Annotated in this window: 42 protein-coding genes, 2 tRNA genes and 1 pseudogene; 30 read left to right on the top strand and 15 right to left on the bottom strand. The window is 61.1% G+C overall.

Going from position 1 to position 48,485, the window contains the following annotated elements; genetic code table 11:
* The 16 genes from ACFIQF_RS23545 to ACFIQF_RS23470 all read left to right on the top strand — a co-directional run.
* On the top strand, positions 1–108 hold a 108-nt coding region (locus ACFIQF_RS23545; RefSeq protein ID WP_489672292.1), incomplete at its 5' end, for an EF-Tu C-terminal domain-related protein.
* An 8-nt stretch (positions 109–116) separates the two neighbouring features.
* Positions 117–192 (top strand) — tRNA-Trp (locus tag ACFIQF_RS23540).
* An 82-nt stretch (positions 193–274) separates the two neighbouring features.
* Complete coding sequence (gene secE, locus ACFIQF_RS23535; protein WP_393946097.1) at positions 275–658, top strand: preprotein translocase subunit SecE; 384 nt, start codon at positions 275–277, stop codon at positions 656–658.
* Positions 658–1,251 (top strand): transcription termination/antitermination protein NusG, encoded by a 594-nt coding sequence (gene nusG, locus ACFIQF_RS23530; RefSeq protein ID WP_393946095.1) that lies wholly within the window; start codon positions 658–660, stop codon positions 1,249–1,251. Before secE ends, nusG begins: the two co-directional genes overlap by 1 nt.
* A 149-nt stretch (positions 1,252–1,400) precedes the next feature.
* On the top strand, positions 1,401–1,832 hold the full coding sequence (gene rplK / locus ACFIQF_RS23525) for a 50S ribosomal protein L11 (RefSeq protein ID WP_393946094.1): 432 nt from the start codon (positions 1,401–1,403) through the stop codon (positions 1,830–1,832).
* A gap of 1 nt (position 1,833) precedes the next feature.
* On the top strand, positions 1,834–2,529 hold the full coding sequence (gene rplA, locus ACFIQF_RS23520) for a 50S ribosomal protein L1 (protein ID WP_393946093.1): 696 nt from the start codon (positions 1,834–1,836) through the stop codon (positions 2,527–2,529).
* 238 nt (positions 2,530–2,767) lie between these two features.
* Positions 2,768–3,277 carry a 50S ribosomal protein L10 gene (rplJ, locus tag ACFIQF_RS23515; protein ID WP_393946092.1) on the top strand — a complete coding sequence of 170 codons (510 nt, stop codon included), beginning with the start codon at positions 2,768–2,770 and terminating at the stop codon, positions 3,275–3,277.
* A gap of 42 nt (positions 3,278–3,319) precedes the next feature.
* Positions 3,320–3,697, top strand: a complete 378-nt coding sequence (gene rplL, locus ACFIQF_RS23510; protein ID WP_393946091.1) for a 50S ribosomal protein L7/L12 — start codon at positions 3,320–3,322, stop codon at positions 3,695–3,697.
* A 271-nt stretch (positions 3,698–3,968) separates the two neighbouring features.
* Complete coding sequence (gene rpoB / locus ACFIQF_RS23505) at positions 3,969–8,081, top strand: DNA-directed RNA polymerase subunit beta (RefSeq protein WP_393946090.1); 4,113 nt, start codon at positions 3,969–3,971, stop codon at positions 8,079–8,081.
* Between the two features lie 20 nt (positions 8,082–8,101).
* On the top strand, positions 8,102–12,334 hold the full coding sequence (gene rpoC, locus ACFIQF_RS23500) for a DNA-directed RNA polymerase subunit beta' (RefSeq protein WP_393946089.1): 4,233 nt from the start codon (positions 8,102–8,104) through the stop codon (positions 12,332–12,334).
* A 163-nt stretch (positions 12,335–12,497) separates the two neighbouring features.
* Positions 12,498–13,916, top strand: a complete 1,419-nt coding sequence (rsmB, locus tag ACFIQF_RS23495) for a 16S rRNA (cytosine(967)-C(5))-methyltransferase RsmB (protein WP_393946088.1) — start codon at positions 12,498–12,500, stop codon at positions 13,914–13,916.
* Between the two features lie 10 nt (positions 13,917–13,926).
* A complete protein-coding gene (locus ACFIQF_RS23490; RefSeq protein ID WP_393946087.1) occupies positions 13,927–14,523 on the top strand; it encodes a DUF4390 domain-containing protein in 597 nt (198 codons plus the stop codon).
* Positions 14,520–16,811: a sensor histidine kinase gene (locus tag ACFIQF_RS23485; protein ID WP_393946086.1), complete on the top strand. Its 2,292-nt coding sequence runs from the start codon at positions 14,520–14,522 to the stop codon at positions 16,809–16,811. Before ACFIQF_RS23490 ends, ACFIQF_RS23485 begins: the two co-directional genes overlap by 4 nt.
* 39 nt (positions 16,812–16,850) lie before the next feature.
* Entirely contained in the window at positions 16,851–17,543 is a 693-nt protein-coding gene (locus ACFIQF_RS23480) for a response regulator (RefSeq protein ID WP_393946085.1), read from the top strand.
* A 52-nt stretch (positions 17,544–17,595) separates the two neighbouring features.
* Positions 17,596–17,671, top strand: a tRNA-Phe gene (locus tag ACFIQF_RS23475).
* Positions 17,672–17,807: 136 nt separating this feature from the next.
* On the top strand, positions 17,808–19,079 hold the full coding sequence (locus ACFIQF_RS23470; protein ID WP_393946084.1) for an Hsp70 family protein: 1,272 nt from the start codon (positions 17,808–17,810) through the stop codon (positions 19,077–19,079).
* A gap of 52 nt (positions 19,080–19,131) precedes the next feature.
* Here ACFIQF_RS23470 and rsmI read toward each other — a convergent pair whose 3' ends face one another.
* The gene (rsmI, locus tag ACFIQF_RS23465) at positions 19,132–20,067 is read right to left on the bottom strand and encodes a 16S rRNA (cytidine(1402)-2'-O)-methyltransferase (RefSeq protein ID WP_393946083.1); all 936 of its coding nucleotides are present in this window, start codon (positions 20,065–20,067) and stop codon (positions 19,132–19,134) included.
* Between rsmI and ACFIQF_RS23460 the strand changes: the two genes are divergently transcribed.
* From ACFIQF_RS23460 to ACFIQF_RS23450, 3 genes are all read left to right on the top strand, one after another.
* Entirely contained in the window at positions 20,058–20,507 is a 450-nt protein-coding gene (locus tag ACFIQF_RS23460) for a YraN family protein (RefSeq protein WP_393946099.1), read from the top strand. The genes rsmI and ACFIQF_RS23460 overlap by 10 nt on opposite strands.
* A 139-nt stretch (positions 20,508–20,646) precedes the next feature.
* Positions 20,647–21,246 (top strand): SIS domain-containing protein, encoded by a 600-nt coding sequence (locus ACFIQF_RS23455; RefSeq protein WP_393946082.1) that lies wholly within the window; start codon positions 20,647–20,649, stop codon positions 21,244–21,246.
* Complete coding sequence (locus ACFIQF_RS23450) at positions 21,246–22,067, top strand: BON domain-containing protein (RefSeq protein ID WP_393946098.1); 822 nt, start codon at positions 21,246–21,248, stop codon at positions 22,065–22,067. Before ACFIQF_RS23455 ends, ACFIQF_RS23450 begins: the two co-directional genes overlap by 1 nt.
* Positions 22,068–22,155: 88 nt before the next feature.
* On the opposite strand, the gene ACFIQF_RS23445 is transcribed toward ACFIQF_RS23450, so the two are convergent.
* From ACFIQF_RS23445 to ACFIQF_RS23430, 4 genes are all read right to left on the bottom strand, one after another.
* A complete protein-coding gene (locus tag ACFIQF_RS23445; RefSeq protein WP_393946081.1) occupies positions 22,156–23,079 on the bottom strand; it encodes an NAD(P)-dependent oxidoreductase in 924 nt (307 codons plus the stop codon).
* Positions 23,080–23,167: 88 nt separating this feature from the next.
* On the bottom strand, positions 23,168–24,304 hold the full coding sequence (locus ACFIQF_RS23440) for a PilT/PilU family type 4a pilus ATPase (RefSeq protein ID WP_393946080.1): 1,137 nt from the start codon (positions 24,302–24,304) through the stop codon (positions 23,168–23,170).
* Between the two features lie 74 nt (positions 24,305–24,378).
* Complete coding sequence (locus ACFIQF_RS23435) at positions 24,379–24,987, bottom strand: cyclic nucleotide-binding domain-containing protein (protein WP_393946079.1); 609 nt, start codon at positions 24,985–24,987, stop codon at positions 24,379–24,381.
* Positions 24,988–25,129: 142 nt separating this feature from the next.
* Complete coding sequence (locus ACFIQF_RS23430) at positions 25,130–26,173, bottom strand: type IV pilus twitching motility protein PilT (RefSeq protein WP_393946078.1); 1,044 nt, start codon at positions 26,171–26,173, stop codon at positions 25,130–25,132.
* A gap of 38 nt (positions 26,174–26,211) precedes the next feature.
* Here ACFIQF_RS23430 and ACFIQF_RS23425 point away from each other — a divergent pair, with 38 nt between their 5' ends.
* From ACFIQF_RS23425 to ACFIQF_RS23415, 3 genes are all read left to right on the top strand, one after another.
* Positions 26,212–26,940 (top strand): YggS family pyridoxal phosphate-dependent enzyme, encoded by a 729-nt coding sequence (locus ACFIQF_RS23425; protein ID WP_393946077.1) that lies wholly within the window; start codon positions 26,212–26,214, stop codon positions 26,938–26,940.
* 139 nt (positions 26,941–27,079) lie between these two features.
* Entirely contained in the window at positions 27,080–28,216 is a 1,137-nt protein-coding gene (locus ACFIQF_RS23420; protein ID WP_393946076.1) for an aminotransferase class V-fold PLP-dependent enzyme, read from the top strand.
* 77 nt (positions 28,217–28,293) lie between these two features.
* A complete protein-coding gene (locus ACFIQF_RS23415; protein WP_393946075.1) occupies positions 28,294–28,710 on the top strand; it encodes an FKBP-type peptidyl-prolyl cis-trans isomerase in 417 nt (138 codons plus the stop codon).
* A 93-nt stretch (positions 28,711–28,803) separates the two neighbouring features.
* Here ACFIQF_RS23415 and norR read toward each other — a convergent pair whose 3' ends face one another.
* On the bottom strand, positions 28,804–30,414 hold the full coding sequence (gene norR, locus ACFIQF_RS23410; RefSeq protein ID WP_393946073.1) for a nitric oxide reductase transcriptional regulator NorR: 1,611 nt from the start codon (positions 30,412–30,414) through the stop codon (positions 28,804–28,806).
* Positions 30,415–30,556: 142 nt separating this feature from the next.
* On the opposite strand from norR, the gene hmpA reads away from it, so the two are divergent.
* Positions 30,557–31,735, top strand: a complete 1,179-nt coding sequence (gene hmpA, locus ACFIQF_RS23405) for an NO-inducible flavohemoprotein (protein ID WP_393946072.1) — start codon at positions 30,557–30,559, stop codon at positions 31,733–31,735.
* A gap of 119 nt (positions 31,736–31,854) precedes the next feature.
* Here hmpA and ACFIQF_RS23400 read toward each other — a convergent pair whose 3' ends face one another.
* Positions 31,855–32,112, bottom strand: coding sequence for a DUF3297 family protein (locus tag ACFIQF_RS23400; RefSeq protein ID WP_393946071.1), 258 nt, complete (start codon positions 32,110–32,112; stop codon positions 31,855–31,857).
* 121 nt (positions 32,113–32,233) lie between these two features.
* On the opposite strand from ACFIQF_RS23400, the gene ACFIQF_RS23395 reads away from it, so the two are divergent.
* From ACFIQF_RS23395 to ACFIQF_RS23385, 3 genes are all read left to right on the top strand, one after another.
* Complete coding sequence (locus tag ACFIQF_RS23395) at positions 32,234–33,553, top strand: DUF445 domain-containing protein (protein WP_393946070.1); 1,320 nt, start codon at positions 32,234–32,236, stop codon at positions 33,551–33,553.
* A 383-nt stretch (positions 33,554–33,936) separates the two neighbouring features.
* Positions 33,937–35,961, top strand: a complete 2,025-nt coding sequence (locus tag ACFIQF_RS23390) for a ligand-gated channel protein (protein WP_393946069.1) — start codon at positions 33,937–33,939, stop codon at positions 35,959–35,961.
* A 111-nt stretch (positions 35,962–36,072) separates the two neighbouring features.
* Positions 36,073–37,077: a siderophore ABC transporter substrate-binding protein gene (locus tag ACFIQF_RS23385; protein WP_393946068.1), complete on the top strand. Its 1,005-nt coding sequence runs from the start codon at positions 36,073–36,075 to the stop codon at positions 37,075–37,077.
* Between the two features lie 73 nt (positions 37,078–37,150).
* Here the strand turns inward: ACFIQF_RS23385 and ACFIQF_RS23380 are convergent, their stop codons facing one another.
* Both ACFIQF_RS23380 and ACFIQF_RS23375 read right to left on the bottom strand, forming a co-directional pair.
* Complete coding sequence (locus ACFIQF_RS23380; RefSeq protein WP_393946067.1) at positions 37,151–38,473, bottom strand: hypothetical protein; 1,323 nt, start codon at positions 38,471–38,473, stop codon at positions 37,151–37,153.
* 275 nt (positions 38,474–38,748) lie between these two features.
* Positions 38,749–39,147: a rhodanese-like domain-containing protein gene (locus ACFIQF_RS23375; RefSeq protein ID WP_393946066.1), complete on the bottom strand. Its 399-nt coding sequence runs from the start codon at positions 39,145–39,147 to the stop codon at positions 38,749–38,751.
* A 94-nt stretch (positions 39,148–39,241) separates the two neighbouring features.
* Between ACFIQF_RS23375 and ftrA the strand changes: the two genes are divergently transcribed.
* A complete protein-coding gene (gene ftrA, locus ACFIQF_RS23370) occupies positions 39,242–40,237 on the top strand; it encodes a transcriptional regulator FtrA (RefSeq protein ID WP_393946065.1) in 996 nt (331 codons plus the stop codon).
* A 37-nt stretch (positions 40,238–40,274) separates the two neighbouring features.
* Here the strand turns inward: ftrA and ACFIQF_RS23365 are convergent, their stop codons facing one another.
* The 5 genes from ACFIQF_RS23365 to ACFIQF_RS23345 form a co-directional block, all read right to left on the bottom strand.
* The gene (locus tag ACFIQF_RS23365; RefSeq protein ID WP_393946064.1) at positions 40,275–40,691 is read right to left on the bottom strand and encodes a hypothetical protein; all 417 of its coding nucleotides are present in this window, start codon (positions 40,689–40,691) and stop codon (positions 40,275–40,277) included.
* A gap of 93 nt (positions 40,692–40,784) precedes the next feature.
* Entirely contained in the window at positions 40,785–42,116 is a 1,332-nt protein-coding gene (locus ACFIQF_RS23360) for a sensor domain-containing diguanylate cyclase (RefSeq protein ID WP_393946063.1), read from the bottom strand.
* A 117-nt stretch (positions 42,117–42,233) separates the two neighbouring features.
* Entirely contained in the window at positions 42,234–42,815 is a 582-nt protein-coding gene (locus tag ACFIQF_RS23355) for a DJ-1/PfpI family protein (RefSeq protein WP_393946062.1), read from the bottom strand.
* A gap of 190 nt (positions 42,816–43,005) precedes the next feature.
* Positions 43,006–43,731 carry an OmpW/AlkL family protein gene (locus ACFIQF_RS23350; protein ID WP_393946061.1) on the bottom strand — a complete coding sequence of 242 codons (726 nt, stop codon included), beginning with the start codon at positions 43,729–43,731 and terminating at the stop codon, positions 43,006–43,008.
* Between the two features lie 238 nt (positions 43,732–43,969).
* Positions 43,970–44,890: a phosphoribosylaminoimidazolesuccinocarboxamide synthase gene (locus ACFIQF_RS23345; RefSeq protein ID WP_393946060.1), complete on the bottom strand. Its 921-nt coding sequence runs from the start codon at positions 44,888–44,890 to the stop codon at positions 43,970–43,972.
* Positions 44,891–45,374: 484 nt separating this feature from the next.
* Here ACFIQF_RS23345 and hpf point away from each other — a divergent pair, with 484 nt between their 5' ends.
* From hpf to hprK, 3 genes are all read left to right on the top strand, one after another.
* Entirely contained in the window at positions 45,375–45,707 is a 333-nt protein-coding gene (gene hpf, locus ACFIQF_RS23340; protein ID WP_393946059.1) for a ribosome hibernation-promoting factor, HPF/YfiA family, read from the top strand.
* Positions 45,708–45,844: 137 nt separating this feature from the next.
* Positions 45,845–46,330 carry a PTS sugar transporter subunit IIA gene (locus tag ACFIQF_RS23335; RefSeq protein ID WP_393946058.1) on the top strand — a complete coding sequence of 162 codons (486 nt, stop codon included), beginning with the start codon at positions 45,845–45,847 and terminating at the stop codon, positions 46,328–46,330.
* A gap of 127 nt (positions 46,331–46,457) precedes the next feature.
* The gene (gene hprK / locus ACFIQF_RS23330; RefSeq protein ID WP_393946057.1) at positions 46,458–47,414 is read left to right on the top strand and encodes an HPr(Ser) kinase/phosphatase; all 957 of its coding nucleotides are present in this window, start codon (positions 46,458–46,460) and stop codon (positions 47,412–47,414) included.
* A gap of 13 nt (positions 47,415–47,427) precedes the next feature.
* Here hprK and ACFIQF_RS23325 read toward each other — a convergent pair.
* A pseudogene (locus ACFIQF_RS23325) lies at positions 47,428–48,420 on the bottom strand (DUF1501 domain-containing protein); the annotation flags it as partial.
* Positions 48,421–48,485: the final 65 nt, after the last annotated feature.

Below are 48,485 nucleotides of genomic sequence, written 5' to 3'. Positions count from 1 at the left end.
ACCGTCAAGCTGATCGCTCCTATCGCTATGGAAGAAGGTCTGCGCTTCGCTATCCGCGAAGGTGGTCGTACCGTCGGTGCTGGCGTGGTTGCCAAGATCCTGGCGTAAATTTTCGTAGGGGTATAGCTCAATTGGCAGAGCGTCGGTCTCCAAAACCGAAGGTTGTAGGTTCGATTCCTACTGCCCCTGCCACTGAATAAGTGGTCAACCAAGCCCGCCTAATATTGGCGGGCTTCGGCGTCTTGAGCGACGCTGTTTTAATCTGATTGTCGACATGGCTGCTACACAAGTTGAAACGGTTAGTTCTGGTGCGGACAAGCTCAAGCTGGTCGGCGTCGCAGTGCTGGTAATCGCTGGGATTGCCGGCTTTTACCTGTTGTCCAAGCAGGGCGCGGTAGTGCAGTGGGCTGTGCTGCTGGTGGGCCTGGTGGCGGCTGCAGCAGTGTTTCTGGTGTCGGAGCCAGGCAAGCAGTTCGTGGGCTTTGCCAAGGATTCTTGGCGCGAAGTCAAAAAAGTGGTGTGGCCTTCGCGCAAGGAAACGCTGCAGATGACGGCCTATGTTTTTGCCTTTGTCGTTGTCATGTCGCTGTTCTTGTGGCTGACCGATAAAACGCTGGAATGGGTGCTGTACGACCTGATTCTGGGCTGGAGGAAGTAATGTCGAACACAGACGTAACAACAAACACGGGCGCTGAGGCGCCTATTAGTCCTGCCAATCCGGATCTGCGCTGGTACATTGTTCACGCCTATTCGGGCATGGAAAAGGCAGTCGAGCGCAATATCCAGGAGCGTATCAACCGCTCCGAGATGCAAAACAAGTTTGGTCGCATTCTGGTGCCGACCGAAGAAGTGGTGGAAGTGCGCAATGGTCAGAAGAAGACCACTGAGCGCCGTCTGTTCCCGGGTTATGTCTTCGTCGAAATGGTGATGGATGACGATACCTGGCACTTGGTCAAGCACACCAGCAAGGTGACGGGTTTTGTCGGCGGTGCCAAGAACCGTCCCGCTCCCATCTCGGAAGCGGAAGTGCAAAAGATTGTCAGCCAGATGGAAGAGGGCTCGGACAAGCCGCGCCACAAGATCGAATTCCTGGTGGGCGAGTTGGTGCGTGTCAAGGAAGGCCCGTTCACCGATTTCAACGGAACCGTCGAAGAAGTAAACTACGAAAAGAGTCGACTTCGCGTTTCTGTTATGATCTTTGGCCGCTCGACTCCTGTTGAGCTCGAATTCGGCCAGGTCGAGAAAACCTGATTCGTCTTCACTGACAAATACCAAAGCTTCGCTCGCCGAAGCTTTGCATGTTTTTCAAGCACCTACGGACTCGGTGCCTAAACAGAGTCTTAACCCCGGGGAGCCAGCACGAATGTCGTGTTGGCGTTTGTACCCGCAAGGAGCTAAAAATGGCAAAGAAGATTGTCGGCTTCATCAAGCTGCAAGTGCCAGCTGGTAAGGCCAACCCATCGCCACCTATCGGTCCCGCACTGGGCCAACGTGGTTTGAACATCATGGAATTCTGCAAGGCGTTCAACGCCCAGACCCAAGGTGTTGAACCTGGTCTGCCACTGCCTGTGGTGATCACCGCTTTCGCGGACAAGAGCTTCACCTTCGTGATCAAGACCCCACCCGCAACGGTGCTGATCAAGAAGGCTATCAAGCTCGACAAGGGCTCCTCCAATCCTCTGGCCAACAAGGTCGGCAAGATCACCCGCGCTCAGCTGGAAGAAATCGCCAAGACCAAGTTGAAGGACATGAACGCTGCTGACGTGAACGCCGCTGTGCGTACGCTGGCTGGTTCTGCCCGTTCCATGGGCGTTACGGTGGAGGGCCTCTGAGATGGCAAAGTTGACCAAGAAGCAAAAAGCCCTGCAAGGCAAGGTGGACACCACCAAGCTGTACGCATTCGCTGATGCAGTAGCTCTCGTCAAGGAAGCTGCTACGGCCAAGTTTGATGAATCCATCGACGTGGCTATCCAGCTGGGCGTGGATGCCAAGAAGTCGGACCAAGTGGTGCGTGGCGCCGTGGTTCTGCCTAATGGCACTGGCAAGACCACCCGCGTGGCCGTGTTCGCACAAGGCGCCAAGGCTGACGAAGCCAAGGCCGCTGGTGCTGACGTGGTGGGTATGGACGACCTGGCCGCCATGGTCAAGGCCGGTGACATGCCTTTCGACGTGGTGATCGCTGCCCCTGACGCGATGCGCGTTGTGGGTACCCTGGGTCAGATCCTGGGCCCCCGTGGTCTGATGCCTAACCCCAAGGTTGGCACCGTGACCCCTGACGTTGCTACGGCTGTGAAGAACGCCAAGGCAGGTCAAGTGCAGTTCCGCGTTGACAAGGCTGGTATCGTTCACTCGACCATCGGTCGTCGCTCGTTCGACAACGACAAGCTGCAAGGCAACCTGGCAGCTCTGGTGGAAGCCCTGAACAAGGCCAAGCCTGCAACCAGCAAGGGTGTGTACCTGCGCAAGGTGGCAGTGTCGTCCACGATGGGTGTCGGCGTTCGCGTCGATGCACAAACCATCGCAGCGTAATTGCTAAAAAAATCGTCAGGCGGGCACGCAAGTGCCAGCCTGGTGTGGTGGGCTGTTACCAACTTCGTGTCGGTAGCAGGCCATCCAAGACCGTTGGCGTGATGCAAGATCACTTAAATCTTTGGCCAACGCAGATGGCGATCCCGCTGCAGATGGATGTATTTCCAAAACAGTTGGTCGCTGCAACAAGAGCGCGCATGGGTGGTTCGCCGCTTATGCGCATTTGAAGGAGTAGACCTTGAGTCTGAATCGCAGTGAGAAAGAAGCGGTCATCAATGAAGTGACCAGCCTCGCCGCTAAAGCTCAAACGCTTGTGTTCGCGGAATACCGCGGCATCACGGTCGCTGACATGACGAAGCTGCGTGTGGAAGCACGCAAGCAAGGCGTGAGCCTGAGTGTTCTGAAGAACACCCTGGCTCGTCGCGCTGTTGCTGGTAGCAGCTTCGAAGTGGTGGCTGACCAGATGACCGGCCCGCTGATCTACGGTTTCTCTGAAGATGCAATCGCCGCCGCCAAGGTGGTGGCCGATTTCGCGAAGACCAACGACAAGTTGGTGATTCGCGGTGGTGCATACGAAGGAAAGGCGTTGGACGTTAATGGCGTGAAGCAACTGGCAAGCGTGCCTTCCAAGGAAGTGCTGCTGGCCCAATTGTGTGGCCTGCTCATGTCGCCTATGTCGCGTACCGCCGTTGTGCTGGGCGCGCTGGCGGCCAAAAAGGGCGAAGGCGCCGAAGTTGCTGCAGCTTAATTGACGCGCGGCATAACCAACCGAAATTTTTAGGAAATCAAAATGGCATTCGATAAAGACGCATTCTTGACCGCCCTGGACAGCATGACTGTTCTGGAACTGAACGACCTGGTCAAGGCAATTGAAGAGAAGTTTGGCGTGAGCGCTGCTGCTATGGCCGCTCCCGCTGCTGGTGGCGCTGCTGCTGGCGGTGCTGCTGCTGAAGAAAAGACCGATTTCAACCTGGTGCTGGTGGAAGCCGGCGCTAACAAGGTTGGCGTGATTAAGGCTGTGCGCGAAATCACCGGTCTGGGCCTGAAGGAAGCCAAGGACATGGTCGACGGCGCTCCTAAGACCCTGAAGGAAGCTATGCCTAAGGCTGACGCTGAAGCTGCTGCCAAGAAGCTGACCGAAGCTGGTGCTAAGGCTGAACTGAAGTAATTCTTTCAGTTTTGAGGGCTGGAAGTTCCGTTTGGGGCTTCCAGCCTTTGGCGCTTCTGGAAAGCGCTGGCCCCAGAGGCCACCACAAAGCAGCCAGCGCTGGCTGTTTTGTAGTGTTTTCTAACATCCGACACTAGAAAACCCCTTGGTTCGGGTGGTGTGCAATGCACCACCGTCTGCCATGGTTGGTAGTGGCCAACCCACCAAGCTGCAAACCCCGTTGAGGGGCGTCGTCGAAGACCCAGGACTCATGTCTTTGCCCGGAGATCTCATGGCCTATTCTTACACCGAACGCAAGCGAATCCGCAAAAGTTTCGGCAGCCGCGATAGCGTGCTCGAAGTGCCTTACCTGCTGCAAATGCAAAAAGATGCGTACACCGCATTCTTGCAAGCAGACTCGGCCCCTAAAAAACGTACTGATGAAGGCTTGCAAGCCGCCTTCAACTCTGCTTTCCCGATCGTCTCGCACAATGGTTTTGTCGAGATGAAGTTTGTCGAGTACAACCTCGCCAAGCCGGCTTTCGACGTGCGCGAGTGCCAGACCCGTGGTCTGACCTTCTCGTCCGCCGTGCGTGCCAAGGTGCAGCTGATCATCTATGACCGCGAGTCGTCGACGCCGCAGTCCAAGGTGGTCAAGGAGGTGAAGGAGCAGGAAGTCTACATGGGCGAAGTGCCCCTGATGACCGACAAGGGCTCGTTCATCGTCAACGGTACCGAGCGCGTGATCGTGTCTCAGCTGCACCGCTCGCCTGGCGTGTTCTTCGAGCACGACAAGGGCAAGACCCATAGCTCGGGCAAGCTGCTGTTCTCGGCCCGCATCATCCCTTACCGTGGTTCGTGGCTCGACTTTGAATTCGACCCCAAGGACCTGCTGTACTTCCGCGTGGACCGTCGCCGCAAGATGCCGGTGTCGATTCTGCTGAAGGCCATCGGCATGACGCCAGAGTCGATCCTGGCGACCTTCTACGAAAACGACAACTTCCGCCTGATGGACAGCGGCGCACAAATGGAATTTGTGGCCGACCGTCTGAAAGGTGAAATTGCCCGCTTCGACATCACCGACAAGTCGGGCAAGGTCGTCGTCGCCAAGGACAAGCGCATCACCGCACGCCACACCCGCGAGCTCGAGCAATCGGGCACCAAGTTCGTCAGCGTGCCGGAAGATTTCTTGCTCGGCCGCGTGGTCGCCAAGAACATCGTTGACCCTGACACCGGCGAAATCATCGCCAAGGCCAACGAAGAGCTGACCGAAGCGCTGCTGAAAAAGCTGCGCAGCGCCGGCATTCAAGAGCTGCCTTGCATCTACACCAACGAACTGAGCCACGGCGCCTACATTTCGCAGACCCTGCGCACCGATGAAACCGCCGACGAATTCGCTGCCCGCGTGGCCATCTACCGCATGATGCGCCCTGGTGAGCCGCCTACGGAAGACGCCGTGCAAGCGCTGTTCCAGCGTCTGTTCTACAACGAAGACACCTACGATCTGTCGCGCGTCGGCCGCATGAAGTTCAACGCCAAGATCGGCCGCGACACGCCTACCGGCCCGATGGTGCTGTCCAACGAAGACATCCTGGAAGTGGTGAAGATCCTGGTGGATCTGCGCAACGGTAAGGGCGAAGTCGACGACATCGACCACCTGGGTAACCGCCGCGTGCGTTGCGTGGGCGAGCTGGCCGAAAACCAGTTCCGCACCGGTCTGGCACGTATCGAAAAGGCTGTGAAGGAGCGTCTGGGCCAAGCGGAACAAGAGCCGCTGATGCCTCACGACCTGATCAACAGCAAGCCGATCTCGGCAGCGCTGAAGGAATTCTTCGGTGCCTCGCAGTTGTCGCAGTTCATGGACCAGACCAACCCGCTGGCTGAAATCACGCACAAGCGTCGTGTTTCCGCTCTGGGCCCAGGCGGTCTGACCCGCGAGCGCGCCGGCTTCGAAGTGCGTGACGTGCACGTGACCCACTACGGCCGCGTCTGCCCTATCGAAACGCCTGAAGGTCCTAACATTGGTCTGATCAACTCGCTGGCTCTGTACGCCCGCCTGAACGAATACGGCTTTATCGAAACGCCGTATCGCCGCGTGGTGGATGGCAAGGTGACCGACCAGATCGATTACCTGTCGGCGATCGAAGAAGGCAAGTACGTTATCGCTCAGGCCAACGCCGAGCTGGACGCCGAAGGCCGTCTGACGGGCGACCTGGTGTCGGCCCGTGAAAACGGTGAATCGACGCTGCTGTCCGCCGAGCGCGTGCAGTACATGGACGTGTCGCCTGCACAGATCGTGTCGGTGGCTGCTTCGCTGATTCCGTTCCTGGAACACGACGACGCGAACCGCGCTTTGATGGGTGCCAACATGTCGCGCCAGGCCGTGCCTGTGCTGCGTCCTGAAAAGCCCATGGTCGGTACCGGTATCGAGCGCGTGGCCGCTGTGGACTCGGGCACCGTGGTGACCGCAACCCGTGGCGGTATCGTCGATTATGTGGACGCGACCCGTATCGTGATCCGCGTGAACGACGAAGAAGCCGTGGCCGGTGAAGTCGGTGTGGACATCTACAACCTGATCAAGTACCAGCGTTCCAACCAGAACACCAACATCCACCAGCGTCCTGTGGTTCGCCGCGGCGACAAGCTGGCCAAGGGTGACGTGATCGCCGACGGCGCATCGACCGACCTGGGCGAAATCGCCATTGGTCAGAACATGCTGATCGCGTTCATGACCTGGAACGGCTACAACTTCGAAGACTCGATCTTGATCTCTGAGCGCGTGGTGGCCGAAGACCGCTACACCTCGATCCACATCGAAGAACTCGTGGTGATGGCCCGCGACACCAAGCTGGGTGCCGAAGAAATCACGCGCGATATTCCGAACCTGTCGGAGCAACAACTCAACCGTCTGGACGAATCCGGCATCATCTACGTGGGTGCCGAAGTGCAGCCCGGCGACGTGCTGGTGGGCAAGGTCACGCCTAAGGGCGAAACCACGCTGACGCCAGAAGAGAAGCTGTTGCGCGCCATCTTCGGCGAGAAGGCTTCGGACGTGAAGGACACCTCGCTGCGTGTGGACCAGGGCTCGCAAGGTACCGTGATCGACGTGCAAGTGTTCACGCGTGAAGGCATCACCCGCGACAAGCGCGCCCAGCAGATCATTGACGACGAGCTCAAGCGCTTCCGTCTGGATCTGAACGACCAGCTGCGTATCGTGGAAGCCGACGCTTTCGACCGTATCGCCAAGCTGCTCAACGGCCGCGTGGCCAATGGCGGCCCGCAAAAGCTGGCCAAGGGCACCAAGATCGACAAGGCTTATCTGGACGGCGTGGAGAAGTTCCACTGGTTCGATATTCGCCCTGCCGAAGACGATGTGGCCGCACAGCTGGAGTCCATCAAGAACTCGATCGAGCAGCAGCGCCACAACTTCGACCTGGCTTTCGAAGAAAAGCGCAAGAAGCTCACCCAAGGCGACGAGCTGCCCGCCGGCGTGCTGAAGATGGTCAAGGTGTACCTGGCCGTCAAGCGCCGTCTGCAGCCTGGTGACAAGATGGCCGGCCGCCACGGTAACAAGGGTGTGGTCTCCAAGATCGTGCCGGTGGAAGACATGCCTTTCATGGCTGACGGCACCACCGCCGACATCGTGCTGAACCCGCTGGGCGTGCCTTCGCGTATGAACATCGGTCAGGTGCTGGAAGTGCACTTGGGCTGGGCCGGCAAGGGCCTGGGCCAGCGCATTGGCAACATGCTGCAGGAAGAAGCCCGCGCTGCGGAAGTGCGCTCCTTCCTGGAAGAGGTCTACAACAGCCGCGGCCGCAAGGAAGACCTGGCCGAGCTGTCCGATGACCAGATCATGTTCATGGCCGAAAACCTGAAGAACGGCGTGCCTTTCGCAACGCCGGTGTTCGACGGTGCGTCCGAGCAGGAAATCAAGGACATGCTCAAGCTGGCATACCCTGATGACATCAAGGAACGCAAGGGCCTGACCGAGCCACGCACGCAGGCTTACCTGTATGACGGCCGCACTGGCGAGCGCTTCGAGCGCCCGACCACCATCGGCTACATGCACTACCTGAAGCTGCACCACTTGGTCGACGACAAGATGCACGCTCGCTCCACTGGCCCGTACTCGCTGGTGACGCAACAACCTCTGGGCGGTAAGGCCCAGTTCGGTGGTCAGCGTTTCGGTGAAATGGAAGTGTGGGCGCTGGAAGCTTACGGCGCCGCCTATGTGCTGCAGGAAATGCTGACCGTCAAGTCCGACGACGTGCAAGGCCGTACCAAGGTGTACGAGTCCATCGTCAAGGGCGAACACGCTATCGAAGCCGGCATGCCGGAATCGTTCAATGTGCTGGTCAAGGAAATCCGTTCCTTGGGCCTGGACATCGAACTGGAACGTTCTTAATTTGAAGGGGGAAAGAGTCTATGAAATCGCTACTCGACCTGTTCAAGCAATTCACGCCTGATGAGCATTTCGATGCCATCAAGATTGGCCTGGCATCGCCCGAAAAGATCCGTTCGTGGTCTTTCGGCGAAGTCAAGAAGCCTGAAACCATCAACTACCGTACCTTCAAGCCCGAGCGCGACGGTCTGTTCTGCGCCAAGATCTTTGGCCCGATCAAGGACTACGAATGCCTGTGCGGCAAGTACAAGCGCTTGAAGCACCGCGGTGTGATCTGCGAGAAGTGCGGCGTTGAAGTCACGCAGACCAAGGTGCGCCGCGAGCGCATGGGTCACATCGACCTGGCCGCGCCTTGCGCCCACATCTGGTTTCTGAAGTCGCTGCCTTCGCGTTTGGGCCTGGTGCTCGACATGACGCTGCGCGACATCGAACGCGTGCTGTACTTCGAAGCCTATGTGGTGACCGACCCTGGCATGACCCCGCTGAAGAAGTTCAGCATCATGTCGGAAGACGAGTACGACAAGAACGTCGAAGAGTACGGTGACGAGTTCGTTGCCAAGATGGGCGCCGAAGGTATCAAGGACCTGCTGGAATCCATCGAGATCGACTCCGAGATCGAGCGTCTGCGCAACGACTTGACCGGCTCCGAAGTCAAGGTCAAGAAGAACGCCAAGCGCCTCAAGCTGCTCGAAGCGTTCAAGAAGTCGGGTATCAAGCCCGAGTGGATGGTGCTGCAAGTGCTGCCCGTGCTGCCTCCGGACCTGCGTCCGCTGGTGCCACTGGACGGCGGCCGCTTTGCTACGTCCGACCTGAACGACCTGTACCGCCGCGTCATCAACCGCAACTCGCGTCTGCGCCGCCTGCTGGAGCTCAAGGCTCCTGAAATCATTGCTCGCAATGAGAAGCGCATGCTGCAAGAAGCCGTGGACAGCTTGCTGGACAACGGCCGCCGCGGCAAGGCCATGACGGGCGCCAACAAGCGTGCTCTGAAGTCGCTGGCCGACATGATCAAGGGCAAGGGCGGTCGTTTCCGTCAGAACTTGCTGGGTAAGCGCGTCGACTACTCGGGTCGTTCCGTGATTACCGTGGGCCCAACGCTCAAGCTGCACCAGTGCGGTCTGCCCAAGCTGATGGCGTTGGAGCTGTTCAAGCCTTTCATCTTCGCCCAGTTGGAGCAACGCGGCATTGCCACGACCATCAAGGCTGCGAAGAAGGAAGTGGAAACCGGTACGCCCGTGGTGTGGGACATCTTGGAAGAGGTGATCCGCGAGCATCCGATCATGCTCAACCGTGCGCCTACGCTGCACCGTCTGGGTATCCAGGCGTTCGAGCCTATCTTGATTGAAGGCAAGGCCCTGCAACTGCACCCACTCGTTTGCGCGGCATTCAACGCCGACTTCGACGGTGACCAGATGGCTGTGCACGTGCCGCTGTCGGTGGAGGCACAGATGGAAGCCCGCACGCTGATGCTGGCTTCGAACAACGTGCTGTTCCCCGCATCGGGCGAACCTTCGATCGTGCCTTCGCAAGACGTGGTGCTGGGTCTGTACCAAGCCACCCGTGAGCGTATCAACGGCAAGGGCGAAGGCATGGTGTTCTCCGACATCGGCGAAGTGCAACGCGCACTGGACGCTGGTGAGGTGGAGCGCCCCGCCAAGATCAGCGTGCGTCTGACCGAGTGGGCCAAGAACAAAGCCACGGGCGAGTTCGAGCCTTCGACCAAGCTGGTCGAAACCACCGTGGGCCGCGCCCTGCTGTCGGAGATTCTGCCCAAGGGCATGCCTTTCTCGACGATCAACAAGACGTTGAAGAAGAAGGAAATCTCCAAGCTCATCAACATCTCGTTCCGCAAGTGCGGTCTGAAAGAGACCGTGGTGTTTGCCGACAAGCTGCTGCAAAACGGCTTCCGTCTGGCTACGCGCTCGGGTATCTCGATCGCTATCGGCGACATGCTGGTGCCACCGCAAAAGGCCGAGATCATCGCCCGCTCCGAAGCGGAAGTGAAGGAGATCGAGCAGCAGTACGTCTCCGGTCTGGTGACCGCTGGCGAGCGCTACAACAAGGTGGTGGACATCTGGGGCAAGGCCGGTGACGAAGTCTCCAAGGTCATGATGCAACAGCTGGCCAAGGAAAAGGTCATCGACCGCCATGGCAAGGAAGTCGACCAGGAATCGTTCAACGCGATTTACATGATGGCCGACTCCGGTGCCCGTGGCTCGGCCGCCCAGATCCGCCAGCTGGCCGGTATGCGTGGCCTGATGGCCAAGCCTGACGGCTCGATCATTGAGACGCCTATTACCGCGAACTTCCGCGAAGGCCTCAACGTGTTGCAGTACTTCATCTCGACCCACGGTGCTCGTAAGGGTCTGGCCGACACGGCTTTGAAGACGGCTAACTCCGGTTACCTGACGCGTCGTCTGGTCGACGTGACCCAGGATCTGGTGATTACCGAGCAAGACTGCGGCACCCACAACGGCACGCTGATGCGCGCTGTGGTGGAAGGCGGTGAAGTGATCGAATCGCTGCGCGACCGTATCCTCGGCCGTACCGCTGCCGACGAAGTGCTGCACCCCGAAACCCGTGCTGTGCTGGCCAAGCCAGGCGATCTGTTCGACGAAGACCTGATCGAAGATCTGGAAGCCGCTGGCGTGGACGAAGTGAAGGTGCGCACTGCACTGACCTGCGAAACCCGCTACGGTCTGTGCGCCACCTGCTACGGCCGCGACTTGGGCCGCGGCGGCCTGATCAACCTCGGCGAAGCCGTGGGTGTGATCGCTGCCCAGTCCATCGGTGAGCCTGGCACGCAGCTGACCATGCGTACCTTCCACATTGGTGGTGCCGCATCGCGTGCTGCTGTCGCTTCGAGCGTGGAAGCCAAGTCCAACGGTATCGTGGGCTTCAACCCGCAGATGCGCTATGTGACCAACAACAAGGGCGAGCTGGTGGTGATTTCGCGTTCCGGCGAAATCGTCATCCAGGACGAATACGGCCGCGAGCGCGAGCGTCACAAAATGCCTTACGGCGCGACGCTGTCGATCAAGCCTGATCAGCAGATCAAGGCCGGTACCGTGCTGGCGCACTGGGATCCGCTGACCCGACCCATCATTACCGAATACGCCGGTCAGGTGAAGTTCGAGAACGTGGAAGAAGGTCTGACGGTGGCCAAGCAGGTCGACGAAGTGACCGGTCTGTCCACACTGGTGGTGATCGATCCGAAGCACCGCGGCTCGGCCAAGGTGGTGCGTCCACAGGTCAAGCTGACCGATGCCCAAGGCCACGAAGTCAAGATCCCTGGCACCGACCACGCGGTGACGATCGGCTTCCAGGTCGGCGCTCTGCTGCAAGTGCGCGACGGTCAGGAAGTGGGCCCCGGCGAAGTGCTGGCCCGTATCCCGATGGAAGGCCAGAAGACCCGCGACATTACCGGTGGTCTGCCCCGTGTGGCCGAACTGTTCGAAGCCCGTACGCCCAAGGACAAGGGCACGCTGGCCGAGATGACCGGTACCGTGTCTTACGGTAAAGAAACCAAGGGCAAGGTGCGCCTGCAGATCACCGATCTGGAAGGCAAGGTCTGGGAAGAGCTGGTTCCGAAGGAACGCAACATCCTGGTGCACGAAGGCCAGGTGGTGAACAAGGGCGAACTGATCGTCGACGGCCCCGCCGATCCGCAGGACATCCTGCGTCTGCTGGGTATCGAAGAGCTGTCGCGCTACATCGTGGACGAAGTCCAGGACGTGTACCGCCTGCAAGGTGTGAAGATCAACGACAAGCACATCGAGGTGATCGTTCGCCAGATGCTGCGCCGCGTGATTATCGAGAACCCCGGCGATACCAGCTACATCCAGGCCGAGCAGGTCGAGCGCTCCGAAGTGCTCAACACCAACGAAGCCGCAGTGCGCGACGGCAAGCTGCCTGCCACGTACTCCAACGTGCTGCTGGGTATTACCAAGGCATCGCTGTCGACCGACTCCTTCATCTCGGCCGCTTCCTTCCAGGAAACGACCCGCGTGCTCACCGAAGCTGCCATCATGGGCAAGCGCGACGAGCTGCGTGGCCTGAAGGAAAACGTCATCGTCGGTCGCCTGATCCCTGCCGGTACCGGTTTGGCTTACCACCAGGCACGCAAGGCCAAGGACGAGATGGACGAGGCCGAGCGCCGCGCCATCGCCGATGCAGAAGCCGCTGAGCTGGCTGCTGCGTCGGAAGCAGTCGAGGCTTCTGCCGACGGCGCTGCTGCAGACCCTGCAGCGGACTAAGCCGCCCCCAGCCTGACAGCCCGTAAGGCTGTCAGGCCAGATGTCAGAAGACCCGTAATTTCGCGCAGCGGACTTACGGGTTTTTTATGTTCTGCAGCAACGCAGAACCCGCTATTGAACGAATGGAACGAGCCGCAGCCCCGTGCCCGCGTGCTCCAGTGGCATGAACCAAGCACCCCGCAAACGACAACCCCACCGCAGCGCAGCACCCGCAGCTTCCGCGCACAACGCTGGCAATGGCCCCAGCTTGTCCGAGCAACTGGTGGCAGTCGCTCGCGCCCTGCAGGAAGTGCGGCAAGGCCAATCCGCCCGTGCTGTGTTGGGTGGTGTCGATGCCTCGCTGCGCGCCGGTGTGCAGGCTTTGCTGATGGATGTGTTGCGTGTACTTGGCACGGCCGAAGCGGCGCGTGCCCAACTGGCACCGCGCAAGCCGGCTGGCGCGGTAGATGCGCTGTTGTGCACTGCGCTGGCCTTGCTGTTGCCGGCCACGCCGCGCTATGACGCCTTCACCTTGGTGAACCAGGCGGTAGATGCCGCCAAAAAACGCTCGGCCACCAAATCGCAATCGGCCTTCATCAATGGCTGCCTGCGCTCTTTTCTGCGCGAGAAAGAAGAGATTTTGCGCACCCTGGCCGGCGATCCGGTGGCGCAGTACAACCATCCGCAATGGTGGCTGGAGCGGCTGAGAAAAGACTATCCGCAAGACTGGCAAGCCATCATCGCCGCCAACAATGCGCAGGCGCCGATGGCCTTGCGCGTGAACCTGCAGCGTTGCACTCGTGCTGACTATCTGGCGCTGTTGGAGCAAGCGGGGATTGATGCGGTAGCGGGCATTGGCACAGCGGGTATTGTGCTGGTCAAGGCGGTGCCGGTAGAGCAGCTGCCGCACTTTGCAGACGGCTGGGTATCGGTGCAGGACAGTGCTGCACAAGCCGCTGCGCCGCTGCTGCTTGATGGTTTGCAGCCCCGTGATGGCAAGACCCTGCATGTGCTGGATGCTTGCGCAGCGCCAGGAGGCAAAACTGCCCATGTGCTGGAAAGCGCGGCCCAGCCAGGCGCTATCGACATGGTGGCGTTGGAGATTGATGCCAAGCGTGCCGAGCGCATTGGCGGCACCTTGCAACGCTTGGGCTTGGCTGCCGATGTGGTGGTGGCCAGTGCCAGCGAAGTAACCAGCTGGCTGCCCGCTGTGCAGGCGCGCCATGGCGTGCAGCAGTTCGATGCCATCTTGCTGGACGCGCCTTGCTCGGCATCAGGCATCGTGCGCCGCCAGCCCGATGTGCGCTGGCTGCGCCGCAGCAGCGATATTGCGCAGCTGGCCGAGATTCAGCGCCAGTTGCTGCAGGCCTTGTGGCCTTTGGTGGCGCCGGGCGGGCGCCTGCTGTACTGCACCTGCTCGGTTTTCCGGGAAGAGGGCGAGGCGCAGATTCTGCAGTTTTTACACCACCATCCAGAGGCCCAACGCTTGCCTGCGCCGGGGCATTGGTTGCCACAGTTGCAGCAGGCGGGTGACAATAGCCTGAGCCAACTGGCGCAAGACCACGACGGTTTTTACTACGCGCTGCTGCACAAACCGCTTTGATAGCCTCGCCATGCGATTCATCCACAAGCTCTGTCTGCTGCTGATGCTGTGCTTTGCCACAGCGGCGCCAGCGATGGCGGCTGACAACGAGAAAAAAGTCGAGCTGCAACTGGTGCGCAACAGCGAAGGCAGCTTTGCCTCGGTGGCCTTGCAGTTTGTGCTGCCCGAGCAGATCGAAGATGCGCTCTACAAAGGCGTGGCGCTGTACTTTGTGCAAGAGGCCGAGATCATCTCCGAGCGCTGGTACTGGCGCGACAAATCGGTGCACAAGGCGGCGCGCTATCTGCGCCTGAGCTACCAGCCGCTCACGCGGCGCTGGCGCCTGCATGTCTCCTCCAATCCGCTCAACGAAGCGGGCATGGCCGCATCGCTGGGCCAGAGTTTTGACAATTTGGAAGAGGCGCTGGCCGTGATCAAACGCGTGCGCAACTGGAAGATTGCCGGCGCCGATGACCTCTCCGACAGCGGCGACTACCTGGTCAAGTTCAGCTTCCGGCTCGACAGCAGCCTGCTGCCGCGCATTTTCCAGTTCACGCCCTTTGGCAACAGCGGGCTCAACCTGCAGCTCAAAAGCCAGCTGCCGCTGCCCGAGGCCAGCACGCCATGAAGCCCGAGAAAAGCTCGTCGCTGCGTGTGGCCCACACGCCGAGCCGGGCACGCTTGCCAGTCATGGTCGGCCTGATGGCCATGATCGGCATTGCACTGGTGCTGCTGTTCTTGCTGTCGCTGGCCACCAATAACCGCGTGCTCTACGAGCGCTATTACGGCATGCTGCTGGGCATCAATATTGGCGTGGCCTGTGTGCTGGCGCTGGTGGTGCTGTGGGGCGTGGTCAATCTGGTGCGGCGCCTGCGTGCTCGGCGCTTTGGCAGCAAGCTCTTGCTCAAGCTGGCGGCCACCTTCGCGCTGGTAGGGGTGCTGCCCGGTGTGGTGATTTATTTTGTGTCGTACCAGTTCGTCTCGCGCTCGATCGAGAGCTGGTTCGACGTCAAGGTCGAAGGCGCGCTGGATGCGGGCGTGAACCTGGCGCGCATCACGCTCGACACCACCGCCAACGCCATGGCGGACAGAACCCGCACTGCCAGTGCACAGCTCTCGCAGGTGTCTGATACGGCTTCCGGCCTGGTGCTGGAGCGCATCAAAGACCAGCTCGGCGCAGACGATGTGGTGCTGTGGTCGGCCAGCGGCCAGGCCGTGGCCAGCACCGGGCAATCGCGCTTCTTGCTGAACCCGGAAAAGCCCTCTGCCGCCTTGCTGCGCACCGCTGGCCAGCAGCAGCGGGCTTTCCAGATCGATGGTCTGGACGAGATCGCCGACATCAACGGCGTGATCAAGGGCGACACCTCGCAAGTACGCGTCAAAACCCTGGTGCAGGTCGCCAATGGCGAAGTGGGCGTGATTCCTGATGGCCGCTTTTTGCAAGCCACGATTGCGCTGCCGCAGGCCTTGGTCATCAACGCGCTCAAGGTGCAAGAGGCCAACCGCGAATACCAGGAGCGTGCGCTGGCGCGTGGCAGCCTGCGCAGCATGTACATCGGCACCTTGACCCTGAGCCTTTTCCTGGCCGTGTTTGGCGCGGTGGTGCTGGCTGCCTTGCTGGGCAACCAGCTGGTGCGGCCGCTGCTGGTGCTGGCCGAAGGGGTGCGCGAAGTGGCCTCGGGCAATCTGCGCCCCAAGCCCGTGCTGCCCAGCAAAGACGAGCTCAGCGGCCTGACGCGCTCGTTTGCCGAGATGACGCAGCAACTGCTGGACGCACGCCGTGCCGTGGAGCGCAGCATGCGCCAGACCGATGCGGCACGCCAAAGCCTGCAGACCATTTTGGACAACCTGACCGCTGGCGTCATCGTGCTCGACAAGCAAGGCGTGGTGCGCTCCACCAACCCGGGTGCAACGCGTATTTTGCGTGCCCCCTTGGCTGCTTACGAAGGCCGGCCGTTACGCGATTTGCCTGGCCTGGAAGCGTTTGCGAACGAGGTAGAGCAGCAGTTCAGCCGCTTGCACGACACCACGGGCGAGCACTATCTGGACCACTGGCAGCAGTCGTTCGAGCTCAATGGCGACAGCCAGCTGCCCAACCAGAACAGCATCAATCTGATCGCGCGTGGTGCCAGCCTGCCTGACGACCGGCTCTTGCTGGTGTTCGACGACATTTCCGAAATCGTCTCCGCCCAGCGCGCGCAGGCCTGGGGCGAGGTGGCGCGGCGCCTGGCGCACGAGATCAAAAACCCGCTCACGCCTATCCAGCTGTCGGCCGAGCGGCTGGAGCTCAAGCTCGGCCACAAGCTGGAAGGTGCTGACCAGGCAATCTTGAAAAAATCGGTCAACACCATCGTCGACCAGGTCGATGCGATGAAGCGCCTGGTCAATGAGTTCCGCGACTACGCCCGTTTGCCCGCTGCCGAGCTGCAGCCGGTCGATCTGAATGCCTTGATTCAGGACGTGCTGCACCTGTACGGAACCGAAAATGCCGTCGTGCCGATAGTGGCCGATCTGGAGCCGCAGGCGCCCCGTATCATGGGCGACGCCCAGCAACTGCGTCAGGTGATTCACAACTTGCTGCAAAATGCCCAAGATGCGACCGAGCAGGCCTGGGCCGGCAAAACCGAGCCCGTGCCAGCTGTGCGGATCGCGACGCGCTTGACGGGCAGCAGCAAACGTCTGCGTTTGACAATTGCTGACTTCGGTTGCGGCTTTCCCGAACATATATTACAAAAGGCCTTTGAGCCGTACGTCACCACCAAGCCCAAGGGCACCGGTTTGGGGTTGGCCGTTGTCAAGAAAATTGCGGACGAGCACGGTGCTCGCATAGAAATTTCAAACAGGATCGAGGGGGAAAAAATCCAAGGAGCCCAAGTGTCGCTATCATTCGCTATTGAAGAGGCACTAGCGATATAAGTGCTGGGTGGCACGGGACGCACTGGATTTCAAGAAGATATGGCAAATATTCTGGTTGTCGATGACGAATTGGGAATTCGGGATCTCTTGTCGGAGATTCTGAACGATGAGGGGCACAGCGTGGATGTCGCTGAGAACGCTACCCAGGCGCGCGCCTGCCGTAGCGAAAACCAGTACGACCTGGTCTTGCTCGACATCTGGATGCCCGATACCGATGGCGTCTCGTTGCTCAAAGAGTGGTCGATGACCGGCTTGCTCACCATGCCCGTCATCATGATGAGCGGGCACGCCACCATCGACACGGCGGTTGAAGCAACGCGCATAGGCGCGTTCTCTTTTTTGGAAAAGCCCATCACCATGCAAAAGCTGCTCAAGGCAGTGGAGCAGGGCTTGCAGCGCAACGTGCCGGCACCCGCGCCAGCCAGCGCACCTGCAGCCGCTGGCAAGGTGGCCAGCTATGCAGGCGCAGGCAGCTATGCGGCACCGGTGGCCACCATGGCCGCGGTCACGGCAGTGGTCGACACCATGCCCAATGCCCACCAGGGTTTTGATCTCGACCGCCCGCTGCGCGAAGCCCGCGATGGTTTCGAGAAAGCCTACTTCGAGTTCCATCTGGCACGCGAAGGCGGCTCGATGACCCGCGTGGCCGAGAAGACCGGCCTGGAGCGCACCCACCTGTACCGCAAGCTGCGCCAGCTCGGCGTAGACCTGACGCGCAATAAAAAGCACTGATTTCGGTTTTTTCCCAAAGAGCTCCAAATTCCACGCTATAATTCGATTCGTGGGCCCGGTAGCTCAGTTGGTAGAGCAGCGGATTGAAAATCCGCGTGTCCGTGGTTCGATTCCGCGCCAGGCCACCAGGAATCACAAGCCTTCGCATCAGCAATGATGCGGAGGCTTTCTCATTTGCTCGCTCGCGTGTTGGCGCAGCGTGCCTTGTCGTCTTCTTCTTGCTTGTCATCCTGGTTTTGCACGGCCCGGGTGCGGGTCGGCTCTATGTCTCAAGTCTCTTCGTCTGCCTTGCTGGGCATTGATTTCGGTACCTCCAACTCGGCCATGGCCTTCAAGAGCGATGCCTCTGCCTCCGGCCCTTCGCAGCTGTTGCAGGCCGAAGGCGCATCGTTGGCCATGCCAACGGCGGTGTTCTTCAACACCGAGGAAAACCGCACCCACTTCGGCCGCGACGCAGTGGCGCGTTACCTGGAAGGCACCGAAGGCCGGTTGATGCGTTCGCTCAAAAGCCTGCTGGGCAGCGCTTTGATGCAAGAGAAAACCGCCGTGCACGGCAAGCTGATGGCCTACCAGGACATCGTTGCCTTGTTTGTGCAGCAATTGGCCGATACGGCACAGCGCCAACTGGGCGCACTGCCGCGCACGGTAGTGATGGGGCGGCCGGTGCACTTTGTCGATGACGACGCTGCCCGTGATGCACAAGCACAGCACGCGTTGGAGCAGGCCGCCCGGGCGGCAGGTTTCAGCGATGTGCGCTTTCAGCTGGAGCCTATCGCTGCGGCGCTCGATTACGAGCAGCGCATCACCCAGGAATCGGTGGTGCTGGTGGTGGACATTGGCGGCGGTACTTCAGACTTCACCGTGGTGCGCTTGGGGCCGGATCGCAAGCACAGCGCCGATCGCGCCAGCGATATTCTGGCCACCACTGGCGTGCATATCGGCGGCACGGATTTTGACCGCCGCCTGAGCCTGCATGCGGCCATGCCTTTGCTGGGTCTGGACCACATCGGCCCGAGCGGGCGCGAAGTGCCCAGCGGCGTTTTCCACGATCTGTCGACCTGGCACTTGATCCAGTGGCTGTACAGCGCGCAGCGCATGCGCGAGGCCCAGGCCCTGCGCAGCAATTACCGCGATGCCGGTTTGCACGACCGCTTGATGCGTGTGCTGCGCGAGCATTGGGGCCACCGTTTGGCCAATGCGGTGGAAGAGGCCAAGATCGCCGTCTCCAACCAGCAAAGCGCACAGCGCCTGGATGTGGAATGGCTGGAGGCCGCGCTCAGCCCCGAAGTGGCTCCCGCCGATCTGCAGCAGTGCTTGCAAGTTTTGCTGGCGCAAGTGGCGGATTGTGCGCTGCACTGCGTGCAAATGGCGGGCTTGCAGCAGTCGCAGATCGATGCGATTTACCTGACCGGAGGTTCTTCCGCGCTGCAGCCGCTGCGTGCGGCGCTGGCGCTGGCTTTCCCCTCTACGCCGCAGGTGGAAGGCGATCTGTTTGGTGGCGTCGCCGCGGGCTTGGTGCACGGCCAAGCCGCTTGAAGCTGCGCCAGCGCGCTATTGGGGCTTCAGCGATAACCGAAAAAACCGAAGCTCAGTCTTCGGTTTCTTCTTCCTGCGTGCCGCGTTTTAGCGCCAGTGCTGCGTCGTACAAGGCATTGCGCGCTGCGCCGGTGATCTCGGCTGCCAGCCGCACAGCAGTTTTGGTGGGCAGCTCGGCCAACAGCAAGGCCAGCACGCGCTGCGCATCGCCGCCTTCTTGTTGCACGGCTTGCGGGTGCAGCAGCACGGCAAACTCGCCCTTGCTGCGGTTGGCATCTTGCGCCAGCCAATCGGCCAAGGCTTGGGCCGGCATGGTGGCAATTTCTTCAAATTGCTTGGTCAGCTCGCGCCCCAGTGTGACCGGGCGCTCGCCCAGCACGGCCAGGGCCTTGGCGAGATCAGCAATGCGGTGCGGTGCCTCCAGCACCACCAAGGTGCGTGGGTCTTGCGCCAACTGCGCTACGGCCTGCTGGCGCTCTTGCGCCTTGGTGGGCAAAAAGCCGATAAAGGCAAAGCCGTTGCCACTGCCATCGGCGGCCACGGCGCCTGCTGCGCTGACCAAGGTGGTGACGCTGCTGGCACCGGGCAGCGGGCTCACGCGCAAACCGGCGCGGGCCACTGCGGCCGCCAAGCGCGCGCCCGGGTCACTCACGCCAGGCGTGCCGGCATCGCTGACATAGGCGATGCGCTGGCCTTGCTGCAGGCGGTGGATGACCTGCTCGGCGGCTTCGGCCTCGTTGTGCTGGTGGACAGCGATGAGTTGCGCGCCCGACTTGCCAATGCCATACGCGCGGAGCATGCTGTGGGTGTGGCGCGTGTCCTCGCAAGCTACCGCATCGGCGATCTCCAGCACATGCAGGGCACGCAAGGTGATGTCGGCCAAATTGCCGATGGGCGTGGCCACGATGTACAGCGTGGAGGCCGGGTAGTGCTGGCTGCCGGCCGCGTCTTTGGCGGCAGGCAGGGCGGAGGTGAATGATGCGGACACCGTGGAAAATCCTTGAAAAATGGCTGGCACAGGCCCGTGGGCAGGCCGCGCCAGTGCTGGGCGATGGCACTGCCGAGCAGACCAGCAAGCTGCGCGGCGACCAGGCCGAGGATGCAGCGCTCCATTATCTCCAACAACAAGGCCTGCGGCTGTTGGCGCGCAATTACCGCACCCCCGGCCGTGGTGGCGGCGAGATCGATCTGGTCATGCAAGAGCGCGATGGCACGCTGGTGTTCGTGGAGGTGCGCCAGCGCGCCAGCGCCGGCTTTGGCGGCGCCGCCGGCAGCATTGGCGGTGCCAAACAGCGCCGCATCGTGCTGGCGGCGCGCCATTACCTGGCCGGTCAGCGCCACCTGCCTTCCTGCCGTTTTGATGCCGTTTTGGTGGAGCCCACCATCACCTGGCTGCAAGCCGCGTTCGATGCGGGCGAGGATGCTTGAAACACTTGCTATCTGTTTGATAGCTTCTGATGCATGGCCAGTGCGTTAAATAGCAGAGAATGCTTTCTGCACTCGGGCGGCGGCAAAAGACGTCAACCCGATCCTGGGGAAAACCGCCCAAGGTTATCATCGGGCCTCCATGCTAGAGCAACATATACAACAGCACTTTATCGATAGCGCCGATCTCCACTACCAGGTGTCCCAGGAGATCAGCGACAGCGTCGCCAACGCGGTTTACGCCCTGTTGGCCTGCGTCACCAGTGGCAACAAGGTCATGTGCTGCGGCAATGGCCTGTCCTGGGCCCAGGCCGCGCAATTTGCCGCCATGTGCGTCTCGGGCATGGACCGCGAGCGCCCCGAGCTGGCGGCCATGCTGATCGACAGCGGCCCGCTGGCGCAGTCCCAACAAGGCGGCAGCCTGTCCGGCGAGAAGCTGGCGCAAGTGGTGGCGCGCCAGGTGCGAACTTTGGGCCAAAGCGGGGATCTGCTGTTGGTGATCAGCGTGGACGGCAACGACCGCGCACTGCTCAACGCGGTGCAGGCGGCGCATGAGCGCGACATGTCGGCCATTGTGCTGACAGGCCGCAGCGGCGGCGCGCTGGCTGGCGCGCTCAGCGAGACCGATGTGCTGGTGAGCGTGCCGCACGACCGCCCCACGCGTGTGCGCGAAGTGCACCAGCTGGTACTGCATTGCTTGATGGACGGAATCGATACCCAATTGTTAGGAGAAGAGGAATGATGCCTGTGTCTTGGAAGCGATTGACCCTGAGCTTGGTTGCGGTTGGGGCCGTGGCGGCCTCGGTGTCCGGCTGCGTGCCGCTGGTGCTGGGCGGTGCGGCCGTGGGTGGCACCGTGGTGGCGATCGACCGCCGCTCCACAGGTATCCAGGTGGAGGACGAGGCCATCGAAATGCGCGTGGCCAACGCCATCCGCGAGAAGGTGGGCACCGAGGCACATATCAACGTCACCAGCTACAACCGCCAGGTGTTGCTGACCGGCGAGGTGCCCAACGAAGCGTTCAAGCAAAAGGCCGAGGAATACGCACGCGCCAGCCAGAACGTGAAATCGGTGGTCAACGAGCTGGCCGTCACCTTCAACACCAGCTTGTCGCAGCGCTCGACCGATACGCTGATCACCGGCAAGGTCAAGGCCAGCATCGTCGATGCCAAGGACCTCAGCTCCAACGCCTTCAAGGTGGTGACCGAGCGCAACGTGGTCTACCTGATGGGCCGCGTGACCGAGCGCGAAGCCAAGCGCTCGGCCGAAATCGCCCGGGGCGTGGCCAATGTGCAAAAGGTGGTGCGCGTGTTCGAGGTGATCAGCGAAGACGAGCTGAAATCGCTCAGCAGCAGCCGCAACACCGGCAACGCCGCGCCTGTGGTGAACGACGGCAGCGCAGCGCCCATCACAACAGCACCGGCTACAGTAACGCCTGCTGCAGCCCCAGCCAGCAGCGTGGCGCCAGCCAGTGCCGTGCCTGTCAGCACCGGCGTGACCACATCGCCCATCAGCACCACGCCCGTGCAACCGCTCAACGACGGCTTTACCACCAAGCCCTGAGCCTGAGCGCGGGGCCACTTGCCCCACAGAAAAGGCCGCAATTCGCGGCCTTTTCTGTATCTGGGCGCCGGACAAATGCCGGCTGCCATTACTTTTTGTTGAAGCGGGCGATCAGGCTGGAGGTGTCCCAGCGGTTGCCGCCCATTTGCTGCACATCGGCGTAGAACTGGTCGACCAGCGCGGTCAGCGGCAGGCGCGAGCCATTGCGTTTGGCTTCGTCCAGCACCAGGCCCAGGTCTTTGCGCATCCAGTCGACGGCAAAGCCGAAATCGAACTTGCCCTCGACCATGGTTTTGCCACGGTTCTCCATTTGCCAGCTTTGCGCGGCGCCCTTGCTCACCACGTCCAGCACTTGAGGCATGTCGAGGCCGGCGTTCATGCCAAAGGCAATCGCTTCGGACAGGCCTTGCACCACGCCGGCAATGCAGATCTGGTTGACCATCTTGGTCAGCTGGCCGGCGCCGCTGGAGCCGAGCAGCGTGAAGGCGCGCGAGAAAGCCATGGCCACCGGTTTGACGGTATCGAACACCTCGGCATCACCGCCGCACATGACGGTGAGCTGGCCGTTGACCGCGCCAGCCTGGCCGCCGGACACCGGTGCATCGATGAACTGCAGGCCCAGCGTCTTGGCTTGGGCGTACAGCTCGCGTGCCACATCGGCCGAAGCGGTGGTGTGGTCGACAAAGATGGCGCCGGGCTTCATGCCGGCGAACGCGCCGTCATGGCCGGTGGTGACCGAGCGCAGGTCGTCGTCGTTGCCCACGCAGCAGAACACGATGTCTGCGTCGGCAGCCGCTTCGCGCGGCGTGGGCGCGTGGCGCGGGGCCTTGCTGGCGGCAAATTCGCTGCACCAGGCTTGCGCTTTTTGGACCGTGCGGTTGTACACGGTAACAGCGTGTCCGGCTTGTGCCAGGTGGCCGGCCATGGGGTAGCCCATGACGCCCAGGCCGATGAAGGCGACTTTCAGCGAAGCGACAGGTTCGTAAGTGCGTGCGTTGATACTCGATGCCATTGCGTTGTCTCCAAAGAAAGCGGCACCGAGGATGACCTGGGTGCCGCGAGGCTGTCTACCCAAAACGGGGTACAGCTTATACGAATAATCACATGATCGTCAGGTGCTCGGTGCCTTCGGCCAGGTCGGTGCGTTTGGCGCGCTGGCTGTTGAGCTTGATCTGCAGGCGCAGGTCGTTCACCGAATCGGCATTGCGCAGCGCGTCTTCGTAGGTGATCTGGTTGGCCTCGTACAGGTCGAACAGCGACTGGTCGAAGGTCTGCATGCCCAGGTTGCGGCTTTTCTTCATGATCTCTTTGATCTCGCCGATCTCGCCTTTGAAGATCAGGTCCGAGATCAGCGGCGTGTTCAACAGCACTTCCACCGCAGCTACGCGGCCTTTGCTGTTTTGCTTGGCAATCAGGCGCTGCGACACCATGCCGCGCAGGTTCAGCGACAAATCCATCAGCAGCTGCGCACGGCGCTCTTCGGGGAAGAAGTTGATGATGCGGTCCAGCGCCTGGTTGGCGCTGTTGGCGTGCAAGGTGGCCAGGCACAGGTGGCCGGTTTCGGCAAAGGCGACGGCGTGTTCCATGGTTTCGCGGTCGCGGATTTCGCCCATCAGGATCACGTCTGGCGCCTGGCGCAAGGCGTTTTTCAGCGCGGCTTCCCAGCTGTCGGTATCCAGGCCCACTTCGCGTTGCGTCACCACGCAGTTCTTGTGCGGGTGCACAAATTCCACCGGGTCTTCGATGGTGATGATGTGGCCTTGCGAGTTGTCGTTGCGCCAATCGACCATCGCCGCCAGCGAGGTGGATTTGCCCGCGCCCGTGGCGCCCACCAGAATGCACAGGCCGCGCTTGGACATGACCACGTCTTTGAGCACCTGCGGCAGGCCCAGGCCATCAATCGTGGGCAGGGTCAGCGGAATCGTCCGCAGCACCAGGCCCACGCTGCCTTGCTGCATGAAGGCGTTGACGCGGAAGCGCCCAATGCCGGCGGGCGAGATCGCAAAATTGCATTCCTTGGTTTTTTCGAACTCGGCCACCTGCTTGTCGCTCATGATCGAACGTGCCAGCGACATCGAGTGGTTGGGCGAGAGTGGCTGGCTGGAGACCTTGGTCACCTTGCCGTCGATCTTGATGGCGGGCGGAAAATCGGCCGTGATGAACAAGTCACTGCCATTGCGCTGCACCATCAGCCTGAGCAGATCGTTGATGAATTTACTGGCCTGGTCCCGTTCCATGGTGATCCTCTCTCTGTGTCGTTGTTTCTGGCGCAACAGTGGCGAGGAACGGGTCTTGCAGGCGGCAAGGGCTGTTAAGGCTCGATCCGGGCGCTGGTCTGGCGCAATCTGGTGGAGAGTTTGCGAGCGAACAGCGCCAGCAGGTATGCGGCGGTGGATGCGTCGAGCTCCATCATGGCATCCAGTGTATCGGCCTTCAGCACTGCGAGGGCGCACTCCGTGCTGCTGGTGCACGAAGAAAAGCGCGGACTGCTGTCAAACAGCGACATTTCACCCAGCACTTCGCCGGCCTGCGCGTCGGCCAGATGCACCAGACTGCCATTGGGCAGCTGTAAATCGACGGAGACATGGCCACCCATCACGATCAGCATGTAGTCGCCGAGCTCGCCCTGGCGGATCAGGGTTTGCTGCGCTGGCACCTGGTAGAACTCCAGATATGGCACCAGTTGGTCGATAAAAGGCGATTGCAGCTGGCTGAGCGCCGCATCTTTGCTCCAGACCAGGCGCAAGGCGGTGGCCGGGTCCGATGGCGTCAGCAGCTGGGCCTCAATGCTTTTGCGCCGCTGGTTCCAGTGGACAAAGGGGCTGTTATGGGCGGTGGCCTGCTGAAAACCGTGCAGGAAAAAACCGGTATCGGCTTCTGCCACTTCGTCGGCGGCGGGCAGAAAAGGCTGGCTGGTCATGGCGCAGATCTCCTTTAGCCGCCAAGCATAAGGGGCAGCAGCGGTGTGTGCAATCACCACTGGTGCCCCAGCTACAACCGTTTGTCAGCCCGGGTCTCGGACTGCGGCAAAAAACGCTGCCTGCCAACTAAGTGAGCAATTGCTATCCGGGGAAGTTTTCTGGCGTTTTGGCCTTGCTGCGTGCTTCGGAGGGGCTGATCACGTTGCGGCGCACCAGATCGGTCAGGTTCTGGTCCAGAGTTTGCATGCCCATGGCGTTGCTGGTCTGGATGGTGGAATACATCTGCGCCACCTTGGCCTCGCGGATCAGGTTGCGGATAGCGGGCGTGCCCAGCATGATCTCGTGCGCGGCCACGCGGCCCTGGCCGTCCTTGGTTTTGCACAGCGTCTGCGAGATCACCGCTTGCAGCGATTCGGAGAGCATGGCGCGCACCATTTCCTTTTCTTCGGCCGGGAACACGTCGATGATACGGTCGACGGTTTTGGCTGCCGACGAGGTGTGCAGCGTGCCGAACACCAAGTGGCCGGTTTCGGCGGCCGTCATGGCCAGGCGGATGGTTTCCAGATCGCGCATTTCACCCACCAGAATCGCGTCCGGGTCTTCACGCAGCGCCGATTTCAGCGCGGCCGAGAAAGACAGCGTCTGCGGGCCCACTTCACGCTGGTTGATCAGGCACTTTTTGGATTCGTGCACGAACTCGATCGGGTCTTCCACCGTCAGGATGTGGCCGTACTCGTTCTCGTTGAGGTAGTTCACCATGGCCGCCAGCGTGGTGGATTTGCCCGAGCCGGTGGGGCCGGTCACCAGCACCAGGCCGCGCGGTTTCATCGACAAGTCTGCAAAAATCTTGGGCGCATTGAGCTGCTCCAAGGTCAGGATCTTGCTGGGAATGGTTCGGAACACGGCGCCTGCACCGCGGTTCTGGTTGAAGGCGTTGACGCGGAAACGTGCCAGGCCGTCGATCTCGAACGAAAAGTCCACTTCCAGAAACTCTTCGTAGGTCTTGCGCTGGGCGTCGCTCATGATGTCGTAGACCATGGCGTGCACCTGCTTGTGGTCCAGCGGGTCTACGTTGATGCGGCGCACATCGCCGTGCACCCGGATCATCGGCGGCAGACCGGCCGACAAGTGCAAGTCAGAAGCCTTGTTTTTGACACTGAATGCCAGCAATTGGGTGATATCCACTGCAACTCCCTCGTTGATTTGTTACTCTGCCAAGCATTATGAGCACGATTCCCGAAAAAATTCAGCAGGTTCGCATGCAAATCGACGAGGCTTGCCGCAACGCAGGCCGCCCCGTGGGCAGCGTGGCGCTGCTGGCCGTCTCGAAAACCTTTGGCATCGACGCCATCGCCGAGGCCGTGGCCGCCGGCCAGCAGGCGTTTGGAGAAAACTACATTCAGGAAGGCGTGGAGAAGATCGGCTACTTCGCCGAGCAGCCCGCCTACGCCGGCAAAGGCCTGGTCTGGCACTGCATCGGCCCGGTGCAAAGCAACAAAACGCGCCTGGTGGCCGAGCACTTTGACTGGATGCACACGGTCGACCGGCTCAAGATCGCCCAGCGCCTGTCCGACCAGCGGCCCGAGCACCTGGCGCCGCTGCAGATCTGCATCCAGGTGAATGTCGATGGCGGGGCCACCAAATCCGGCGTGGCGCCAAACGAGGTGGAAGCCCTGGTACGCGCCGTGGCCGAACTGCCGCGCCTGGTGCTGCGCGGCGTGATGAGCATCCCCGATGCGGCGGCAGATTTCGACGCCCAACTGGCCGTGCACCAGCGCGTCAAAGCCGTGTTCGACGACATTGCCAAACTCGGCTTGCCGCAGCTCAAACAATGGGACACCGTCTCGCTGGGCATGACCGCTGATTTGCAGGCCGCCGTACAAGCGGGCTCCACCATGGTGCGCGTGGGCAGCGGCATCTTCGGCAGCCGCAACTACGCGACAGCAGGTTGAGTGTTTGCTCCTGAATTGGTAGCTGCTGGCTATATGCTGGCGGTTGTTTAAAGATTTTTTGCTGGGAAATACCCGGCGCGCCAAGCCCGCAGCCTGCGTGATAAGCTGGCGCCGACACTGCAACACACAAGGAGACACCATGCCCGGATTGCTGCCCAATGTGGACCCCGACGGCCTGCTCGAATTCTCGGTCGTCTACACCGATCGCGCGCTCAACCACATGTCGAAAAAATTCATCGGCGTGATGGGCGACGTGCTGCACATCCTCAAAACCACCTACCACGCGCACACGGCCGTCATCGTGCCCGGCAGCGGCACTTTTGGCATGGAGGCCGTGGCGCGCCAGTTTGCCAACAGCGCCAAGGTGCTGATCGTGCGCAATGGCTGGTTCAGCTACCGTTGGACGCAGATTTTCGAAGAAGGCGGCTTGGGTGGCAGCGCCGTCATCTGCAAAGCACGGCCACAAGGCAAGGGCGCGCAAGACGCCTGGGCACCGTGCCCGGCGGCTGATGTGGCCGCCGCCATTCGCAAGGAAAAGCCGCAAGTGGTGTTTGCGCCGCACGTCGAGACGGCCAGCGGCATTATCTTGCCCGACGACTACATCCAGACCATCAGCGCTGCCGCGCACGAAGTGGGCGCGCTCATGGTGCTCGACTGTGTAGCCAGCGGTGCCATGTGGGTGGACATGCAAAAAACCGGCGTAGACGTGCTGATCACCGCACCGCAAAAAGGCTGGAGCGGTACGCCTTGCTGCGCCATGGTGATGCTGAGCGAGCGCGCTCGCAAAGCCATTGAAGACACCAAGAGCAGCAGCTTCTCCTGCGATCTGAAAAAGTGGATGCAGATCGCCGAAGGCTACGAAAAAGGCCAGCACGCCTACCACGCCACCATGCCGACCGATGCCTTGCTGCACCTGCGCGATGTGATGAAAGAGGCCGAGGCCTACGGCATGGACAAGCTGCGCGAAGAGCAAGTGCAGCTGGGCAAAGAAGTGCGCGAGCTGCTCGAATCGCGCGGCTTCCCCAGTGTGGCGGCCGAAGGCTTCAAGGCACCGGGCGTGGTCGTCAGCTACACCACGGATCCGGAAATCCAGAACAGCAAAAAGTTCGCCAGCGTCGGCCTGCAAACCGCTGCCGGTGTGCCACTGATGTGCGACGAAGGCCCGGATTTCAAAACCTTCCGCATCGGCCTGTTCGGCCTGGACAAATGGCACAACGTGGAGCGCACCGTAGGCCATTTGCGCAAAGGTCTGGACGATCTGGGTATCAAAGGTTAACTTGTGTTCGATCCGCGGCCAGCCTTGGCAGGCCGCGTGCACAATGCGTTTTTTCAGCAAGAAATGGATTTGTCCGCATGAAAGCATTGACTGCCAGCGCCTTGTTCGCTGCCATTGCCCTGAGCGCCGGTTTGGCCCAGGCCCAAAGCAAGCCTGTCACGACCAAGAGCGGTCTGGTGTTCGAGAGCGTGAAGGACGGCACCGGCGCCAGCCCCAAGGCGAGCGACACTGTCAAGGTGCACTACAAAGGCACTTTCCCCGATACCGGCAAAGAGTTCGACAGCTCCTACAAGCGCGGCGAGCCCATCGAGTTTCCGCTGCAAGGCGTGATCCCCTGCTGGACCGAAGGCGTGCAGCTGATGAAGATCGGCGGCAAAGCCAGGCTCACTTGCCCACCCGGCATCGCCTACGGTGCACGCGGCGCTGGCGGCGTGATCCCGCCCAATGCCACGCTGAACTTTGAAGTGGAACTGCTGGGCATCAAGGGCCAGTAAGCGCTGACGGTACTGGGGCCGACAAACTCATAAAAAACCTCTGCGCTGTGTTGGCGCAGAGGTTTTTTGTTGGCTGCCTCCAGCATCTGGCAGTTATGGCCCTGCCTGGCTCCGCTCCACCCCCAGCCGCTTGGCTAGGCGCTGCAGGTTGGCGCGGTCGAGTTGCAGTTCGCGGGCGGCGGCGGCCCAGCTGCCGGCGTGGCGGCTCAGGCTGTTTTCGATCAGCTGGCGTTCGTGGCGCTCTACGCTTTCGCGCAGGCCCAGGGCGGGTGCGCTTGGCGCGGGCATGGTGATGACGGCCGCTTTGTCGCTGCCGGCCATCCAGCCCGGCGGTGCCGGCACGGGCGCGGGGGGCGCGTTGTCGTCCCACAAATCTTCCACGCCGATGCTCAGCATGCGCGGGCGACTGCTGTCGCGGCCGGTGTTGTGTGACGGCGCCCGGCTCAGGGCTTTCAGCACGGCGCGGCTGATCAGGTGTTCCAGCTCGCGCACATTGCCGGGCCAGGCGTAACCCAGCAAGGCGGATTGCGCGGCAGCGTCGAGGCGCAGGCCGCCGAGCTGCAAGCGCGAGCGGTTTTCTTCGAGAAAGTAGCCGGCCAGCACCAGCGTGTCGCTGTCGCGCTCGCGCAGCGGCGGCACGGTGAGCGGGTAGACGCAGAGTCGGTGGTAAAAATCAGCGCGCATGCGGCCAGCGCGCACTTCGGCGGCCAGATCGCGGTTGGTGGCGGCGATCACGCGTACATCCACCTGGTGTTCGCGGTCGGAGCCCAGGCGCTGCAGCTGGCCGCTTTGCAGCACGCGCAAGAGCTTGGCTTGCACGGGCAGCGACAGCTCGCCCACTTCGTCGAGGAACAAGGTGCCGTTGTCGGCTTGCTCGAACTTGCCGCGCCGCTCGGACATTGCGCCGGTGAAGGCGCCCCGCACGTGGCCGAACAGCTCGCTCTCTACCAGGTTGTCGGGCAGGGCAGCGCAGTTGATGCTGATGAGCGGTTTGCTGGCGCGGCTCGATTGCGCGTGCACGGCCTGCGCCACCAGCTCTTTGCCGGTGCCGGTTTCGCCGGTGATCAGTACGCACAAATCGCTGGCGGCGACCAGCGCAATGTCTTTGTGCAGCTGGCGTACCGCCGGGCTGGTGCCCAGAAGCTCGCGCTTGCCGCTGGCGCGCGGCAAGGCTTCGGCCGTGCGGCCCACCTGCGCCAGCTGCTGCACGCGCTCGGCCGTGGCCACGGTAGCGGCGGCCAGGTTGCTAAAAGCCTGCAGCATTTCCAGCGCATTGCCGTTGGCAAAGCGCTCGGGCTCCAGCGCATCGAGCGTCAGCAGGCCCCAGGTCAGCCCGCCGGTTTGCAGCACGCAGCCCATGCAGTCGTGCACGTTCAGCTCGCCGGGCAGGGCGATCAGTCCGTCATAGGGATCGGGCAGCGGGCTGTCGGGCGCAAAGCGCATGGCCTGGCCGGCGGCCAGCAGCTGCGCCAGACGCGGGTGCTCAGCCACTTTGAAGCGGCGGCCCAGCGTGTCGGGCACCAGGCCATCGATGGCGACCGGGCGCAGCCATTCGCCTTCGAGCTGCAGCAAGGCCACGGCGTCGGCCGGCAACAAGGTGCGCAGGGCGGCCAGCAGGCGGCGCAGGCGCTCGCGTTCGGGCAGCTCTTGCGCCAGATCGGCCACCAGCGGAATGACGGCGTGGAGGATTTGGGGTGATGTCAAAACGACTCTTGGTGTCAAAAACACAGCATTGAAGTGCGGTCAGTGTGACTGCGTTTATGTTACAAGGCCTTGATATTCCACAAAACCTGTGCTGGCACGGAGCATGCATTCCCTGTGGCAAACCCACTAGAAAGGACATCGCATGTTGACCGCTCGCCAGAAAGACATCGTCAAAGCCACCGTTCCCTTGTTGGAGACCGGTGGCGAAGCGCTGACCACGCATTTCTACCAAATGATGCTCGGCGAATACCCTGAGGTGCGCCCGCTCTTCAACCAGGCGCACCAGCAAAGCGGTGCGCAGCCCCGCGCCTTGGCACACAGCGTGCTGATGTACGCCAAGCACATCGACAAGCTCGAAAACCTGGGCGATCTGCCCGCTCAAATCATCAACAAGCACGTAGCGCTGCAAGTGCAGCCCGGGCAATACCAGATAGTGGGCAGCTGCCTGCTGCGCTCGATCCGCGAAGTGCTGGGCGCCGAGATTGCCACCGACGAGGTGATTGACGCCTGGGCCGCCGCCTATGGCCAGTTGGCCGACATCTTGATCGCTGCCGAAGCCAAGGCCTACGACGACCTGGCTGCTGCCGAAGGTGGCTGGCGCGGTGCGCGTGCTTTCAAGCTGGTGAAGAAAGAAGCAGAAAGCGCCGAGATCAGCTCTTTCTACCTGGAGCCCGTCGACGGCAAGGCCGTGATCGCGCACCAGCCCGGCCAGTACATTGGCCTGCGCGCCATCGTCGACGGTACCGAGCAGCGCCGCAATTACTCGCTCTCGGCGGCGGCCAATGGCAAGAGCTACCGCATCAGCGTCAAGCGCGAACCTGGTGGCAAGGTGTCCAACTTTCTGCACGACCAGGTGCAGGTGGGCGACACCTTGGAGCTGTTCCCGCCGGCTGGCCACTTTGTGCTGCAGGCCAGCAGCAAGCCGCTGGTGCTGATCAGCGGCGGCGTTGGCATCACGCCCACTTTGCCCATGCTCGATGCAGCGCTGCAAACCGACCGCCCCGTGACCTTTATCCACTGCGCACGCGACAGCGCGGTGCACGCTTTCCGTGGCCAGGTCGATGCGCTGGCGCAGCAGCACCGCCAGCTCAAGCCCTTTTATGTGTACGACAAGATGCAAGACGGCGAATCGGTGGCGGCCGAAGGCTATCTGACCGAAGCGTTGCTGGGCCAGTGGTTGCCGGCTTCGCGCGATGCGGATGTGTACTTCCTCGGCCCCAAGCCGTTTATGCGTTCGGTCAAGGCTTCGCTGCACAAACTGGGCGTGCCTGAGGCGCAGGTGAAGTACGAGTTTTTCGGCCCGGCGCAAGCGCTGATCTGAAAGGGGAGGGTGGCCAGGAGCAGGGCGTGGCCTGTTCCTGGGCCGCTATATAAAAAAGAGCTGCCAGCGCGTGATCGCTCTGGCAGCTCATTCTTTTGCACGCCTGGGGCGCGAGGACCTCAGTCCTTGTAATAGGCCTCGACCTGGCCCTTGAGCTTGATCAGCAGCGGGCGGCCTTTGCGGTCGACCGTCTTGCCGGCGGGCACTTTCACCCAGCCTTCGCTCACGCAGTATTCCTCAACATCGAAACGCTCGGTGCCGTTGAAACGAATGCCGATGTCGTGGTTGAACACCTCGCGCGCGAAATGCGGGCTCTTGGGGTCGATGGACAGGTGGTCGGGCAGCTCGGGGCGGGCGGTGTTGGTGGTGTCAGTCATGGTGCTTGGAAAAGTGCAATGGCCGCCATTGTCCACACTTTGCAACGCGCCAGCACAGCGCGGGGAAACTACGCCTTTGGCTGACTTGGCAATCGCCGCCGCTTGCCTATACATTGGCCGCATGCCCATGCTATTGACCCACGAGCAGCAAACCTTGCTGCGCCGCGCCAAACGCACACCACTGCTGTTGCTGGTGGCCGTGGCCCTGCTGTTTGTATTGGCCAGCTGGTGCCTGGGCCAGCCCTTTGCGCAAACCGAGCGCTGGCAGCTGGCGTTGCGCTGCCTGCGCGCCATGACCGAGGCCGGCATGGTGGGCGCTTTGGCCGATTGGTTTGCCGTCTCCGCGCTGTTCAAACACATTCCGATTCCGTGGATATCGCGGCACACAGCCATCATTCCACGCAACAAAGACCGTATTGGCGAGAACCTGGCCGTATTTGTGCGCGAGCGTTTTTTGGATGGCGACTCGCTCGTGCAACTGGTGCGCACGCACCGCCCGGCCGACAAAATGGCACTGTGGCTGCGCTCGCCTGCCAATGCCGAGCTGCTGGGCCACCAAGTGGCGCGATTGGCTGCAGCTGCGCTGGCCACGGTGCAAGACGCGCAGGTGGAGCGCTTTATCAAGCTGGCGCTGCGCACCTTGCTGGGCCAGTTGGATCTGTCCAAATCGCTCTCCAAGCTGCTGACGGTGCTTACCCACGAAGGCCGCCACCAGGTGCTGCTGGAGCAGGCGCTCGATAAATTGGTAGAGCTGCTGCGCGAGGCCGAAACCCGCGAGCTGATGGCGCAAACCATTGCCTACTGGCTCAAGACCGAGCACCCGGTGAAAGAGAAAATGCTGCCCACCGGCTGGCTCAGCGACAAGGGCTCGGCCATGATCGCCAGCAGCCTGGAACACCTGCTCGACGCAATTGCCGACAACCCCGGCCATGTGCTGCGTGCCAAGTTTGACGAGACCATGCAAGAGTGGATTGCGCGCCTGGAGCACGACCCGGTGTGGCATGCCAAGGGCGAGGAAGTGCGCCGCTACCTGCAGCACGACGCCGCCATTGGCCAGTATGTGCAAGAGCTGTGGCAAAGCCTGCGCTCCAGCTTGCAGCGCGATCTGGCCAACGAGAACTCGGCCATGGCGCGCAATGTGCGGGGCATGGGTTTGTGGCTGGGCAAATCGCTGTCGGCCGATGATGCGCTGCGTGCCTCGCTCAACGAGCGCATGGAGATCTGGGTGCGCGATCTGGCGCCCGAGATTTCGCAGTTCTTTGGCACCCACATTGCCGACACCGTCAAACGCTGGGATGCCAAGGAACTCAGCGACCTGATCGAATGGAACATCGGCCGCGATCTGCAATACATCCGCATCAACGGCACCTTGGTGGGCGGGCTGATCGGCTTTGTGCTGTTCTGGCTGGGGTGGCTGGCGAGCCGCTTGGGTGGCGGCTGATGCAGCGATGACGGGTGGCAGAACGCCCAAGGTTTGCCTTGGCAGAGCGCACTGGCACCAACTTTACAAAACTCCGGCTTTACCATTTGCAACCATTCTTTATTCTTACTTATAATACGAATCGTTCGCATTACAAACTTGGCAATTCGCGTTTCCCTTTGCCCAGCCGGATGGCCTCGCTGCCATTCTTCATGCCGCGCAGCTCGGCATGTGTAGCCAGGACGGGCGCTCTCTCGCAGAGCCAGCACCGTGGCCGCAGCCTCTCACAACAAGCGAATGTTCGCTGGTCCGCAACCAGCGCCCGGACTGATTGCGCCTGGTGCGCACAGCCCTTGGAGCGCGGCTGCGTGGCTGTTGGTTACCACTAGTTTTTGAGCTTACCCATGTCCTCCTGCGTATCCACCGCGGCAGGCGTTGCTTTGGCACGCCCGTTTTTGTCCAACCCTGCTCTGCCCGGCCAGCAAAGCCTGCGCGCAGTTGCGCTCGCGGCGGCGGCTTTCAGCCTGCATGGCGCGGCGCTGGCGCAAAGCAGCGATGCCGACGTGGCCGAAAAAACGCTGTCTACCGTGGTGGTGACTGCTGCTGGTTACGAGCAGGAAGTCAAGGACGCGCCAGCATCGATCACCGTGATTCCGCGTGAGAAGCTGGAGCAAGGCGCCTATACCAACTTGCACGATGCGTTGCGCGATGTGCCGGGCGTGATCCTCACGCCTTCGGACAACAACTCCAACGACATCAGCCTGCGCGGCATGGGTGCCAACTACACGCTGATCCTGGTGGACGGCAAGCGCATGAGCACGCGCGAGACGCAAACCAACGGCAGCACCGGCACCGACCAGAGCTGGATTCCGCCGCTCGAAGCGATCGAGCGCATCGAGGTGGTGCGCGGCCCCATGTCTTCGCTCTACGGCTCCGACGCCATGGGCGGCGTGGTCAACATCATCACGCGCAAGGTGGCCAAGGCCTGGCATGGCTCACTGCGCACCGACGCCACCATCCAAGAGCGCTCCAGCTCGGGCAATGCTTACCAAAGCAACTTCTACCTCTCAGGCCCGATCAAGGAAGACGTGCTCGGCATCAGCCTGTACGGCAACTACAGCAAGCGCGAGGAAGACCGCATTTACCAGGGCTACAACGACAACGACTCGCGCTCGCTCAATGCGCGCATTGCTCTCACGCCCAATAAAGACCACGACATCATTGCCGAGCTGGGCGCTGCCAAACAGCACTTTGTCTCTACACCCGGCAAGACCTTGCTCGCCACCGATGCCTTGTCCGACCGCAAGTTCGAGCGCGACAACTACTCGCTGCAACACAAGGGCCGCTGGGGCTGGGCCTCGTCCGACACCTATGTGCAGCATGAGAAAACGCGCAACATCGCGCGCGACATGACGATCAAGAACACCGTCTTCAACAGCAGCTGGGTGGCTCCGCTTGGCGAAGCACACATCCTCACCACCGGCGTTTCCTACAACAAGCAAGACCTCAAGGACACCACCACCAACACCTTGCCCGGCAGCGACCGCAGCACCGCCGACCGCACGCAATACGCCTGGTTTGCCGAAGACGAATGGCGTCTGCGCGAAGACTTTGCGCTGACCGGCGGCCTGCGCTTTGACCACGACAGCAAGGGTGGCTCGCAGTGGAGTCCGCGTCTCTACGGCGTGTGGAACCTGAACCCGCGCTGGACGGTCAAGGGCGGCGTCTCCACGGGCTTTCGCGCGCCATCGCTGCGCCAGACGCTGGGCGACTGGGGCCAGGCCAGCCGGGGCGGCAACATCTATGGCAACCCGGATCTGAAGCCGGAAAAATCGCTGTCCAAAGAAATCGGCGTGCTCTACAACGACGGCGCTGGCATGTCGGCCGGGCTGACCATATTCGACAACGACTTCAAGGACAAGATCACCCGCATTGCCTGCCCCGAGTGCGGGCCGGCCAACTCCTCGGGCAACTCGCCCACCACCAACGTCAATATCGACAAGGCGATCACCCGCGGTATCGAAGCCAGCTTCAAAGCACCGGTGGCCAAGAATCTGGAGCTGAGCACCAGCTACACCTTCACCAAGTCCGAGCAAAAGAGCGGCGAGTTTGCCGGCAAGCCGCTGAGCCAGCTGCCGCGCCACATGCTCAACGTGGCGGCAGACTGGAAGCCTTCTGCCAAGTGGAACGGCTGGGCCAAGCTGTCGTACCGCGGCAAGGAAAGCCAGCCAACAGGCGGCCGCTCGGCGCGCACCTGGGTGGCTGGCAGCTACGCCATGTTCGACATTGGCGGCGCCTACCACTACAGCAAGAGCGTGAGCTTCTACGCCGGCATCTACAACCTGTTCGACAAAGACGTGTACTACGAAGACTTTGCCACCGTGCAGGACGGCCGCCGCTACTGGCTGGGCATGAACGTCAAGTTCTAAGCCTGTGGGCTGCTGGGCAGGCTCGGCTGAGCCCGGCAACGATTGACCGACAAACTGCCGGCCGTTTTAAAAAAACCACTGGCAGCCCATAACACTGAAAGAAAGCTACCCATGACGCACATCTCCCCATCGGCGCGACTGCGCTTTGTTGTCAGCGCAGCCGCATTCGCTGCGGCCTTTGCTGCGGCTCCATTGGCCACAGCACAAACTGCTTCCAAACCTGGCAAAACTAGCCAACAAACCGCGCCCGTAACGGTTACCGTTCAGCACGCCAAAGGTGCAGCCACCGTGCCTTTTGCGCCCAAGCGCGTAGTGGTTTACGACCTGGCTTCGCTTGACACCATGCAGGCGCTGAACCTGCCTGTCACCGGCTTGGCCAAGGCCAACTTTCCGGCTTACATGAAAGCCTATGCCGACGCCAAATACACGGCAGCCGGCACGCTGTTCATCCCCGACTATGAAGCGCTCAGCCAGATTCAGCCCGATCTCATCGTGGTGGCCGGGCGCAGCGCCAGCAAGTACGAGATTCTGAGCAAGATTGCGCCAACGCTTGATCTGTCGATCAACAACGCGCATCTGCTGGACGACATGCAGCGCAACGTCAACACGCTCGCCAGCTTGTGGGGTCGGCAGGCGCAAGGCGAGCAGCTGATGCAGCGCGTGCGCGCCGAGGTAGAGGCCACGCGCGCATTGGCTGCGCAACAAGAACCAGGCTTGCTGGTGCTGGCCATCAGCCGCAACATCAACGGCCAGGCGCCCGGCTCGCGCTTTGGTCTGTTGCACGATGTGCTGGGCGTGAAGCCCGCTATGCCTGCCGATCCGAGCAAGCCACGTGGTATTCCGCTGAAGATGGAAGACATTGCCAAGATCAACCCGCAGTGGTTGTACGTGATTGACCGCAACGCCGGTACCGGCACCGCGACCGATCGCGAAGGCAAGCCCGTGGTGCCGAGCCAGGAGCTGTTCAATAACGACACGATCCGGGCTACCTATGCGGGCAAGAACGGCCGCGTTGTCTTCCTCGATCCACAGATCTGGTACCTGCTTGGCGTCGCCGGCCCGCAGGCCATGCTGAACAATCTGGCGCAGCTCAAGGAGGTGTGGAGCCGTCGCTAGGCAGCGAGGCACAATCCGCGTTCAGCGGACTTCATGGTTTAACGAAGAAGGAGTGCGGTGATGCACTCCTTTTTTATCGGCCTTTTTTTAGAGATCGTATTTTTTGACCTTGCTTGACGATTTGTTCGTTGAGCTTGAATTTTTGATCCTCACAATTTTTAAGCTTCTGCTTTAGCAGCCTAATTTGATTCTGTAATTCGTGCTCTTCAGCAGATGGATCTTTTGTAGGTTTTTCTGATCCAGTGTACGGCTCTGGTAGCTGCATCTGTCCCAAAAATTTTGGATAAAACCTGCGTAAGTCAAATTGCTCTTTTCCAATAAGCAGGACCCAAAGATAAGCATCAATACGTTCTAACAAACGAGGCAAAATTAAACCCAATGGCTCAACACCAGGGTTCTTTGCGTGGAGCAATCTCGGTAAGTCCGGGGTGTTGCTTTCGAAGTACTTTTGAACAGTCAAGTCGTATGCTTTTTGAAAGTCCCCGCGTCCATGAATGAGCTGATTTCTTAGGTCGTTGAACAGGGCTGCTAGCTTTATATCCACGCCAAGTAAGCGGCTGGTGTTTTCGTTCCAGAGGTCATCACTTTCATCGCGGGTTTCCACAAAGATCATTGCCATCAAAAACCGTGGCTCCAAGTAGGTGAGCGGCTTCTTGGCTTCTAAGTGGAATAGACAAGCGGTTCGCAATTTGCGAAAGTCCTCACTGTTAAGCTTCAGCAGGCTGTCCACCATGTTTCGAATGGCGTGCTGATATTGGTGCGGTAGTGGGTCTCGAAGAAGCGGAAATTGTGGTTGAGGCGGCTTGAACGATGTTCGGAAAAGAGTCAGCTGATCTTGCTTGAGGTCGTAGAGTTTGGTCAGTCGACCGCCTTGAGCAAGTTCTAGGGCTAGTGCAAACAACTCTTCGTGTAAGGCGCTTTCTACTAGACCGCTGACGCTCAAGAGCCCTCTATCTGTTATTGCAACTTCTACCTTAAAAGGCAGTGCTGAGGTATCAAGGGTGCAATTGATCTCATGTGCGGGAAAGGCATCGCAATACTGCACGATCCATTCGGCGCGTTTGTTAGCCGAGGGTTCGAAAATTTGCCATGTCATTGAACCATTCATGGCGATGAGTTGTAGTCGAGAGCACGGTTTAGGCTGAGCTCCCAGCCAATCATTAAGTGGGGATCGCGGCTTGGGCTCTTCTAGGTCTGCCAGTAGTTCATTCGGCTCAAATAACGATAACGTAAGTCCACCTATTTGTGCAGAACGCAACTCAGCACCAGTGGGATGCTGTACTTGAAGATTCGTCAGCCGAATATTTGTCGCCTCCACTTGGTGTAGTGGAAATTTGGAACACACCAGAGTGCTGGACACTGCGCTTTCGTCTTGTAAAGCGACTTCTATTGTCAAGTCTAGCGGTCTGATTCGAATAGCGACCTCCGTAAATTCTGGGATGAGCCTCCTATCATGGTTCGCTTCAATATGCAGCACCGCAGTGCCTGTAAAAACATCGTCCAGAAGGGCGTGAAGGTGCATGTGCAGAGAAGGCAAGCGCACGGGCTTGCTGGAGTGGTGAAATGCTCTACTCTACTGTGTAAATAAACAGCTATCAATATTTGCAGTAGAGACTATTAATTTGATAGCTGTAAGAGCTTACTCACCAGTCTCTAAAGGCACTTTATCTTCTATTCTCTCGTCGCCAACCTAAACCCCTCATCCACCCAACCTGTAATGCCTCCGGCCATGATCTTCACCGGCCGACCCAGCTGCGCCAAACGCAGCGCAGCGCGTGCCGCGCCATTGCAGTGCGGGCCTGCGCAGTAGGTGACAAAAACCGTGTCTGCCGACCACGCTGCCAGCTTGCTCTCGACCAGCTTGCCGTGCGGCAAATGAACGGCGCCGGGCACATGGCCTTGGGCGTAGAGGGCGGCGCTGCGCACATCGAGCAGCACAAAATCGGCAACGTTGCGCTCGAGCGCATCGTGCACGTCCCAGCAGTCGGTTTCAAAGGCAAAGGCTTGCGAAAAGTGGGCGATGGCATCAGCACTGGTGGCGGCGGGAAACTGGGTGACGTAGTTGTTCATGGCTTGCTCTCTGAAGTGAATGCAGGCCATTTTGCGAACCGGGCCGCTTGCCTACAATTGGCGCAAATGACATAAACAGAAAGATTTGTGCCAAATGCCGCCTGCACTGCAAAAGAACCCAGAGCAGCCTGTGGCGCCCCAGGGCCCGCTGGTGGTAGCGCTGGTTTACGACGGTTTGTGTACCTTCGAGTTTTCCATCGTCGCGGAGGTGTTTGGCCTGGCTCGCCCAGAGCTGGGCGCTGGCTGGTACCGCTTTGCCAGTGCGGCGATCGAGCCGGGCGTGCTGCGTGCGCAAGGCGGTTTGCTGGTGCAATCCACTGGCGGCGCGGAGCTGTTGGAGGTGGCGGATTTGATCGTTATCCCCGGCTGGAAAGGTAAGGATGTACCGGTGCCAGCCGCACTGACAGCACAGTTGCGGCGCGCCTGGCAGCGCGGTGCGAGCTTGGCGTCCATTTGCTCGGGTGCGTTCGTGCTGGCAGCCACGGGTTTGCTCGATGGCCGACGCGCCGCCACCCATTGGCGCTATGCCGAGGCACTGGCCGCGCAGTACCCTGCCGTCGAAGTCGATGCGCAGGTGCTGTATGTGGGGGACGAGCGGCTCTACACATCGGCAGGCAGTGCGGCTGGCATAGATTTGATGCTGCATCTGGTGCGGCGCGACATGGGTGTGCAGGCTGCCAACAGTGTGGCGCGGCGCTTGGTGGTGCCTGCGCACCGCAGCGGCGGGCAGGCGCAGTTTATCGAGCGGCCTGTGGCCCAAGACCAAAGCGGCAAGCTGGCGCTGCTGCTGGAGAAAATGCGCCGCGATCTGCAGGGCGACTGGACAGTGGCCGCCATGGCCGAGACCGTGGCGATGAGCCGCCGTACCTTCTTGCGCCGTTTTTCGGAAGGCACAGGCATGACGCCTGCTGATTGGCTGGCGCAGGTGCGGGTGGAAGAAGTGAAGCGTTTGCTGGAGACCACCGCCTTGCCGGTGGAGCGCATTGCTGACCAAGCTGGCTACGGCAGTGTGCAGGTGCTACGGGCGCAGTTCAAACGCTGGGTGGGCGCATCGCCCAAGGCTTACCGGGCCTTGTTTACAGCGGCTTGAATGCAGCCGCTTTGGTGTGGCGCAGTGGCCACCGCATTTATTCGGTTTTGGGTGCTGCGCCGCCCGCCAGGTGCTGGCCAATCTCCATCCAGGCCTCGGCGGCTTCAGCGTCGCCAGCAAAGTGGTGGCAGCTGGCGGCGGCCATGGCTACGCGCGGGTTGGTGGGTTCCTGGTCGAACGCCAGCTCGCATTGCGCGGCCGCGTTCTGCCACATGATTTTGGCGTTGGCCGAGCCTTCTTTTTGCAAGGCGTGGGCTTCGGCCATCCAGGCCTGGGCCAGGCGGAAGGCGGCCTCAGGTTGGCCGCGGTCGGCCTGGTGGGCGCGGTAGAACGCCTGACCGGCTTGCTGCCACAGCGCACGGGCGGCGGCAAAGTCGGTGGTGGCCACTTGCTGGGCCTGGGCGACGAGTTGGTTGCCGGCGGCGAGTTCGGATTGGTAGGTGTCAGCAGTCATGGCGGCGGGTTGCAGAAAACAGGGCTGCGATGGTAGCAGCGCGCGTGCAACTGGGCGCGCCGTATTGCTATTGGCTTGTGCTTGGCATGCCGCTTACGCAGCCGCGATCTCGCCCGTGGATTCGCGGCAGGCCACTTGGTTGCGGCCGCTGTCTTTGGCAACGTAGAGCGCTCTGTCGGCCTGGCGCAGCAGGCTGCTGGCCAAGTCTGCGTCGTGCGGCATGTGGCCGCGCTGCGTGCTGGCGGTGGCCTGGTGCGCTCCGGGCATGCGGGTCACCACGCCGACGCTGATGCTCACGCGCCCGAACGGGCTGGTGGGGTGCGGCAGCGCCTGCGCAAACACCTGCTGGCGCATTTGCTCGGCCACCGATTGCGCGCCTGCCGCATCGGTGCCGGGCAGGATGATGACGAACTCTTCGCCGCCATAGCGGCTGATGGTGTCGGCCGGGCGGCGCAGCTGCTGTGCCAGCACTTGCGAGAGGCTGCGCAAGCATTCGTCGCCAGCCAGATGGCCCAGGTTGTCGTTGTAAGGCTTGAACCAATCCACATCCACCATGCACAGCGATAGCGGCTGGCCTTCGCGGCGGGCGCGGGCGATTTCGGTGACCAGTTGCTCGTCGAGCACGCGGCGGTTAGGCAGGCCGGTGAGGTAATCCTGGCGCGCATACTTGGCCAGCTGGCGGTTGGCGTCGGCCAGTTGCTGCTCGGTGCGTTTGCGGTCGGTGATGTCCATCCAGGCGATGAACAGGCCCTCGACCTCGCCCTTGGCATTGGGCAGATACTGCGGCGTGACCAGCAGCCATTGGTCTTTCCACACCATCTCGCGCGAGGGCTGGTACAGATCGGCTCCCGGTGGCGGCAATTGGGCGGTCAGGCTTTTCCAGGGCGCAGGCATCAGCTCTGACATGTCGGCGCCAACCACTTGCTCTTCCGGCAGGCCCACCAATTGCGCCAAGGATTTGTTGCCCATGACGATGCGGCCGCTGATGTCCACGATGCTCAGCCCCACCGGTGCGTGTTCGTAAGCCGCTTCAATCTGCAACCAGCGTTCGCCTGGCGTGGATATGTCACGGCTGATGCCGCGAAACCCGCACAGCTGGCCCTGGGCATCGAACAGCGGAATGCCATTGGTCTCCAGCACCACCACATGGCCATCGGCGTGCAGGTTGCGGTTGATCAGACCCTGGAAGGAGCGCTGCGAGCCGATGATCTCGCTGAACACCGGCAGCATGCGCTCGCGCTCGCCGGCAGACATGAAATCAAGCGGGCTTTTGCCCACCACGGCAGCGGGCGCGTAACCGAGCTGGTCGGTCATCACGCGCGATGCATAGGTATAGCGCCCCTGCGCGTCGGTCTCCCACAGGCAGTCGCTGTTGTGGTCGATGAGATCGCGCAGTTGCTGCACGCTGAGGGCAGAGGTCTCCATGGCCGGGCGGGGTTACGTTGCGTAACACTATACCCCGGTCTGAAAATCCTTGCGCAAGTATCTTTCCGCTATTAAAACAATAGCTTGCAAAGCACTTGGAGCAGTTGCGCTGGGCGCTTATGGCGTGATTTTGGTGCCTAGCAGCTGCAGAAATTGCGCCAGCCACTGCGGGTGTGCGGGCCAGGCGGGGGCGCTGACCAGATTGCCTTCGGTGTGGGCCTGGTCTACCGCAATATCGGCATAGGTGCCGCCCGCCAGCTCCACCTCGGCCTTGCAGGCCGGGTAGGCCGAGCAGGTGCGGCCTTTGAGCACGCCAGCGCCAGCCAGCAGTTGCGCGCCATGGCACACGGCGGCCACCGGCTTGTTGGCGCTGAAAAAGTGCCGCACCGCAGTCAGCACGGCCGGGTTGTTGCGCAAATACTCGGGGCCACGTCCGCCGGGGATGACCAGCGCGTCGTAGTTCTCCGCTTTGATGTCGGCAAAAGTGGCGTTCAGCGTGAAGTTGTGGCCTGGCTTTTCGCTGTAGGTTTGCGCGCCTTCAAAATCGTGGATCGCGGTCTTGATCTGGTCGCCCGCTTTTTTGTCGGGGCAGACGGCGTGCACCGTGTGGCCCACGGCCAGCAAGGTCTGGAACGGCACCATGGTCTCGTAGTCTTCGCAGTAGTCGCCGCAGATCATCAGAATTTTTTGGGCTGCCATGAATCACTCTCCATTGGTTGAAAGGGAAGAAAGGCCGCAGCCATTGTGGGTGGCTGCCGGGCGCTTGCCAATCATGGAAACTGCCCAGGCGTGGCACGCCGGCGTTCATCAAACCGCCATAAAAAAGGCGCCCGGCCGCAGTAGCGGGGCGCACAAGATGGCTTGGAGCCATCGCAAAAGCAACAGGTGCTTAGAACTTGTAGGTGACGTAGAGGAACGGGATGATCGGGTCCAGCGTCAAGCGGGTCTTGGACAGCGCCACCTTGTTGCCATTGACCTTGGTGGTCAGGTAGGCGTCGGTCTTCATCGGCACGTACGACACCGAGAAGGTCACGCCCCAGTTTTTGTCGATGGCGTAATTGGCGCCGACGTTGAACACGGGCGCCCACTGGCTGTCGATCTTGGCCGTGGTGGAAGAGGCGCCGGGCGGCAGACCGATGGCAGAGTTCAAGGTGCCTTGCAGGCCATTGCTGAGCTTGACGCTGCGGAACTGCGAATACGTGACACCCAGGCCGAGCGAGACGCGGAACTTGTCATCCGCATTGCCAAAGAAGTACTTGCCGAGCAGCGATGGCGCGTACAAGCGTGCCTTGCCCAGCTCGCCCACAGGGGCCAGGGTGCCTGCGCCATTGAGCTTGAGCTGAGGCGGCACGCCCAGCACGCCTTCTACCGCCCAGTTGTCGGTCAGGAAGTAGTGCACGTTCAGACCCAAGGTGGTCGCACTCTTCAAATCAGCCCCGGAGCCGGGAACCACGCGGGCCGCAGGCTCCACAAACGCCAGCGGCTGGCTCTTGTCTTGCGGCGCATAGTGCAGCGCACCCGCGCCCAGCACCCAATCACCCGCCTTCTGTGCATATGCACTGCTGGCGAGCAAGGCCGTGGCGGCCACCAACATCCATTTCTTTGCCTGTGTCATCGCTGTCTCCTGGTTTGTTGCGAGAGGGATCGGAAAACCTGTTCTTATGGAGAGGAGCTTACGAATCTGGCGCCCCGCTGTCGACGGGGTAAGTGCTGAATTTCGGCAAAAAAAGCACACCCGTTCTAATTTCCATCCACCTAGGGAAATCGCGGGGATAAAAAAAGACCTGCCATCGTGTATGTGGCAGGTCTTGTGTCGAATTCTGGCAGTGTTCTAACCACGGCCATGTCGCAGATCAGGCCGTCAGGCGTTCAAGCGCTTCGCGGTACTTGGCGGCGGTTTTTTCGATCACATCTTGCGGCAGGCGGGGTGCGGGGGCGGTCTTGTTCCAGGGCTTGCCGTTGACCTTGGCTTGCTCCAGCCAGTCGCGCACGAACTGCTTGTCGTAGCTGGGCGGGTTGCTGCCGTTGGCCAGCGCGTCGGCATAGCCTTCCACGGGCCAGTAGCGCGAGCTGTCGGGCGTGAGCACTTCGTCCATCAGCACCAGCTGGTTGTTTTCGTCCAGGCCGAACTCGAATTTGGTGTCGGCAATGATCATGCCTTTTTCCAGCGCAATGGCGGCGGCCTTTTTGTAGATGGCGATGCTGGTGTCGCGGATCTGGGCGGCCAGCTCGGGGCCGACGATTTCGACCGTGCGCTCGAAGGTGATGTTTTCGTCGTGCTCACCGGCTTCGGCCTTGGCCGCTGGCGTGTAGATGGGCTCGGGCAGCTTGGCCGAGTTGACCAGGCCTGCAGGCAGCTGGACGCCGCAGACAGCCTGGTTTCCCTGGTATTCCTTCCAGCCGCTGCCAGCCAGGTAGCCGCGCACCACGGCTTCGATGGGCACGGGCTTGAGGCGCTTGACCAGCATGGAGCGGCCCACCACTTGGGCCACTTCGTCGGGCTGCACCACGGATTCGGGGGCTTCGCCGGTCAGGTGGTTGGGGGAAATGTTGCCCAGCTTGTCGAACCAGTACAAGGCCATTTGCGTGAGCAGTGCGCCCTTGCCGGGAATGGGCTCGCCCATGATCACGTCAAAGGCGGACAGGCGGTCGGAGGCCACCATCAGAATGCGGTCGTCGCCAACGGCGTAGTTGTCGCGTACCTTGCCGCGGGCCAGCAGGGGCAAGGAATGGAGCTTGGAAGTATGCAATGCGGAAGGTACGGACTGGGTCATGGTGATGCAAAACTCAATGAACAGGCGCCCCGCTGGCAGCGCATGGCACACAGGCCTGCTGGAAACGGCGTGGGCAAGCGAAAGATTGTAGTCGCCATGCCCCGGCCAACCCCGGCGCGCCGCCGGATGCCTTCTTTCCCAGTGCAGTATTGGTTTACCAGTTGGTAAAACACGTAGGGCCTTACGTGCGCGAAGACGCCTCAGAAAAAACGGGCTGGCGCCGGTCAACTGGCGGGCAAGCCCCGGCAGCTGCGTCTTTTGTGCGCATTTTTGGGAGCGCTGGCAGCTCAAGATGTAACAAAAGCACGGCCGCACTACCCGGTTGCTGCGACTAATTCCTACTGGTGAGGCCTGTCATAGGCTTGCAATTTTGGAGTTCAGGGCGCATCATGGTTTCTACGCATGCATGTGTTTCCCCCTCGGGGTGGCTTGGGTTCCAAGGGACTCAGGGCACTTTTCTCGATTTGCTGAAGGAGACTTGTTCATGAACCTGACGATCAGTGGACACCATTTGGAGGTGTCCCCGGCGCTGCGCGAATATGTAACAGCAAAGCTGGCTCGCATCACGCGACATTTTGACCAGGTGGTGGATGCCAAGGTTCTACTTTCCGTGGAAAGACAAAAGGAGAAGGAGAAACGGCAGCGTGTGGTGTGCAATCTGCGGGTCAAGGGCGACGAGTTGTGCGTCCAGTGCTCGCACCATGATTTGTACGCCGCGGTAGATGCTTTGGTGGACCGCCTGGACCGGATGGTGGCCCGTCATAAGCAACGTGTTCAATCCCACTACAGCGATGCGTTGCGGCAAGCAATGGCGTAAACCCTGGGCTTTTTGCCCTGGTTATGCAATCTGTCTGGAGTACTGACCGATAATACGTGCAGCAATACCTGTTAGCAGGTGTTGCTGCGTTTGTTTGACTACGCTCCTGATTGCCCGCCTTATTGCCGCACTCCACTATGAACTGCCTTGCCTCTATCTTGCCCCCAGCTCAGGTGTTAGTGAGCGTGGATGCCACCAGTAAAAAACGAGCGTTTGAAGAAGCAGGTCTGTTGTTCGAAAGTCTGCACGGCCTCTCGCGTGCCCTGGTGACCGACAGCCTGTTCGCCCGCGAACGTCTCGGCTCCACCGGCTTAGGCCATGGCGTGGCCATTCCGCACGGCCGTATCAAGGGTCTCAAGGCGCCCATGGCAGCGGTGTTCCAGCTCGAGCGCCCCATCGGCTTTGATGCACCCGATGAGCAGCCCGTCAGCCTGCTGATCTTCTTGTTGGTGCCCGAGGCCGCCACCCAGCAACACCTGGAGATCCTCGGTGAAATTGCCGAACTGCTCTCCAACGCCAGCCTGCGCGAGCAGATGAAGGCCACCACCAATGCCGAGCAACTGCACCAGTTGATCGCCAACTGGCAGTCTTCGGCCAACAACAGCTCTACCGTGCACGCCTGAGGCCGCTTGGCACCCGCCTGCGCCACAGCAGGCCGGGCCCGCACATTTCCTGCTACGCTTTCGTTTGTACCGGGCGCACCCGCGTGGATGCGCCCGCGCTTGTTTGCACGAACGAAAGGGCCGAGCCGTGAAACCCAATGTGGTCAGCGCAGATGTGTTGTTTGAAGAGTTTCGCTCTTCGCTCCGGTGGGAATGGCTGGCCGGGCTGGGCGCCTCAGAGCGCCGCTTTGACGAGGTGGCTGTGCGCAGCGCCCGCTCCAGCGCCGATCTGGTGGGCTACCTGAACTACATCCACCCGTACCGCGCCCAGGTGATTGGTGAGCGCGAAATCGCCTACCTCACCAACTCCACCACTGCAGATTGCCGCCGCCGCATTGCGCGCATCGTCACGCTGGAGCCGCCGGTGCTGGTGCTGGCCGATGGTCAGGGCGCACCCGATGAGCTGCTGTCGATGTGCGAGCGCGCGCATATCCCGATGTTCGCCACCAAGGAGTCGGCGGCCTTTGTGATCGATGTGCTGCGCGCCTTCCTCTCCAAGCACTTTGCCGACCGCACCACCATGCACGGCGTGTTCATGGACATTCTGGGCATGGGCGTGCTGATCACCGGCGAATCCGGCCTGGGCAAAAGTGAGCTGGGCCTGGAGTTGATCACCCGTGGCAACGGCCTGGTGGCCGATGATGCGGTGGATCTGTTTCGCATCAACCAAACCACGATCGAGGGCAAGTGCCCTGATTTGCTGCAGAACCTGCTGGAAGTGCGCGGCATTGGCCTGCTCGACATCCGCGCCATCTTTGGCGAAACCGCCGTGCGGCGCAAGATGCGGCTCAAGCTGATCGTGCACCTGGTGCGCAAGGAAACGATGGAGCGCGATTATGAGCGCCTCCCATCGGCCCCGCTGACGCAAGATGTGCTGGGTATTCCGGTGATGAAGGTCGTCATCCAGGTGGTGGCCGGCCGAAACATCGCTGTGCTGGTAGAGGCTGCAGTGCGCAACACCATTTTGCAGTTGCGCGGCATCGATACCTACCAGGAATTTGTCGACCGCCACCGCAAGGCCATGGCGAGCGGGCGGGAGATTTGATCGATCTGCCCAGTCACACCAACTGCAAATCGCGCACCTGGGCTTGGGGAAAGACTTGCTGCACTTGCGCTGGGTTGAGCCCGTACATGCGCGCAAACAGGCCACCCAGGACGCTGCGGTAGTCGTTGAGCACCGGGTAGTCACGGTTTTGGAAAAGGGCTTGCTCGGTCACTTCGGTCTGCTCTCCCAGCACGCGGCCTCCCGCCTGTGAGGCCAGGCCGCCGCCGAGAATCCAGTAGGTGGTGCCGTGCCCGTGGTCGGTGCCTTTGTTGCCGTTTTCGCGGAAGGTGCGGCCGAACTCGCTGATCACGGCCACCACGGTGTGGCGCCATGCCTGGGGGCTTATCTCTTGCGCAAAGCTGGCAAGGCCCCGGCCCAGATCGTCGAGCCGGTTGGCCAGGTTGCCGCTGGCGCCGCCTTGGTTGACGTGCGTATCCCAGCCGCCGATATCGATAAAACCCAGGTCGAACTGCTCTCGCATCAGGCCGGCCATGCGCTGGGCAACCAGACCAAAGCCCTTGGGGCTGATGGCGTTGCGCCCGGCCTGGTCCATCTCTTGTTGCACGCCGCGCAGCACGGCATCGCGCACGGCGAAACCCTCTTGCACGGCAGGCGCCAGTGCAGTGCCTGCATACATGTTTGCGATGACCTGGCTGCGCTGCTCGTTGATGCTGGCTTTGCTCAGATTGGCCAAGGCCGTGTTGGCAATACGGGTAGTGCCGCGCATGCAAAGCGGCAGTTGTGCAGTGAAGGCCATGGGGGTGATGTCGCTGCGCCCTTGCAACTGCACGGCCAAACGGTTCAAGAAGCCGCTCGGCGTGCTCTGAGCCGCTGTCAGTGGCATACCCCTTTCGATCGAGTCCTGTGTTTCAAAATGGCTGCGCGACAGATCATCGCTGCCTGCAAAGGGCACAAAGCAGGCTTGGCGTGCGTGTACCAGTGGCAGCACGCTGCCTTCCAGCGCGGGGTGCAGTCCCCACAGGCTGTCCAGTGCGGTAATCCCCCCGCAATTCCAGCGCGCTGAGAAGTAGAGACTCTCACAGGAGAATCTCTACCATGAAGAAATCACGT

The sequence above is a fragment of the Comamonas trifloxystrobinivorans genome, assembly GCF_043359985.1.
Taxonomy (GTDB): domain Bacteria; phylum Pseudomonadota; class Gammaproteobacteria; order Burkholderiales; family Burkholderiaceae_C; genus Comamonas; species Comamonas trifloxystrobinivorans.
Note: the sequence above shows the minus strand (reverse complement) of the source record. Positions and strands in the feature narration are given on the sequence as shown.

Excerpts from the sequence above, each read along its gene's own strand:
- secE (WP_393946097.1), top strand. The coding sequence starts at position 275 with ATGGCTGCTACACAAGTTGAAACGGTTAGTTCTGGTGCGGACAAGCTC.
- nusG (WP_393946095.1), top strand. The coding sequence starts at position 658 with ATGTCGAACACAGACGTAACAACAAACACGGGCGCTGAGGCGCCTATT.
- rplK (WP_393946094.1), top strand. The coding sequence starts at position 1,401 with ATGGCAAAGAAGATTGTCGGCTTCATCAAGCTGCAAGTGCCAGCTGGT.
- rplA (WP_393946093.1), top strand. The coding sequence starts at position 1,834 with ATGGCAAAGTTGACCAAGAAGCAAAAAGCCCTGCAAGGCAAGGTGGAC.
- rplL (WP_393946091.1), top strand. The coding sequence starts at position 3,320 with ATGGCATTCGATAAAGACGCATTCTTGACCGCCCTGGACAGCATGACT.
- rpoB (WP_393946090.1), top strand. The coding sequence starts at position 3,969 with ATGGCCTATTCTTACACCGAACGCAAGCGAATCCGCAAAAGTTTCGGC.
- rpoC (WP_393946089.1), top strand. The coding sequence starts at position 8,102 with ATGAAATCGCTACTCGACCTGTTCAAGCAATTCACGCCTGATGAGCAT.
- rsmB (WP_393946088.1), top strand. The coding sequence starts at position 12,498 with ATGAACCAAGCACCCCGCAAACGACAACCCCACCGCAGCGCAGCACCC.
- ACFIQF_RS23490 (WP_393946087.1), top strand. The coding sequence starts at position 13,927 with ATGCGATTCATCCACAAGCTCTGTCTGCTGCTGATGCTGTGCTTTGCC.
- ACFIQF_RS23485 (WP_393946086.1), top strand. The coding sequence starts at position 14,520 with ATGAAGCCCGAGAAAAGCTCGTCGCTGCGTGTGGCCCACACGCCGAGC.
- ACFIQF_RS23480 (WP_393946085.1), top strand. The coding sequence starts at position 16,851 with ATGGCAAATATTCTGGTTGTCGATGACGAATTGGGAATTCGGGATCTC.
- ACFIQF_RS23470 (WP_393946084.1), top strand. The coding sequence starts at position 17,808 with ATGTCTCAAGTCTCTTCGTCTGCCTTGCTGGGCATTGATTTCGGTACC.
- ACFIQF_RS23460 (WP_393946099.1), top strand. The coding sequence starts at position 20,058 with ATGCGGACACCGTGGAAAATCCTTGAAAAATGGCTGGCACAGGCCCGT.
- ACFIQF_RS23455 (WP_393946082.1), top strand. The coding sequence starts at position 20,647 with ATGCTAGAGCAACATATACAACAGCACTTTATCGATAGCGCCGATCTC.
- ACFIQF_RS23450 (WP_393946098.1), top strand. The coding sequence starts at position 21,246 with ATGCCTGTGTCTTGGAAGCGATTGACCCTGAGCTTGGTTGCGGTTGGG.
- ACFIQF_RS23445 (WP_393946081.1), bottom strand. The coding sequence starts at position 23,079 with ATGGCATCGAGTATCAACGCACGCACTTACGAACCTGTCGCTTCGCTG.
- ACFIQF_RS23440 (WP_393946080.1), bottom strand. The coding sequence starts at position 24,304 with ATGGAACGGGACCAGGCCAGTAAATTCATCAACGATCTGCTCAGGCTG.
- ACFIQF_RS23435 (WP_393946079.1), bottom strand. The coding sequence starts at position 24,987 with ATGACCAGCCAGCCTTTTCTGCCCGCCGCCGACGAAGTGGCAGAAGCC.
- ACFIQF_RS23425 (WP_393946077.1), top strand. The coding sequence starts at position 26,212 with ATGAGCACGATTCCCGAAAAAATTCAGCAGGTTCGCATGCAAATCGAC.
- ACFIQF_RS23420 (WP_393946076.1), top strand. The coding sequence starts at position 27,080 with ATGCCCGGATTGCTGCCCAATGTGGACCCCGACGGCCTGCTCGAATTC.
- ACFIQF_RS23415 (WP_393946075.1), top strand. The coding sequence starts at position 28,294 with ATGAAAGCATTGACTGCCAGCGCCTTGTTCGCTGCCATTGCCCTGAGC.
- hmpA (WP_393946072.1), top strand. The coding sequence starts at position 30,557 with ATGTTGACCGCTCGCCAGAAAGACATCGTCAAAGCCACCGTTCCCTTG.
- ACFIQF_RS23400 (WP_393946071.1), bottom strand. The coding sequence starts at position 32,112 with ATGACTGACACCACCAACACCGCCCGCCCCGAGCTGCCCGACCACCTG.
- ACFIQF_RS23395 (WP_393946070.1), top strand. The coding sequence starts at position 32,234 with ATGCCCATGCTATTGACCCACGAGCAGCAAACCTTGCTGCGCCGCGCC.
- ACFIQF_RS23390 (WP_393946069.1), top strand. The coding sequence starts at position 33,937 with ATGTCCTCCTGCGTATCCACCGCGGCAGGCGTTGCTTTGGCACGCCCG.
- ACFIQF_RS23385 (WP_393946068.1), top strand. The coding sequence starts at position 36,073 with ATGACGCACATCTCCCCATCGGCGCGACTGCGCTTTGTTGTCAGCGCA.
- ACFIQF_RS23375 (WP_393946066.1), bottom strand. The coding sequence starts at position 39,147 with ATGAACAACTACGTCACCCAGTTTCCCGCCGCCACCAGTGCTGATGCC.
- ftrA (WP_393946065.1), top strand. The coding sequence starts at position 39,242 with ATGCCGCCTGCACTGCAAAAGAACCCAGAGCAGCCTGTGGCGCCCCAG.
- ACFIQF_RS23365 (WP_393946064.1), bottom strand. The coding sequence starts at position 40,691 with ATGACTGCTGACACCTACCAATCCGAACTCGCCGCCGGCAACCAACTC.
- ACFIQF_RS23360 (WP_393946063.1), bottom strand. The coding sequence starts at position 42,116 with ATGGAGACCTCTGCCCTCAGCGTGCAGCAACTGCGCGATCTCATCGAC.
- ACFIQF_RS23355 (WP_393946062.1), bottom strand. The coding sequence starts at position 42,815 with ATGGCAGCCCAAAAAATTCTGATGATCTGCGGCGACTACTGCGAAGAC.
- ACFIQF_RS23350 (WP_393946061.1), bottom strand. The coding sequence starts at position 43,731 with ATGACACAGGCAAAGAAATGGATGTTGGTGGCCGCCACGGCCTTGCTC.
- ACFIQF_RS23345 (WP_393946060.1), bottom strand. The coding sequence starts at position 44,890 with ATGACCCAGTCCGTACCTTCCGCATTGCATACTTCCAAGCTCCATTCC.
- hpf (WP_393946059.1), top strand. The coding sequence starts at position 45,375 with ATGAACCTGACGATCAGTGGACACCATTTGGAGGTGTCCCCGGCGCTG.
- ACFIQF_RS23335 (WP_393946058.1), top strand. The coding sequence starts at position 45,845 with ATGAACTGCCTTGCCTCTATCTTGCCCCCAGCTCAGGTGTTAGTGAGC.